The sequence below is a fragment of the Pontibacter burrus genome (assembly GCF_010686685.1).
Lineage (GTDB): Bacteria > Bacteroidota > Bacteroidia > Cytophagales > Hymenobacteraceae > Pontibacter > Pontibacter burrus.
Genome location: NZ_JAAGWD010000012.1, coordinates 1 through 48,488, shown reverse-complemented (window position 1 = coordinate 48,488; position 48,488 = coordinate 1). Strand labels below are relative to the sequence as shown.

Here is a 48,488-nt window from a genome sequence, read left to right as displayed (position 1 = left end):
CATTTATGCCTTTGGCTCTTTTACAGGTACTTTCCTTTTCATGAGCCTGTGATCCCTTCCTGCCAGTAAAGCCTGAAAGCTTCGCCATTTTTAAATTTGAAAATAATCCCTATGACGGATTAACTATAGTATAAACCACAACATACGCTTATCTGCACTATGAACGTAGTTGTGATCTTCACCTTTCCTGAGGCCAATAACCATATAAAGCCATGAGCTGCAGGTTGTATATTATTTATACAATATATTAGGTTCGTGTGAATTTGGCAAGCTAAACTATAGCTTGTTCTGTTTGGGCTTGTGAGGGCCGCAGGTAGTATATTAGTAATGGTCTTGAAGGCAAAAATCCACAAAAATGGCTATAGTTTATCAGAAGGCTACAACCGTGTTTTAACGCGAATATGCACGTTTAAAAGCAAAAGCTCCTGCCACTGAATGTTTTGTGGTTACTCTACTTTTAAAACTTTAACAGGTTCAATTTGCGCTGCCCGAATGGTTTGCGATAGGACAGTTAGTAGCCCAACTATGGCAACCAGACCAAAGCCTATGCTTACATTTTTAAAACTTAAATCAACAATACTGCTGCCTAAATCCTGTCTAATTAAATCACCGCCAAACAAGCCGGCCGGAACACCAATAAATCCGGCAATCAGGATAAGCATGCAAAAATCCCGGGTAACATTCCACACCAATTCCTTGTTGCTTGCCCCCAATACTTTTCTCATACCCAGTTCTTTAACGCGTGTTTCTACGGAGTAACTTGCTATGCCTAAAATGCCCAAACCAGCGATGATCATAACTATAAGGGCAAAGAATCCAAAAAAACCTAATCTCTCTCCGCTGCTTGCATAACCATCTTTTAAATTCTGAAGATTTGCTGTTTTTTCAGGAAAATGGTTTTTCCATAAAGTTTGAATGGCTTTGGTTGCTTCCGATTCTGTATTAGGATTTATTTTTATGGTTAGGGTGGCTATTTCATCTGGTAAATACCGATATAGTAAAGGAGTTGTTTCGCCAATAATTTCATTGGGCATGATACCAATGACCTGCACATAAGCAGAATCCAGCAATAGCGTTTGCCCCACTATACGCTCCGATCCAGTCTCCATCAGTTTTGCGGCAGCTTCATTTACCAACACATATTGCTCCCTGTTCCGGGGCATATTTTCAGGGAAGTTTTGCCCGGATTTTAAGCTGATACCTTCTGTTTTAATTATTCTGGGGTCGATGCTCACGTGTTTTATTTCCAGCGCTTTACCGTTTAATGTTACAGTAGATTTGCCCGCTTTCATTGGTTTGTGATACCAGTTCGTCGCCAAAGTCGTTTCTACCTGGCTTAACTGGCTTATCTCGTTTTGCAGGTTCTCATATTTCTCTCCTTTTAAATCAAGTGTCAGCACATTAGGCGATATGGTTGAGTTAATGATTGCATGGTTTTTAATTTCATAATCAGCTAATATAACAACCAATATCATCAGCATAATGGTTACTGAAAACTGGAAGACGATCAAAGCTTTGTAAATAGCAATACTCCTAAACAGCTTAACATTCTTCATCTTACGCAAAACCTGTATGGGCTTAAACGCTGACAACAGCCACGATGGAAGCGCCCCAGCGACTAAGCCCGTGATAACTGCGTAGGTCAACAAGCCTAATAGTAAGGTGGTATCATAAGAGAACTCCACATCCATTTCGGGTACACTGTGCGTTAAAATCTCAACGCATGGCATTGTAAACAACAAGGCAAAAAGGGCAACAAGGGTCGATTCCATTAAAAACTGACCAATAATTTGCCTTCTGGTTGCGCCTAATGTTTTGCGAATACCTACTTCCCGCGCTCGGGATAAGGCACGCGCCAATGTTAAACTGATATAGTTGAAAGCAGATAAAAGGGTTAAAGCCAGAATCAACAATAGCTGTGTTTTTATACCTGCCCAATCGGTGCCCGCATTGTAGTCGTTTAGGATGTCTTTGTTTCGGGGGGTAATAGCCTCTATGGGTTGTGCCAAAAATTGAAGACTGCTCTTATCCAATCTCCGGTTATAGTTCTGGAGCGTTGTAAGGAGCTGCTTTAAATCACCTTCTGATTTTAAACGGGCATAAATTGCTGAACTCTTAAACTCTCCCCAATTCTGTGAAGCAGGGGGGATTGCTTCTTTTTTTTCGAGCAATTCAGCAGCATTAATAGGAAGCATTGCCTCAATGGGCAGGTGTGTTTCTAAAGGCGGGTCCTGAATAATTCCCCCAACGGTATAAGAACCTAATTTTTCAAATTGAACCGTTTGCCCTATGGCATTCCTGTCTCCGAATATTTTTTTTGCTGTTTTTTCGGTTAAAAAAAGGGTGGTGGTGTTATAGGTAAGGCTTTGTGCGCTGCCAGACAATAGTTTAAAGCCAAAAACATCAAAAAAAGAGGGCTCTGAGAATTTTATGTTAACAGGTATATCACCTCCATCGGTTTGCAGATTGTGCTTTCCCGCCAGGCGTACCTTTACCGTTTTTTCGACAAAGGAGACACTTTCTAGCTGCGTAGCCAATGGCAAGGGAGCTGTTGCCCATTTGGTTTGTTCCACCTCATTTGTTTCCTGCGTCAGTATCCGTACTATTTGATCTAATTTTGGATGGAAGTGGTCTGTGTCGTGATTGGCTTTTATGTATGTAAAGAGAATAACTCCAACTGCCATACTCAATGACAAGCTCAGGATATTGACCAATGAAAAGAGTTTGTTTTTCCAGAGTATCCTTAAAGCGATTTTCAGGTTGTTCTTTAGCACGACTTGAAGTGTTAATTTTTAATGGATAAGAGACCAAATATTGAGGGGATCCTGCTCAATCGCATTGGCAAAGCTGGTGCCAAAATACAACTAATTAGTTATTAGTGATTTATGGGGTTGGTTGTCAATGCTGTAGGTAACTGTTTCTTAAAGTCTGTTCGATTTCGTACACTTAACTGTACGATTTGATACAGTCTGCTATAAGGGATCTAACACCGCAATGAGACTACGACATTTAGTTTTATCTTAATGAGTGTTCGCTGTGGAGATGCTTATTAGTAGGGTTGTAAGATGCTTCTTTATTGTCTGGGAACATTGTGGGGCTACTTGGAAGGGTGTTACGGCTAGGCTAAACGACGGTCTTGAACGTAAGTCCAAGGCTGAAATATAGATCTTGTTAGGGTGGTTGTTCTTTTTATTGTCAAGGTGAGTGTAGCTGATATGCTAAAAGCAGTAACCAATAGAAGCCCATACCTGCATATCTGGGTATCCACCTGAATAAGTATTAGGGTCTGACCAATCAAGATTTAAATATCTGCCATAACCTAAGCTAGTTTGTACATCAACATTTATTCGGCTCGTAGTGAAATAAGAAAGTCCAAATGAACCACCTCCTCGGATAGAATGCCCAGCAAATTGTCTGGAAGGATAACCAAAGAACCCTACACGATCCAAGGATTCCCCGCTAGTCTGGATGGATCGGTGTAAATTCCCAACGTAAATTCCTGCGTAAGGTATTATAATTTCATGATCAAGGTTAGCAAAATACTTTTTTCCTCTTAATAAAAATCCATTGTATTCATACTGGTCAGTAAATAGTATATTCTTAAATTTCCCTTGGGTATAGGAGGCTTCGAGGCTAAAAGAATTATCAAATGTTCTTTCAAGGGAAATTGTTGGTTTCTTTGCAATTAAACTTAAAGCATTCGTTTTAACAATCCATCTATTCCCTAACGGTTTTAATGGTTCCTGCCCATACAAAAGCAGTGGTAAAAGGCAGAAAAATGTAATCACCATTTTTTTCATAAAGCTTTTTTGCTTTTAAAATTAACCCTAACGGTTATGCTAAACGACGGGCGAGGCCGTCGGCCGGAGGCTGGCGTTGAGGTGTGGTTACCCGTTATAATTTTTTATTTACCATTTAGGGTCCAACAAATGTTCAAGTTCTGAAGGTGTATCTATAAGATGAGTTGAATCATCAAGATTGAGAATAAAATCTTCAGCCCATTTCAGTTGAATTTTATGAGTTTGTTCACCATTAAATATATATAAGCCTTCTTCAATCGGTCCTTCATTTTCTAAGCAGATTGCTTTTGTTGACTCACCATTAACTTTAAGTGTCCCAATCCTGTCAAATCCTTTTGCTTCAGTATATTGAAAAAGAGTTAGTATTTGGTCACTACTGTTATTGTTTTCAAACTTTAAATCAACAGGAGATGAAGCACCGAAACAGTAAAATGGAGATTCCACACCATTACAGTTTAGGAAAAGTGTCGCAAACAGAATCCATACTATTTTTTGGAGGGGCTTCATTATTTAATTTTCAATATTACTGGTAACGGTACTCGTACATGAGGTGAGCGAGGCGTAGCTGAAGCTTTACTCATGTGCTTGGTTAGGCATAGTATTATTTATTATTGGCTTAAAGATTCCGTAGTCTGTGAATTCGCTTAAGTAAATGGTTTTTAGTGGCTTGAAATAATAGATTCTTAAACAAACTACTGGACTGCTCTCTTTTCTCTCAATGACTTCTGCCGTGCCTTTTTTATATTTATGCTTATTGGCTTTTCCCTTAAATAGCTCTTTTATTTCCAAACGCATAAGTTTGCCATTTGAGTCAGTAATTAGCTTTATGTTGCCTTTTTGAAAACCAACATTCTCTTTTCCCTCCAGATTTACCCCAAAGATTTTTTGAAGGCCAAAAAGATACAGACTATCTTTTGTTTCTTTAAAAGTTTGAAATTGGTATTCATTTAGGCCACAGCCTGCATCCGAGTACCCACTATACTGTTTATAGTTATCAATCTCTAAATGAATGTCAGAAATACGTACTTCATGTTTCTCTATAGGATTCAAAGAAGTACTGTCATCATCAGCTTTTTGTAGGCTTATTGCATGGATTCGGCTACTGTTAGGAACTTCCGTGAAGTATGAAATCGGTAGATTCCGAACCTTGTTTACTTCAAAATCTTCTGTCGAGTCCATTATCACAATTCCAAACTGATGTGAGTCTCGACCACCCCATGCATCATATTCATAGATAACTTTGTTGCTACTCGGAATTCGTTGAACATACAAAGACGTATCCCATTCGCCACCATCACAGGAAGACAGAAACAATGCAACTATACAAATGCTCTTTTTATGTTTCTTCATATTGGGCCTAACTACTGTATATACCACAACATACGCTTATCTGCACTATGAACGTAGTTGTTCGTTTGGTTTTCCTGCCGCTGAAATCCTTGAGTAAACTACCTGCTGCAGAGCATATCTTGTTCATACAATATATTGGATTTGTGTGAATCCGACAAATTAAACTATAGATTGTTCAGTTTAGGATCGGTGATGAGGCGGGCATTATGCTGCGAATACTTTTGTAGGCAGGGAACCAGAGAAAACGGGCGTACCTGTCAGAAGCGAACCGCTGCCCGTAGCCGAGTTACAACGCGGATATACACGCTTATACACGGCTAAAAACAAAAGCACCTGCCAACCGAATGACAGGTGCTTTATAATTTATGCTATAGTTTGCGGCTTATGCTTCGCGCCACTTAATGGTGCAACCGATGGCTTTGGTGTTAGGCTGGCTCACGGCTTTGTTGGCTACCAGTTCATCCAGAGCGGCTTCGGCATATTTCTTTTCCACTTTAGAAGCATCGCGGCTGTTGTCGTCTATAGTGCCAATGTAAGCTACTTTGTAAGTGTTGTCTTTCTGCTTCTGCACAATGTACAGGTGTGGCGTACGGGTAGCACCGTAGGCTCTGGTAATTTCCTGGGTTTCGTCGTACAGGTAAGCAAACGGGAACTTCTTGTCTTTTGCGCGCTGCTGCATATCGGCATAAGAGTCTTTTGGCGATGCAGTTACATCGTTGGGGTTAATAGCGATAACCGGGTAGCCTTTAGGCGCATATTTGTTATGCAGGGCAATAATGCGGTCCTCGTAAGCTACAGAGTATGGGCAGGTGTTGCAGGTAAACGTAACGATAAAGCCTTTGGCATCTTTGTAGTCGGCCATCGATAGCATTTTGCCGTCAACGTTCTTCAGTTTAAAGTCGCGGGCTTTGTCGCCAACCTGGTAGCCGGTGTTATTGGCAGGTGTAGCGGCAAGCAACATACCCACAACCAGCAGGCAGAAGGTGTACATGAGTGGTAAGATCGGTTTTTTCATAGATCTATAGTTTATGGTTTGAATTGCTTTACCAGGGCTTGCAGCTCGTCTTCTTTCAGTTCTTTTTCTACAAAGTTGTACTGCTTGCGCTTGTTGTTAAACAACATAGTAGCCGGTATGGCGCCACTCCACTTTGGCTCCAGTTTATCTATCCAGGCATTGGCATCGGTCTCATCCAGCAGCCAGACATCCGACGCAATTTTACGGCGCTGCATAAATGTTTTCACCTTTTGCAGGTCCTCGGCGGCATCCATGCTTACTAAAATAACTCGCACAGGCTGGCCTTTGTACTGTTGGTTTATAGCTTCGAAGTAAGGCATTTCTTTGATGCAGGGGCCGCACCAGGTCGCCCAGAAATTTACCACATACAAGGTATCGGTGGGGGAGTTGCGAAGCTTCTGCAGCTCATCGAATTTAATCACGTTTACGCTCTGCGCCTGCGCGGTAAAGCCGGCTAAACTGAGTACTGCCACTATAAATGCGATCCGGAAAGGCTGGTATAGTTTCATAGGTATACAACGTGTTGCTGCTATACTGTATTATAGGTATAAAGTTAAACGGAGCGCCTTAAAATCAGAAGTTTAATGGTAGGTTTTAGACGAACAGATGATGAGGGAGTATGAACCTGCTCTTTAACTGGATGTAAAGGATTTGCAAGTGCCAGCACTATAGATGGGTATAAAAAACAAAAGGCTCCTCTTAACAAGGAGCCTTCGTTTATGAATAAGTTTATTTAAAAACTTTTCAACTTTTAGCCATCCCTTTTTACGGGAGTGTTCTGGCGATGGTTACGTTATTATAAAAAAAAGTGAAAATATTTTTTAGCAGGGCCTAGGCAGCAGCTATAGTTCTTGGTTTCAGCTTCTTCTTCGATTTCTTTTTAAGCTTGTTGATCCAGATCAGGGTGCCGGTAACCGGTAAGCTGGTTGCCACCAGACAGGCCAGGAAGTACAGGATTTTTGAGAACGAGCCATACACATCGCCCAGGTGCAGCGGCTTTATCAGCGAAACAATCTGTTCGTTTAGCGGCTTCTCTGCAAAGATCTCCACTTTTAGGGGCTGCCCGTTATGCTGGTCCAGCTGCACCTTGTCCGACGCGTTCAGCGCCATAAAGCCAGCCTGGCTCTTGGTTACAACTATAGCCGTGCTGTCGTTATCGGGTAATGAAATGCGCATGTTGCCTTCGTTTGGCAGCAGTTTGTTAGCGCGGGCTATAAAATCTTCGGTAGTCAGGGCGGCGGCATCGGCACCAGCAAAAGTAAACATCGGCTTTTCTTTACGGCCTTTAAATACCTCGGCGCCCATTACCTTGCCCAGTGCATCGCGGTACCACTCAAACGACCAGCAAAGGCCCGTCAGCGCCATGATCAGGAGCAGAATAAAACTATAGAAACCAAAGGTGTTGTGCAGGTCGTGGTTGATGCGTTTCCAGTTGCCGCTGGTTTTTACTTTTAAGCCCTGTTTCCAGTTCTTCAGTTTTTTAGGCCACCACAGCACTATACCGGTTAAGCAAAGTACCGCGAATATGATAGTAGAAATACCAACTATAACACGGCCTACGCTATCGCCCATCAGCAGCCAGCGGTGCATCTTCATTACGGTTCCGAAGAATTCTGTTGCCGGACCTTCGGTGGTACCCAGCACTGCGCCGGTATAAGGGTTAACAAAGTACGATGTTGGTTTTGGGCCATCTCCACTACGGCCTTCGCCTTTTCCTTTGCCTTCCGGCTTTTCAGTAGCAGGCGGGGCGATGCTCACTTTATAGCTTTCTGCTTTATCGGCAGGCATTTCCAGGCTCAGTACTTTACCGTTATGCTCCTGCTCCAGTTTCGCGATCAGCTCATTAGCCGGCAACGGTGTTGCGATAGCTGGCACAGCCACTGTATACTTATCAGGCTCGAGCATCTGCTCAATATCTGTGCGGAAAGTATAGATGGTGCCGGTAAGGCAAACGATGAAAAGAACCAGTCCGCTGGCAATGCCCAGCCATAAGTGCACATCGTTAAAAAGTTTACGCCAGCTAAAGCTCTTCTTCATGGAGGTGGTTTTGGGTTGTCAAAAAAAGCTGACGGTAAATATCGCCAGCTTTTTTGTTATTTGGAATAAATCTAATTTAAAATTTATAGGTAACTATACCAGAAACATTTCTTGGCTGAATTCTGTCGATAAAGCTGGTGCGGTAAGCATCGTAACCTACTGTGTCGAACACGTTGTTGAACAGCGCTCGCACGCCCCAGTGCTTTTTAAAGTCGTAGCCAAGTTGTGCATTAACTATAGTATAGGCTTTGTTGTACCACGGGGCTGTGTTCGGATCGATGTTATGGTACTGCACGCCAGCCTGTGTCCAGTCGTTGTAAGGGCGCTCGCCTAGGTAGTAGGCACCGGCACCAATGTTAAGGCCCTGCAGCAAACCGTTTCTTACCGTATAGTTGGCATAAGCGTTAAAGGTGTGCTTTGGCGTGTTGTTCGGAGCCGAGCCCGGTACAAATGTGGTGTGGTCTTTAAACTGCGCATCGATGTAAGAATATCCGGTTACAATCTCCAGGTTCTCCAGCACGCGGCCCGTAAGCTCTACTTCCATTCCCTTGCGCTCGTCGTTACCGCCTTTTATATAGTAGTCCTCTGCCTGCACTACACCGTTTTCATCCACGGTAAAGGCTTGCAGGTTCATGTCTTTGTTGTTGATCTTGAAGAAGGTCAGGTTAAAGCGAAGGCGGTCGTTAAGCCACTCAGATTTGATACCGGCCTCTATCTGGTCGATGCGCTCGGCACCCAGTGGGTTGCCATTTACATCTACCACAGAGGCAGAGCGTGGGTTGGTGCTGTTGGTGTAAGAACCAAAGATATTCAGACCATCTTTAATGGTAAACATAAGGCCGGCCAGTGGGTTCCAGAACTCAGTGGTAGCGCTTGTTTCGCCGTTGTCTCTGGTTTTGTTTGTGCTGTAGCGAACGCCACCATAAACTCTGGCCCAGTCAGTCAGTTGAATCACATCCTGTAAAGTAACCCCGAAGCGGTAGTCGTAGGCCTGGGTGCCGCCGGTGCGCTCAAAAGGTGCTACGTTCTCAGGCAGTGTGTGGCTTATAGTTGCCGGGTCAAAAACGTTTATATCGTCTATAGCTATAGAGTTGAAAGTAGGCTGGAACAGGTCGATGTAACGGTAATCAACACCTACCTGGAAGGTGTGGTTGATCTTGCCGGTCTGTACTTTGCGGCCTACCAGATCCAGTTGCAGCACGGTGCTATTGTCTTCGCGTGTAGAGTTATGGGCAATAGAGCGGCGGTACCAGTTTACTTCATTCACGTTTACGCCTGTATTAGGATTGGCTTTCAGCGCCGCCAGGTTAGACTTAACGGCATCGTAGTTATAGTTGGAGTTGAAGAACGCGGCACGCAGGTACAGGTTGTTGGTCAGGTTATAGTTGTAGCGGGCGGTGTAGGTAGTGTGCTTCAGGTCCGTTTTATCAGACTCAAAACCCAGGAAGCGGCTGGATGGCAGGTCGTAGATCTTGTTCTCTTTGTTACCTACCGACAGGTTTACGGTACCCACGTCAATGCCCTGCGCTTCTTTAAAGTAATCCATCTCCAGGGTTAACGTGCTCTTAGCATTCGGGCGCCATTCCAACGATGGGTTAATGTAGAAGGATTCGTTATCCATATGGTCGCGGAACTTGCCACCATTTTCGTAAGCTCCGTTCAGGCGGATGGCTACTTTGTTGTCTTTATCCAGCACGCGCTGCACATCAAATGTCGGTCTTATTAAACCCCAGCTGCCTACGCGCATCGACACAGCACCGGCATTCTCGAACTTAGGTGTTTTGGTTACGATATTTACAATACCGCCCGGACCACCCAGGTCGGTAGAGGCACCCATGGTAATAGAACTGGCACCTTTCAGTACCTGCACGCTTTCCACACCCTGCATATCCGTAGAGAAGCCTTGGCCACGGAAATCGGTCATAACACGCACGCCGTTTTTAAGCGTTGGAATACCACGGAAACCGCGTGATGAGATACTTTCTCTTACACCGCCATAAGTGGCATATGTATAAACACCCGGCACGTTGCGCACACCTTCAATTACAGTAAGGGCACCCTGCTGCTCAATCAGTTTCTCAGAGATAACCGAAATGCTCTGAATCTGCTCGCTTGGCTTAAGCGGCAGACGGGTAATGGCATCCAGTTTTTCAGGCTGCTTATCTCTTATACCGAATACCTCTACCTGGTTAATCAGGCTGGCTTTTGTAGTTAGTTTAAGGGCAATGTTTGCTTTGCTGCCGGTAGTGAGGTGTATTTCCTGCGGCTTGCATTCGAAACCAAGCAGCAGCGCACGCACCTGGTAAGTACCTTCCGGAAGATTATTGATTACGAAGGCACCGTTGCTGCCAGTTACGGCACCAAAACGTGTACCCTCCAACACGATGCTGGCAAACTCCATTGGCTTCCCGTTTTCGTCTGTTACTATACCTTGTATAGAGGCAGCATTTTGTGCTAGCAATATGCCCGGCATCATTATGAAGAGGCATATCAGTGTAAATCTGTAAAGCATGTAGCAGTGTATATATGAGTGAGTGTGGTTTGTTGTTTTTATTTAGATTAATTCTAAACAGTGCAAACTTAAGAAACGAATTGCTACAAGTCCAAACAAAATTTCACTTTTTGAAAATTAACCCGTGAATCCAGCATAGGCAGTTATAAAGCAGGTTGAAATGATAGCTGGCAACTGGTGCAGGCACACAGGCTGGCTTTAACCTATCAGGCTATAGTTCGTTAAGTAGGGATGATAAAAACCAAAAACAGAAAGAACTATGGCAAACAAACTTGAAGGAAAAAAGATAGCAGTACTGGTTGAAGAAGGATTTGAGCAGGTAGAATTAACTGAACCAATGAAGGCGCTGAAAGATGCCGGCGCTGAAGCCCATATCATATCGCCGAACAAAAACAGCGAGCTAAAAGCCTGGAACCACACCGACTGGGGCGATAAATTTAAGGTAGATAAGAAGCTGAGCGAAGTAAACGCAGAGGAGTATGATGGCCTGCTGTTGCCTGGCGGCGTCATGAATCCCGATACCCTGCGTGCCAACAAAGAGGCGGTAAGCTTTGTGAATAAATTTATGGAGAGCAGCAAGCCGGTTGCCGCCATCTGCCACGGCCCCTGGACACTAATTGAGACCGGCAAAATAAAAGGCCGCAAAATGACCAGCTACCACACGCTGCAAACCGACCTAAAAAATGCCGGAGCCGAGTGGGTAGACCAGGAAGTGGTAGTTGATAATGGCATGGTAACAAGCCGCAACCCCGACGATATTCCTGCCTTTAACCTGAAGATGGTAGAAGAATTTGCCGAAGGCCGACACGATTAACAAACTATAGCTTACAACTATAGTTCGGCATCGAGCCAGTTAAAAGGTATCACAACTATAAACTATAAAAGCCGCGGCGCTAAACTGCCGCGGCTTTATAGTTTTGAATAATTCCAGCTATGGAATCAGGCTATGCAGTGTGGGAGCCTTATCTTCCAGCATGGCTGTGAGCACCACATCCAGCACCAGCAGGAAAAGGCCTTGCAATACAATGGCTTGGCCCCAGCCTTTCAGCTGTTCTGTTTTTGGCGAAAAGCGGGAACGCTCCTGTAGCCATATGCCCATCATCAGGTAAGCTATATCCAGGCCAATGTTCAGGTAGAGCACCTTCTTAAACCAGTGGTGTTGGGTCAGGCTTTGGGCAAGTGTGTAGTTAGCAATATCGGTGGTCAGCAGAGAGTATAGAGCCGCCGAGGCAATAACCAGGTTTACAATGTTCCAGTAAATGTTCATCTGAAAAAAGAAACGCTTGTTGCGCGTCGCTTTCATCAGCCTGAAACTCCCGATCAGAATATTCAGCAGCGCCCATCCACCCAGCACAAACATGCCTATCCTTAATATTCCGGACTGCTGCAGGTTAAATGTTGCCAGCGCGTCGGGTTGGGCACTTGCACCGGTGGCAAGCAGCAAACACAACAGCAGGCAAAAGTACTTTTTCATACTCAAAAAGGTTGGTTGTTGTAGTTACAAACGTCTGCAATTGTATTTTAGCGTGTAGTGGGTACGCCAATACAGGAGCTTTACCTGTGCTTTTGTATGGCTACAAGGTTTATATCTATGTTCACATCCGGGTGAATGGTCTGGTTTCCCAGTGATTTGTCGGAGCGGTATATTAGGTCCCAGTCGGTGCGGTCTATGTTAAAGTTGGCGCGGGCTTTCAGCAGGCTGTCCTGCAGGGTGATTCTGGCCGGGAACCGTATGCTTTTAGTTTTATCCTTTATAGTTAAGTTGCCTGTAAGGTAGTGGGTGGCACCTTTTACGCGTAGGTCGTTATCAGGGGCGTGGATTGGTGGTTTAGCTTCGCGGGTGCTGTCGTAAGGAGCTATGCTGGTAAGTACGAAGCGGGCTCTGGGAAAGCGTTCTACATCAAAAAAATCGGCAGATCGCAGGTGTGTGGTAAGTTTCTCGTTTCCGGCCTCATCTAAATGTTTGTCGTCAGACCGGGTGGCAAGCATGTTAAACTCAATTTTACCACCGGTCAGCAACTTGTTGTGCATCGTCAGCTGGCCGTTATCAATTTTAAAGATGCCGTTGTGCCTGCCGGTAAGTTTTGCGCCTATCCAGGTTACCGTGCTTTTGGCGGTATCTATAGTATATACTTCCGTTGTAGCAACTATAGCCTGCGCTTTTACAGGTGCCCCAACTTCGGCTTTGTCGGCGTTCACGGTGGTGTCGCAGGCGGCAAGTACAAGTCCTGTAACTATAAGTGCTATATTATGACCGTACCTGCCTGACATAGTTTGATAATTTTTAAAAGCCTAAGCCAATGTATAGTTGTAGTACGTTGTTCTTCAATCCTCTGCCTATCGTTAATCCGTTATCGCCCTCGTCCAGCAGGTCGGTGAAGCCTCTGTTGTAGCGGGCACCTACTCTTATAAAACTGAACCGGGCTTCGGCACCGCCGGCCAACCCATAGTCAAAGGTATTCAGGTCGTCCAGGTTCAGCTCACGGCCATCCTGTTTGGCAGCCATCATAATGCTGATCTGCGGACCCAGGTGCAGGCTAAACCTGTCTGATATATTATATACGGCCAGCAGCGGCACTTCCAGGTAATCAAAGTGGTGTTCTACAGCCTCCATTTCAAAGCCCTTGCGCGAATAAAGGCTTTCCACCTGCAGCGAGAACGACCGGCTTAAGGCAAACTGCGCATAGACTCCTGCATGAAAATCGGTAAGTGGATCTGTATTTACGAGGTTTTTATGACCATATACGTCGGCAAAGTTAACGCCGCCTTTAATGCCAAAGCCGGAGTTTATAGCATCGGCACCGCTAAGCTCGTTGTGGTTACGCTGTATTTTTCTGGGGCCAAGCGCATCTTCCACTTCCTGTTCCTGGGCGTAACAGGTTGCCAGCGTTAAGAGCATAAAGAGTGCCGATAGTAGGTGTTTTTTCATGGTGCTGTATGGGTTAGTAGCCGGGTGAAAGCATTAAAGAATATCTCTATAAGTAGTATACTATAAACCCTATGTATAAAGTTGCAGAGGGTGCAGGTTGCCGCCCTGAACAAGACCGGTTTAGCTATGAATAGAGGGTGGGTGGCCTGATGCGGGTAAAAACTATAGTTATAAACACCATGATAAAATATTTAGTAGTTTTTATACTATAAGGTTTTGATATAGGATTTTATAATACTTTTTGAGGGGATTCCACAGCGAATGCACAAGTGTTAGTGGATAACTTTGTTGATTCAACATAGTTATCCACATTTGTGAACATCTGTAAAGGTTGATTTCAGAGGCTTTTGGCGCGCTTTGTAAAACTTATGCACCGTTACTTTATGGGCTGCTAAAAGTGTTAGTTTTTGTACTTAAAAGATGCCCTTTAAGAGCTATTATAAACCTGTGGATTAGTAATGTTGTTACCTTTGTATGATGCTTAAAATTGCCTGGTCCCGAATGTATGCGCACGCGTTGCCTGAAGGCCATCGTTTCCCGATGGCGAAGTACGACCTGCTTCCCGAGCAACTGCTGTATGAAGGCACCATAACCGACGCCAACCTTTTTGCACCAGGTCCGCTGCCTGAAAAGTTTATAGTTGATACCCACGACCCGGTGTACTGGCAACGCCTCAGGCAACTGGAGTTAACGTCTTCCGAAATCAGAAAAACGGGTTTCCCGCTATCAGAAGAACTGGTGAACCGCGAAATCGTTATTATGAACGGTACGGTGCAGGCTGCCTTGTTTGCACTGGAGTACGGCATAGGCATGAATATAGCCGGCGGTACACACCACGCCTTTACCGACCGGGGCGAAGGTTTCTGCCTGCTAAACGACATTGCCATTGCAGCCAATTACCTGCTCAACTATAAGGGTATTCACAAAGTATTAGTTGTAGACCTGGATGTGCACCAGGGTAACGGAACTGCCCAAATCTTCCGGAACGAGCCACGGGTGTTTACCTTTAGCATGCACTGCGGCCATAACTATCCGTTCCACAAGGAACATTCAGATTTAGATATACCTTTAGCGGAAGGCACCGACGACAAGGCTTACCTGACCTTACTTAACAACACCCTGCCACGCCTGCTGGATGAAGTAGAGCCGGAGTTTGTCTTTTTTCAGTCGGGAGTTGATGTGCTGGCAACAGATAAACTGGGTAAACTGGGCATGACAATAGCCGGCTGCAAAGAGCGCGACCGCCTGGTGCTGGAACTATGCAAGCGCCATAATCTGCCGGTTGCTGTAAGTATGGGTGGGGGATACTCCAAACAAATAGCGCATATTGTGGAGGCTCACGCCAATACTTTCAGACTGGCTCAGCAGATCTGGTTTTAGAACTACAGGATAATTGAAGTTTTTCTTTTGTCATGTCGAGCGTTAGGCGAGACATTTTATGCGTCTTCTACTCTATTGTCATTTCGACCATCGGAAGAAATCTATTACTAACTATAGTTATTTCTTTGTCATGTAGAGCGCAGTCGAGGCATCTTATGTTCTATAGCTAACTATAGTTGCTACTTGCCACAAGCAGTTCGTGCTATAGTTACTTTTTATCCTGGGAGCTCTACTTACCTATCGTTTTATAGTTGCTTTGGTGCGCTCACGGCCGCGGGGCCCCGTCTTCGGGCATCGCGCTGCTGCCTTCTTGCTACCCTTGCTGCGCTCGGGTTGGCTACGCCACCGCAACAAGTCAAAGGCGCTCAACCCGAAGACTGAGATCGCTCGATAGCTAATGTTCTTATAGTTTTGATAAGCTGTAGTTCTTGGCCTTTCTCGTGGTTGTAGTTTCTCGCGCCAGGCTGCGCCTGCCTGTTCGTGGTCTGAAACTATAGGATGATCTGAAACTATAGCAGTCGCAGAAATAGTCCCCTTGAGGGGACTATAGGGGTGTAAACCAGCAACTATAAAACTAAAACCCAAACTATAGCAGAAGCAGAAAATTCCCCACCTTAGACAAGGAGGGGTTAGGGGTGGTTGGACAATTTTTATTATAGAACTATAGCCTCAACTATAGAGAGAGCAGAAATTCCCCTCTTGGGAGGGGTAGGGGTGGGTTCAAAATGCTGATACATCGTCTACCTTAATACTAACCCTTAACCTTTAATGGCGTTTGCCGAGTTTGTCGTCTTCGTCAACGGTTTTCTGGCCGGGGATGATCAGGCGAAGGACCAGGTACACAATAGGGGCAAGGGCTAAAATCAGGAGTACCATCAGAATCACTTTCAGTGCCTTCACGAAAACGGAGATAAGAATGGCAGAGATAATGATGGAGATAATAAACAGGACCCAGAAGTTTATAGTTTGGCGACTCATGTGTTAGTTTGTGTTGTTTGGTCAGTTATACTCTGTTCAGCTGTTTTAAGATGTATGCAGCACCAACTGCCACCTGAATGCCCACATCCAGCGCAAACTATAGTTGGTAATTGCTGACTGGGCCAGCAGTTCCTCTAACTCTGGTCTTTTGAAAGCGCGCCATACCGATAGAGGCGCATCATGTTGCACCAGCCGGGAGCCGGAGAACAGCCTCGTAATGTACTTGATGGAATAATAAGCGAACCAGTGCCGGTGCAGGTCGTTGATAATGACAGCCAAGCGTGCCTGCCGGTATAGTTGCCGGAAAAGCTGCACCAGCTGGGCATCGGTAAAATGATGACAGAACAGGCTGCAAACTATAAGGTCGTACTGCTGGCTGGCAAATGTGCCGGAGAAAACATCGTGCTGTGCTATAGTTATGTTGCTATAGTTGCTGCAGTGGTGGCGGGCGTAGTTTACCATAAAATCATTGGCATCAATCCCGGTTAGCTGCACATTTATCCTTTTGCGCTGTGTCCAGTTGGCTATAGTCTTTAAAGTATCGCCGCCGCCGCAGCCAATATCGGCTATAGTTATAGTTTGGCCTTTATAGTTGGTAGTTAGCTTATCGAGTGCATCCAACACTACTTTATGTCCGCCCAGCCAGTTATTGATCACTTCCAGCTCCCGCAGATTCTTTCGTAATTCGTCCCCAGACAAACTCAGGTCGTCCATTAACTCGGGTTGGTTACTCCGCAGCGCCAGCATAGTGTACTTTTAACAGCATCGATTCCAGCGTAAGGCCCGGGCCAAAAGCAAAACTCAGCACTGGCTCATCTTTATCGGTGGTGGTCAGGTTATCCATCAGCGCCTTTAATACAAACAGCACCGTTGCCGACGACATGTTGCCAAACTCGCGGAGCACCTGGTAAGCATAGCGGTTGTCGTTGCGGGTCATGCCCAGTTCCTGCTCTATTACCTCCAAAATGCGCCGCCCTCCAGGGTGAATCGCGTATAATTTTATCTCGGATAAAGTAGTTTTCAGGCCTTGCAGCAGGCGTTCGGTCAGTTGTTTTATGCCGGATTTTATAAGGTCGGGCACGTACGAGGAAAGCGTCATTTCGAATCCAGTATCGCCGATGTGCCAGGCCATGTCGCGCTTGCCGGCAGGAGCCAGATCACAGTGGAAAGATTGCAGCTCCAGGCTCATTTCGCTGCACGGGCGGCCCTGCATCAGTACGGCAGCTGCGCCATCACCAAACAAAGCATTCGATACCAGGTGGTCTTCTTTCGGGTTATTCTGGAAATGGATGGTGCAGATCTCAGTACAAACCAGCAACACATTAGCCGCAGCATCGGCTTTACAAATCGCATCGGCCAGTTTAATGGCATTAAAAGCAGCATAGCAACCCATAAAATTTACGGCAGTGCGCTGCACGGTTGGTGCCAGTTGCAGTCGCTCTACCAGCTCAATGTCCAGCCCCGGAGCATACATGCCGGTACAGCTCACAGTTATCAGGTGCGAAATATCAGTAAGTTTTATAGCTGGCGTCTGGGTCAGGCAATTAAGTGCCGCCTGCTCTGACAGGTCTACTGCATGCTGTTTGTACACATCCATGCGCTGCTGCACCGTCGGGAAGGGCTCGAGACCGGGCGTGTTCGGGTAAAAAGTAAACTCTCCGTTCCGGCGGGTATAATCCTGCAGCACACTATAGCGCTGCCCAATGCCCGATACACGGTAAAGTGCTTTTAGCTTTCGGGAGTCCTGCTCATCAAACTGCAGAGCGCTGGCCATGAACTCTGCCACTTCCATCTGCGGTATTTTGTGCGGTGGATTGGCCGTGCCTATCGAGCAGATGTAGCTTTTCATATGTTGTGTGGAGTTTGATGCCTGGCGACCTGTATATGCTGATCGCTAATCTAATAGAACGAAGTACGTCTCTGCTTACGCAGCCGGGTACGGATTAGATTTACTTTGCGTACTGAGTGAAAATCTTTGTGTGTCTCGCATTTCAGAAAATACAAGGACCTGCAGGAGAGGCGTAAAGCAACTATAGTTTAAAAGGGCTGGCCGTGGGTTTGGCGCATCAGCATTTGCACCAGAGCGGGCAAGTGTTTCAGTGTCTTAACGGTAACTTCGGAGAGCAGCGGGTGCCCGAATAAATGTTGTACTGTACGACCCAGTTGCAGGCGGCTGGCAAACTGCTTTTTCCAGGTCCGGCTATAGTTTGCCTCGAGTTGCTGCCTGCTATAGTTGTTCCGGAAATATAGTGTAGTATGGGTTGCAGCCAGCTTTCCGGCGTGTATGGCCATGGCCATGCCATTCCCACACAAAGGGGCTATCATGCCGGCTGCATCGCCACACATCAACATATGGTTCTCAATACAGGTTTTAGTAGCAAAAGATATTTCATTGATCACTTCCGGCTGGGCATACAAAAACTCCGCTTCATTAAATATCCGGCGCAGGTGCGGGTTCTGGTGTAGTACAGCCTGCTCCATAGCAGGTATGGTACCGTGTTGTTTCAGGTTTTGGCGGGTAGTGAGGTAGCAGAAACAATACGTATCGCCTTCCACTGCCGAAATACCGGCATAGCCATCTTTAAAATTATGGAGTGCAATCAGGTCTTTCGGCTGGTTATAGTTCAGATGGTATTTTACCCCGATATAAGGCGAGCGCTTTGCAAAAAAAATACGGTTAAGCTGCCGGTCCAGGTTGGTACGTTTACCATATGCTCCCAGTACAATTTCAGCGTATAATTGCTCGCCGTTATTTAGCTGAAGCATAAACTGTTCCTGCTCAAATGTAACGTATTGCACAGTAGTGCCTTCCTTAAACTCTACGCCCTTTGCTTTTGCCAGTTGGTACAGGTAATGGTCCAGGGAAAACCTGCTGATACCGAATCCGCCCAGGTCTAGTTTTGTCTCTAAAAAATTGCCCAATGGGGACGAAAGCATAAAACGGTTGATGCGCGCCGGTTTCAGCTGCTCTAAGTCTACACCCAACTGCTGCAGGTAGGGCAGAACCTCATTCGAAACGTACTCGCCACACACCCTGTGGAAGGGGTAAGTTTTCTTTTCGATAACGAGCGCTTGTATGCCCTGATCAGCCAAAGATAAGGCAGCGGTAAGGCCCGCCAGCCCGCCACCAACTATAATTACCGGCCAAGTGCTATTATTCGATTTATGCAAATTGTTAGTAGCTAAAATTTGGTGAACGCCCTCATTTTAAAGGGTATAATGCAATAACTATTTAAAAGCTTGCTCGTTTTAATAAATGGAACGACTTTTGTAATTCCAATAGATAAAAGGATCTGATTAACTGATTTATATGAAGCAATTTATACTTACGATTTTACTTTCACTTTCGATGCTGGCATTGCAGGCGCAGGAACAGAAGCCAGGACAGCAAGCGGAGAAAGCGAAACCACTTACTGTAAATCAAGACGAAAAGGATTTCACTATATACCCGAACCCAAGTAACGGTGTTTTTACAGTTTCGCTGGCTAATACCGATGCCAAGCGTGCTGAACTGCGCATTATGAACGTGATCGGAAACGAGATTTACCGCGAAGTACTTACCCGTGACAGTGCACAGCTTTCAGCAACTATAGACCTGAGCCGCTACTCCAAAGCAAAAGGCTTGTACTATGTAAAACTGGAAACAGATAATTTTAGTGTGGTGCGGCGTATCATTGTTCGGTAGAGACATATCAGGATAACGCATAAAGCGGCAGTTCTTTTAAGAGCTGCCGCTTTTTTTATGTTCTCTTAACATGTAAAGTATCTTGTTTCTGTATTTTTACGCTGTAACCAACTATTTATCTTCTCATGCTTACTTCTGCAAATTTGCTGCTGCGCGTATTACCGCTGCTTTTTATAGTTGCCGCCTGCCAGCAACCTGCTACCAAAACAGTCCAGGAACCTGTTGATACAATTGCGTTTGGCTCGTGCAACCGCCAGGATCTGCCACAGGTTATATGGCCGGCTATTAACCAGAACAACCCCGATGTGTGGGTGTGGCTGGGCGATAATATGTATGGCGACTCAGACGATATGGCTGTACTGAAGCAGAAATACGATATAGTGCTGCAGGAACCTGGCTACCAGCAACTGATGGCAAAAGCAAAAATTACCGGCACCTGGGACGACCACGACTATGGCCTGAACGATGGCGGTAAAGAGTTTGCAATGCGCGAGCAGAGCCAGCAACTTTTCTGGGATTTTATAGGCGAGCCTGCTGACAGCCCGCGCCGTAAGCAACAGGGTGTTTATAGTTCGCACACGTATGGTCCGGAAGGCAAGCAGGTAAAGCTGATCCTTTTAGACAGTCGTTATAATCGCGATTCGTTGCTGCGGATAAACCGGGTGTACCAGATAAACCAGACCGGCGACGTGCTGGGCGAAGAACAATGGAAATGGCTGGAAAATGAGCTGCGTAACAGCAAAGCCCAGGTTCACATTATAGGCAATGGCATACAAGTGCTGCCCGAAGATCATGCTTTTGAGAAGTGGGCGAATTTTCCGGCCTCCCGCAAGCGGTTTTTAGATCTGGTTGCAGCTACCCAGGCCCCAGGCGTTATACTGCTTACCGGCGACCGACACATTGCTGAAATCTCTAAAATGGAGCTGCCTGGCCTGAACTACCCGCTTTACGAGGTTACCAGCAGTGGCATGACCCATGTATACAGCGGCGCCAACTCAGAGCCTAACCGGCACCGCGTTGGCGACCTTGTAAACAAACTGAACTTTGGTGTACTGCAGTTTAACTGGGGTGAGCAGGTGCGTGTAGAGATGCAGATAAAAGGCGTGGACAACGAAATCTATTTGTCGGAGAGTGTTGTGTACTAGTGTTTTATAGTTCTATAGTTGGCATGTGCTCAGTTAGCTGAAAAGTTTGGCCGCTTTTTTGTAATAGGTTGGTCAGCGGGTTAAACCATTGTGGTAACGCCCAGTCAAATAATCAACTATAAAACAGAAATACCATGAAGACTAACCTCCTTAAAAAAGCTTTTGTATTAGGTTTAGGTTTGTTCCTGAGCGTAGGCGCTATGGCACAACAAGGCCAGCACGATAAAGCCCGCAAGCAACTGACGCCAGCAGAGCGCCAGGAGAAAATGCTGGAGAACTATAAGAAGAACCTGGACCTGAGCGATGCCCAGACACAGAAACTGAAGGCCATTAACCAGAAACACGTACAGGAAATGCAGGCTTTGCGTAATGACCAGAACCTGACCCGCGATGCAAAGAAAGAAAAGATGAAAGCCCTGCAAGCCAGCCGCGAAGCCGAAGTTACCGCTATCCTGAACGCTGACCAGAAGCAAAAGTATGCTACCTGGAAAGCTGAGAAAGCAGAGCGCAAGCAAAAGATGCGTATGAAGCATGAAGGCAAGCGCGGGCAGCGTCCACTGAAGCAAGGCAAATAAGCCGCTTTAGCTGAGCAGTAGCTTATAAGATTAGTTTGTAAAAAAAGCCTTTCCGGATGCACCGGAAAGGCTTTTGTATTTATAGTTGCTCTGGTATAATAGCCTTGGAAATATAGCCGGTATAGTTCTCTTTGTTACGGTAAATGCGCGCCTTAAAGAACATCACATTGCTGGTGTCAAGCAGTTGTATGAGCTGGGCCGTGTCAAAATGCATCAGCGATACACTTTCAAAATCAGGCTCACTGTACAGGCTTCCACCGATCAGAGGTTTTGCCGTTGCCAGCACATCTGCAGGCAGGGCATAGGTACCGCCTTCATGCGCAGCTATAGTTTCAGGTTCGGGTTTGCTGTTGTCGGAGCTGCAGGCAATGCAGGCTATAGTTGCCATAATGCCTAGCAGGTAGATCAGTTTCTGCATCTCAGGGCTTATTAAAAAGTATGTCGCCTTCTGAGGTGGTACGCTATAGTCCTGTTTCGGGTTAATTTACGCCAGGTTCCCTTTTTTCAGTTCAGCCAGTATCTCATAAGAGCGTAGTCTCGCAGCGTGGTCGTAAATGTTTGATGTTACCATAATCTCATCTACCTGCGTGCTGTCCAGGAACTGCTGCAACTCTGATTTTATAGTTGCCGGGCTGCCAATAAAACTATAGAGCAACATTTGCTGCACCGCATACATCTCCGACATATCCCACTTGTCATCCATACTATCTACAGGCGGTTTCATTTTGTTAGCCGTGCCCCGTATCACATTCAGGAAAGACATGTACAGGGAAGTGGCCAGATGACGGGCCTCCTCATCGGTGTCGGCGGCAATTACGTTTATGCCGGCCATGGCATAAGGCTTTTTCAGTGTTTCGGATGGCTGGAAACTATCGCGGTATACTTTTAAGGCCGTGTGCAGCAGCGTAGGGGCAAAATGACTGGCAAAGGAAAATGGTAAGCCCAGCAGGCCAGCCAGTTGTGCACTGAAAGTGCTGGAGCCAAGCAGCCAGATAGGTATGTTCAAGCCTTCGCCGGGTACAGCTCTTACGCGCTGACCGGGTGTGGCGGGTGCCAGGTAGCTGCGCAGTTCTTCTACGTTGGCCGGGAAATCTTCGCCGGCGCTGTGCAGGTCGCGGCGCAGGGCCATGGCTGTTACCTGGTCTGTGCCTGGTGCGCGGCCGAGGCCCAGGTCAATACGGCCGGGGTAAAGTGTTTCCAGGGTGCCAAATTGCTCGGCCACTACCAGCGGTGCATGGTTAGGCAGCATAATGCCGCCGGAGCCTACACGTATCGTTTTGGTGCCGCCAGCAATGTGCCCGATAAGGATAGAGGTAGCCGAACTGGCAATGCCCGCCATGTTGTGGTGTTCTGCCAGCCAGTACCGGGTGAAGCCCCATTTTTCTGCATGCTGTGCCAGGTCTGTGCTGTTCTTAAACGAGTCGGCAGCTGTTTTGCCCTCCAGAATGGGCACCAGGTCCAGTATCGAAATTGCTGTATCGGAGAGTTGTTTTTTATCGCTCATCTTTAAAATAACTATAGCTAGTGTAATGTATACTTGCTGTATGAACTATAGATACAAGTGCAAGTAGTTATTAACAGAAGAGCATACAGATGGTTTACAGAAACCCAAAATCACGTTGCTGTAACTATAAACTATAGCATTAAACCGAAAGGGAGATCAGAATTAGCAACTCCGAAAAATATAAGTGATGTTATGCTACAAGGTGAGCCAAGCCATGGCCTTGTCTTTATCTGAAAAGATTTTGAGCTCATAGGTAAGTTTCAGAGATTTCTTGATCAGATGAAAGTTTTCTTCTGCTCGGCCTTCCACTTCTGTATCTGCAGATTGTAGCCTGGCTAATTTCTGCAGCCTTGTATTTGCTAAGCCTGAGGCCATATAAACCGAAACATCAGTGCTTTCTTCTGGCTTTATAGATACTATAGTTTCTCTCGAGTCCAGCAACACTTTTTTTACATCGTAGCTGATAACTGTTTCTAGCAGTGTGTCGATGCTATGTCTGATCTCCGGAAGCAGATAACCAAAGAGGTCTGGATATTTTACATCTAGGATATCTGTAGCCGGATTATATTCCAGCTTCATAATGCTGTTCTCTAATAGGATCATAGGCAATGTTATGTATCTACAGGTTGCAGCCTTACCTCAAAAGATACAGCAAGGGGTTTGGTGACTTAATTGCAATCTAATATAAGAAAAAACTAATTGCTGTACATGTTATAGTTCCATTTTTTCGTGAGCCCAATAGAATCCGGTCAGTTGCCCATCCTGTGGGTTAAAGCAGGCAGGTAGATGTAAAGCAAACTATAGGTATCGGGAGGATTCTGCTATTAATTAGTCTTTTGATGGAGCTGCATTTTGTTCCTTCTCCCGGAACTCCCTAACGTAATTGGATTCAATATGAACGCCCTTCTTCTTTTTAGGATAAAAGGTCATGAATAGTGCAAGACCAGTCCATCCCCATAAAAACATCGCAAATGATGCCATAGGGTTGCTTCCTCCATAGGTCTCAAAAAACGTGAAAAAACACGCTAAGGCCCCAATAACCAGTGAACTGGCAAGTCCCAGTATCTGAGTCAGGATATTTCTCTCTTTCCAGGCCAGAATGGGGAAAAATACACCTGCCAGAAGCGAGCACCCCAAAATATAAAAGAGAGAATCCAGGCCTTTTAATGCTCCATCCAGCAGAATAAGGGTGTTCACCATAGGTTGATTAGTGAAGGTTAGCTAAGGTATTAGCGCGAGAAGTTAAAAACATAATTACATAATCAGCCACTCATGCAGGCCATCCCGGTCGGTAAAATGACCGAAAAGTTAGTGCTCAATTAACTATAGTTCGAAAGACGAGGACATCTCACGAAAAGCAGGAAAAGGCTTAATGTAAATAGATGAAAACTATGCCGCAATAGATTGAAGCTGGGTATCTGGCTCTAATGCAACAGTAACAGGGACATGCTGTGCTGCTCTGCGGGCTCTTCTTCGGCGGTACTGATTTTTGAGGCGTTTGTACTTGATGTCCCAGCGTTCAGGGTAAGTAAACGATAGCTCAACAACTACTTCAAGGATGAATAAAAGGTAATGCATGGTAAGTTTATTCTCAGGTAAAGTGCGGCGGTGTTAATGTATTATGCTGCAATTTATATATTTATCTTTAAATATTAAAAGAATAGAGGCCAGATTGGTATCTAATTTATATCTAATAAAACAAAAAGCCGCTATACATCACGTATAGCGGCTTTTTTGTGGCCCCGACAGGAATCGAACCTGTATCAAAAGTTTAGGAAACTTCTATTCTATCCATTGAACTACGAGGCCTGTAGTTGTAGTTCTCCGGCAAATTTAAGTATTTAAACCTACAAACCAATCTGCGCCGTTGCAGTCGGTGTGTCAGAAAAATAAGCTACAGATATACCAAAAGCGATTACCGTTAATACCAGCCCTAACATGAAAATGGTATAAGAAATGCGTAGGATCTTGTACTTGCGTTTCAGCACTTCGCCCAGGTAATAAATATCAGTTATCATGTTGTTGTACAGCGATTTCTTGTCGCGCATAATGTTATGCATCCCATGCTGAAAATCTTCTAAAGGAATGTTGGTGAAGTTTCCGAAGAAGAGCAGGTTTACTTTGCGGGAGTTGATCTTATTCTTCTTAAAAGAAAAGCTCGTGACCTCCGGCTGTGCTGATATAATGGCAAAAATAACAGAACCAAGCGCAGTAAGCAGCAGCGTGCCAACAGGTATAAGCAGGGCGCGGTGCTGGGCAAACTCAGTTCCGGTAGTAGAGGTTTTGGCACTCAGGTAGGTAATCACAACCGACAGGATAATGGCATTCAGGCTGATCATCATGTTGGCCTTGTTATCTGCAATGGCGCTCAGGTTAAGGTGCGTGCGGTACGTGTTCCGGAACATAGTTTCAATGCCCCGTTTGGGTTGCGCCAGCGTCTCGTGGTGGTGCTTATCCTGCTTTTTCTTTTTCTTGATCTCCTTATGCAGGCGGTTGCGTTGCTCTTGTATGTTCAGGCCTAGTTGCCCGGCATATTTGCGCTGCGCCTGGTATGTATAAAAGGTGGTTGACAGCAGAAAGTCCATCTGGAACTGCGCCCATTCCCTGTCTGAAAAGGACTTATCCTTATAGATCTCCCATTCTACGCGCAGCAGCTCAGCCGTGCTGAAAAAAGATTCCTTCCCGATATTCGACATGTCCGCATCTACAAGCAACTCCTGCAGCATAGTAGTAGGCTCTACAGTATGGCGGGTAGCATGTATGCACTCGGCTATGCGCTCTATACGATCCTGGGGGTGGTTGTGCTGCTCCAGCCATTCGCGGGCAAAGTGTATACTTTCGTCTTCGTGGCCATCGTAGGTATTTACATAGCCGGTATCATGAAACCAGGCAGCCAGCAAAAGGTCTTCCAACTCGTCGGAGGGTAATTGCTGCATTTCGCCCAGTTCGCGGGCTTCGTTTACTGTTTCAATGGTATGGCGGTAGTTATGGTATACAAGCTTTCTGGAGAGCTGACTCTTGAAAAGCTTAAAAACATACTCACCAGCTTGTTTTACGAGTGTATTGTGTTCCATCTTCTTGTATCTGTGCGGCAGCCTGTCGTAAGTGGCGGGTAGTACTCTTTATATAAGGGTAATGGCGCCTGCACTCTGCGTTACGCGATTAGGCTGTTTTGGTTAAGTGCAATCGGGCTATAATTGTACTATATACCTATAACTAAATAAACTGGATACACGTTAATTCAGGTCAGCCTGGTAACAGGTTGGCACACCACTGCCTGCCACCAGCCTGTATGCTGAACCTGCCATACAGTTTTTCTTACCAAACTATGAGAAAGAACTACATTCCACGGCGCTTTACCACCCTCGGGGCTGGCATAGTGCTGTTTATAGTTACACTTACATCCTGTGCCCTTCCCCATGTATACTATGGTCCGCAGGCCGCTAACTGGCAACAGGCCAAACCCTCGCCCGGTAAACTGCAGTACACCGTTTTCCTGATTGGTGATGTGGGTGCACCGGACCTTGTAAACGGTGAGCCATCGTTAAAGCTGATGCGCCAGCAGATGATGGAAGCCGGTATAAACAGCACCACTATTTTTCTGGGAGATAACGTGTACCATAACGGCTTGCCTGAACCGGGAGCCTACGACCGCGAAGTTTCTGAAAAGCGCCTGAATGCCCAGTTAGACATTCTGAAAGGCTACCCCGGCGAAAAGTACATGATACCTGGTAACCACGACTGGAACCATAGTGGCCGCGGTGGACTGGAAGCTGTTATGCGGGAGCAGCGCCACGTAAACGCCTACCTGACCGAAGAAAACATTGTAACCGGCGGGGATTTTTATGTACCCGGCGACGGTTGCCCCGGTCCTTACGAGGTTAAGATATTCGACGACATCGTACTGATCGCGCTGGACACGGAGTGGTGGCTGCATCCATTCGACAGGCCGTATGGCGACAACAGTAACTGCGGCGCTGCTACCGAAGAAGAACTGCTTATTCAGCTGGAAGATATAATTGAGAAGAACAGCGGCAACAACATAGTTATAGTTGGGCACCATCCGCTCAAGAGTCGGGGGGTGCATGGCGGCTTTTTCACCTTAAGAGATCACATCTTCCCATTTACCCTGCTCCGCGACTGGCTGTATATTCCGCTGCCGGTTATTGGCTCTATTTACCCCTTTGCGCGCAAGTATGGGGGTATTCTGCAGGATATTCCGCACCCGCGTTACCAGGCGCTTATAGAAGGCCTCTACAACATCTTTGATAAGTACGACAACATTATTTATGCTGCCGGCCACGAGCATGCCTTAGAGTATTTTAAGCACAACAATGCCGGGCTTATAGTTAGCGGTTCCGGTTGCAAAATACAGGACATAAAAGGTGGTGGCGATGCACACTATGCCCATAAGATTAAAGGTTTTGCCAAAGTCTTGTACTATGATAACGGGGAAGTATGGACGGAGTTCTGGGCACCTGAAGGAGATGGTTCTACAGGCAAAATCACTTTCCGGACGCCGGTTTATTCCAAAGAACCGCGCAAAGAGCTTCCGCCGGTGCAGGACGATACCAACTATGCCGACAGCACACTAACTATAGCAGCCAACCCCAACTATGGCGCAGGCAAACTTAAGCGCTTCCTGCTCGGCGACCATTACCGCCAGGAGTGGGCCACGCCGGTTACAGTGCCGTTACTGGACCTGAAGAACGAACTAGGTGGGCTGCGGCCTTACCAGAAAGGCGGCGGCAGGCAAACCACCTCGCTCAAAGTGCGCAATCCAGATGCCCGTGAATATACGCTACGCAGCGTAAACAAAGACCCAACCATGGTGCTGCCTGCTTACCTGCGGGAAACCGTTGCCCGCGATCTGCTGCAGGATCAGATATCAGCGCAGCACCCGTATGGCGCACTTGTGGTACCTAAACTGGCCGACGCTGCCGGGGTGTTACATACCAACCCTAAGCTGGTATATATTCCACAAACGCCCTACCTGCGGCAGTACATGGATGAGTACAGCAACATGCTCGCCATTTTGGAGGAAGATGCTGACGAGAACCACGAAGATGTGGCTAGCCTGGGCAATGCCGAGAACCTGGTGGGCACCGATAAGCTGCTGGGAGAATTGGAAGAAGACAATGATAATGAGGTTGACCAGCAGGCTTTTGCACGTGCACGCTTACTGGATATGCTCATAGGTGACTGGGACCGCCACGAAGGACAATGGCGCTGGGCCGAAAAGAAAAAAGACCCGAAACCCGGCGACCTGTACATACCGGTACCCGAAGACCGCGACCAGGCCTTTTTTAAAGCAGATGGCGTATTGCCGTGGCTGGCTACCCGCAAATGGGGCATCCGGAATATCCAGAACTTCGGGTATGACTATGGCGATATCATTGGCCTGAACCTGAGCGCACAATCCGTAGACAGGCGTTTCCTGACCAGTGTATCGCGGCAGGACTGGCTTCGAATTGCCGACGACATTAAAAATAACCTAACCGATGCTGCTATTGAAGAAGCTGTTCGGGATCTGCCGGAAAGCATTTACCCGATTTCCGGGGAAGAGATTATTGCCAAATTAAAAGCCCGCCGCAATAAACTGCCGCAGGTAGCTGAGCAATACTATGAGCACCTGGCCAAATTTGTGGATGTAGTAGGCTCCGATAAGCACGAGCGGTTTATAGTTAACCGTAAGTCAGATAACGAAACCGATGTTACCGTTTATAAAATAACGAGAGAAGGCGAGCTGCGCGATACACTTTACAAGCGCACGTTCTATACATCCGAAACAAAAGAGATACGCTTGTTTGGGTTGGCTGGCCAAGATGAGTTTATCGTGAACGGCGATGTTGGCAAAGGCATACTGGTGCGCATTATTGGCGGCGACGAGCGAGACAGCATTGCTGATAACTCACGTGTGAGCGGGCTTAAGCGCTATACTATAGTTTATGACGAGACAGAAGGAAATGCTTTTGCCTTTGGCCCGGAAACGAAGGATAAAACAGCACCTTATGCTGATGTGAACATGTTTGACCGCAACACCTACCAGTTGCCTTATATTGGTCCGCGGTTTTCGTTTGAGTATAACGTAGACGATGGCTTGTTTGTAGGCGCAGGCTTGTTAGCCCGTACCCATAAGTTCAGGAAAAGCCCTTATGCTACAGAACAGTTGCTGGAAGCCAATTATGCCTTTTTAACAAAATCATATAACATCCATTATGCCGGTGATTTTAGGCAGGTAATGGGAAGCTGGCATTTATTGCTGGACGGAAAAGTAGAAGGACCGCAATACCAGCGTAATTACTATGGCTTGGGCAACTATACTGAAAAGGCACCCGAAAAGGATGAGGCATACTATAGGGTGCGGTATGAGCGGCAGCGGGCAAGTGCCATGCTGTATAAAGATGCAACATCCTTTTTCAGAATCGGGGTTGGGCCTACATACGATCGCTTTAAAATAACCCAGCCAAAACGCGAAAGCTTTATAGTTGACCAGGCGCTTGCAGGCAACCTGGAGCCCGGTACTTTTGACCCGGAAGAGGGAAGGTTTAAGGCGCAGCATTATATAGGTGTAGAGGCATTTGCCAATATGGATGTGCTGGGTGGCGGAACAAGTGCTAACCCAAGAATAGGTCTGCGCTGGTACAACAACATCAGCTACAATTACCAGTTAGGCGAAGAGAATCTGAAGTATACTCGCCTTAGCTCCGAGTTTACATTTTACATAACGCCGCATTTCCCGTTTCAGCTTACCTGGGCCGGGCGTGTGGGGGCGGCACATAATATAGGCGATTACGGGTTTTACCAGGCCAATACACTGGGTGGCACCGACAACCTGCGTGGCTACCGGCGTACCCGTTATTCGGGGCGTACTGCGCTTTATGGTAATGCCGAGGCGCGTATCCATATTTCGGAATTTAACCTGTACCTGGCCCCTGGCAGGTTTGGTGTGCTGGGGCATTACGACGCCGGCCGTGTGTACGGCAACGATAACCGCTCCGAGAACTTCTTCAGGAGCCTGCACAGCGGTTATGGAGCCGGTATTTGGGTCGATTTTCTGAACCGCTCGGTGTTTACGCTGACGCATTCGTTCAGTAAGGAAGACAAGCTATGGATGCTCAACTTCGGACACCACTTCTAATTATTACACCTAAACCATCAACTGCCGTATGATGAACATGCAGTAGTTGATGTGCTGTATGCCAACTTATACTACTAAACTATGAAATTTAAAAAGCTACTATTTATAGGGGCTGTAACTATACTTTGCACACCTTTTGCACAGGCTCAGCACCCCGAAACAGAAACTGTAGAAGAATTTGCCAGCCCCTCGGTTCGCAACACAGGTAAAAGCCGGGGAATTGTATTAAGCTACGAGCGTCTTCCGCAGTTTAATATAGATTCAAAATCCAGAGACCCACGGATTGATAGTGGCAGCGGCCGCGTGAAGCGCAACAACAAGTTTGATGCAAGGGTATATGCCCCACTAGTCAACAAACCACAAACCAAGGTTATTTTTGGGCTGGAGTACGGCCTGGAAGAGTTTAACTTCGGTGAGGTAACGCCTTCTGACTACGCCCTGTACCGCTACCTGGAAGATAAGAACCTGCACAGCCTGGGTGCCCAGCTCGCCTACCTTCGTTCTATAGACAATCGCCGTTTTTACTTGTTGCGCATAAAAGGCGACCTGAATGGCGACTGGGAGAAAGACGGTGCCAGCAATAACCTGATTGACTACCTGAAATCTACTTTTGAGGCAGGGTATGGCTGGAAGAAATCGCCGGACTATGTGATCGGGGTTGGTTTCCAGATCGGTTATACGTTCGGACGCCGTAGCATTTATCCTGCCATTATCTACAACCGCACCTTCAACGACAACTGGGGTGTGGAATCGATCTTTCCGGCCAATGCACGCCTGCGCTATAACGTGAACGAAAAAACGCTGCTCTACACAGGATATAAAATTGATGGAGCAAGCTACAACCTTTTTGTAGATGAAGGTCCGCTTTCTAAGTTCAAAGAGATAGAGCTTCGCCGTACCGATTTCAAAGGTTTTCTGCGGCTGGAACGTGAGATCTATGATTTTCTGTGGTTCTCGCTGGAGGGTGGATTCAGACAATACTATCGCAACCGTGTTTTCGATGAAATTGGCTCTCGCGACGAAATTCTGCGAAATGACCTGGCTGGTGCCGGCTACGTCCGCTTCGAACTATATGCCGTCCCTCCCAGAAAGTTTATGGAAAAACAGAAACGCGGAGGCTGATCTGAATGGGAGAACTAGCTAAGAAACTATAGAACTATAACTTCAACTATAGCAAAGGCAGAAAAGTCCCCCTTTGAAGGGGGTGGGGGATGACCTGCGGTAACTATTGAACAATAATCGAAGCTATAGCAGTAATAGAAAATTTCCCGCCTTAGACAAGGAGGGACTAGGGGTGGTTGGACAACCGCAGCTATAGAACTATAGCCAGCACTGTTACAATTGCCTGTCCCTTTCAGGCCAGTTGAGTTACAAAATCAACCCTATAGTTCAATACGGTTTACAAGCCCGCGCCAGCAATTTTGCAGCAACTATAAACTATAGCTACTCTGGCTTCTGACGTTTATCCGTGAAAGGCTGGTTATGTGTGGTAAGTTGTACCGGCTCGCCGCGGAAACCGCTGTTCTCGTTATGGTTATCGTAAGGTACTTTAATGCCGTGGTAATAATCCTGTAGCTGATAATCCTTGCGGAGCGGATGGCCTTCCCAGTCGGCAGCGCACAGAATACGGCGCATATCCGGGTGGTTGGTAAAGTAAATGCCCAGCAGATCAAATACCTCGCGTTCTTGCCAGTCAGCGGTGAGCCAGATGTGGCTTACAGTTGGGACAGATGGAATTGACTCGCCTTCAATATTGCGTGGCACCTGCACTTTCAGCATCAGATGGTGGTCGTAAGGAATAGAGTAAAGATGGTAAACAACTTCCATAGTGCCGCTTGCGGAGCCATTATCAATTCCGGTAAGGCAGGACAGGAAATCGAAATAGGTTTGCGGGTTGTCGTGCAGCTCCAGGCACACGTCGGGCAGGCGTTCGGTTTGCAGCACCAGGTAAGGTTGCAGGTTATCCGCCTTTTCGGAAACTATAATATCAGCCCCAAACCTGGCAACTATAAAATCCCTTAATTCCGCAAACGTCATTTTTAATTATGAATTAGAAATTATGAATTATGAATGGGAAGCAGGCTCTTCTATAGCTTTATCAGCATCGGCTACTGGCTGATTTAATTGCTGCGCACGACTTGCCATTATTTGTTGCACCGCACGGGGCTCCCGTATTGTCTCTTTCCTGATGATCTCCTGTAGCTTCAGGAAACCGCCGATCAGGGCCTCCGGGCGTGGCGGGCAACCAGGCACATACACATCCACTGGTATAATTCTGTCCACTCCTTTTACCACATGGTAACCATGCTCCCAGTAAGGGCCACCACAATTAGAGCAACTCCCCATCGATATAACATAACGCGGCTCGGGCATTTGCTCGTAAAGGCGGCGCACGCGGTCGGCCATTTTAAAGGTAACCGTACCGGCAACAATCATTACATCAGACTGCCTCGGCGATGCACGCGGAATAATACCAAAGCGGTCCAGGTCGTAGCCTGAAGCATAAGCACCCATCATTTCGATGGCGCAGCAAGCCAGGCCAAACCCCATTGGGAACAGCGATGTAAGCCGCGCCCAGTTCAGGAGATCGTCCAGTTTGGTGATTACAATGCCGCCTTCTCCGGTTTTATCCACTTGCTAATTATAAATTATGAATGACTCCAGGAAACTATAGTTCGCTTGCCTGTTGTCCTTCGTTGTACGTTTTAATTTTATACTTCCGCTCATTTACCTGCTGGTATAGTTCTGCTGGTATTTTAGAACGGCTCTTAGGGATAATGGGTGCAGGTTTGATCCAATCTAAGTGACCTTTGGCCCAGGCATAAGCCAGCCCCAGCACCAGTACGCCTATAAAGATGAACATCTCGATCAGTGAGAACCAGCCCCAGACACCATCAGTAGCTTCAATCAGGTCTTTGCGGCCAAACACCGTAGCCCACGGGAATAGAAAAGCCAGCTCTACATCAAAAATGATGAAGATGAGTGCTACTACATAAAACCGCGGATTAAACTGTACCCAAGAGTTTCCGATCGGTTCTTCACCAGACTCATAAGTAGTCAACTTCTCCGCGTTTGGTCGGTTAGGCCGGATTAGTTTGGCTGCAAATAAACCTATTACCACAAAAATAGCTCCTCCTACCAGAAAAAGTAGGATTGTTCCGAAGTCTGAAGTATAGGTTTCTGCCATAGTTAGCTGCTGTTCAGGCAAATTTACAACAAAAATGTGGGAATGTGTGCCTGTGCTTAACAAGGCCTGTAATGCTCCGAAGTGCCAGTGCCTTTAATTATGTCTAAGAAGAAAAATTGCACCAGATTTTGAAGTTGCACTCAGGCAGGATATAGTAGCTTGTTAAATATGGTATGTTTGTAATATTTTTTTTGACACAAGTGCATGATGTGTTATATAAAGAAATGTATATATAAATTGCCTTAAAATGGTAATAAATACATATATAATAAATGTATTATATATGTACGTATGATTTTTCTAATTTATCACAACATAATAGAAGATTTTAAGTAAACGAAATTGTTCAATATGTATAGTTGCATCTATATATATTCTACTCTTGAAATATCTTACTTCAGAATCTTAATATGAATAGATTTCTACTGCTTATTTGTTGCATTTGGTTTGTCGGCATTACCCTTAGCCACGGACAAACTGCAGATGTACTGGGAAGCGCAGGTAGTTATGCAGTGCTTGCCACCACCCAGATAAATAATAACGGAGCCTCCGGCATTACAGGAAATGTGGGTGTTAGCCCCGGCGGACTTATATACGGAGAGTCGTGGTTGGTTGTAAAAAACGGCAAGATCGAGAAGAATACATCGTCGTCGGCAGCTGCTCGCGAAGATGCGCTTGCTGCTTTTAATACGCTAGGTGCGCGTACACCCACAAAACCACTCAACGGCGACCTGGGTAGCACCATTCTTCCGCTTAGCCCGGGCACTTACAAAATAGATGGCGATGCCAGTTTTAAAGGCGTACTTACCCTGACCGGTAACGCCGATGTTAACTCCGTTTTCGTGTTTATAGTTGAAGGCGACCTGCTGACCGATGCTCCGGCGGCGGGTGTTCTGGCAATGAACGGTGCGCAGCCACGCAACATTTACTGGGTTGTAAAAGGCAAAGTAGTGCTGGGTGGTTCAACCGGTTTCCAGGGAACAATACTGGCGCAGGGCGATATTACGCTGGGCCCAGGTGTGGTTGTGATCGGGCGTGTGCAGTCGGTAGGTGGTGAGGTAAACCTGAACTATAACAACATCTTTCTGCCAAACGTGGTGGTTACCGACCTGAAAGTAACCAAAAAAGCAGGCGAAGGCACCTATACACTTGGCTCGGAAGTAACCTATACTATTACGGCAACCAACAACGGACCTGGTACGGCAACCGACGTAATTGTACGGGAAAATGTGCCGGCCGGATTGGAGTTTGTGCGTGTAGAGAGTCGCTCTAAAGGCACTTATGACTCAGACACACATACCTGGGACGTAGGTACCCTGGAAAATGGCCAGACGGCTACCCTTACACTGGTATTTAAAGTTACAGCCACCGGCGAACTCCGCAACAATGTTACGATAATTGGCCGCGACCCGGACCCGAACCCGGGCGACAATACCGGCGAAGACCCGATAGATGTGCCGGAGCCATCTGCTGACCTTAGCGTAAGCAAAACAGCAAGCCCGGGACCGCACAAAATAGGCGACATCATTACCTATGCGATAGTTGCTACCAACAAAGGCCCTTATGCAGCTACCAATGTAGAGGTTACAGAGCAACTGCCAGCCGGCCTGGAATACAAAGGCCACACTATAACCAAAGGCACATTCGACCCTGCAACAGGCAAATATAAAGTAGGTGACCTGGCAAACGGCGAGACCGCCACCCTGGTAGTAGAGGCCCGCATTGTATCTGCAGGCCCTATCAAAAACATAGCGGTTATTACCAGCCCGGATCTGCCAGACCCTGAGCCCGGCGATAACGATGATGAAGAACCGATTGATGTGGTTTGCGATGATCCGAAACTGGCTTTTGGTGGAAACACGCCGGTTTGCGCTAACCAGGAACTAACCTTGACTATAACTGAAGTAATAGGTGGCACTTATGCCTATACACTGCCGGCAGGCTTTACGGAAGTAGCGCGCACAGCCACTACTATAACCCTGAGAGCAGGCAATGCAAGTGGTGAGATCACTGTAAAAGTGGTAGACCAGTGCGGTGAAGAATACACAACTTCTGCAACTATAATCGTAACGCCTGCGCTAGCTAAACCAACTATAGCCGGGACAACTACAGCCTGCGCAAATGCAAAAGGCCTGACCTATAATATAGCTAATGTGGCAGAGGGCGCGACCTATGAGTGGATCGTGACCGGAGATGTAATTATAGTTTCAACTACGGCAACTACGGCAACTATAAATGCAGGTGCCAACGGCGGAACGATTGCTGTAAAAGCCAGCAACGGCTGCTTCGATAGCACTTCTGATCCCGTAACTATAGCCATCACCAAGGCGCCAGCTCAGCCGACGTTTATAACATCAGCATCAGAAGTTTGCGCCGGCAGTTCCACCACGTTTGAAGTTGCTGAAGTAACAGGCGCAACAGGCTACACCTGGACGCTGCCACAAGGCTGGACGATTACGGCAGGTGAAGGCTCGCGTAAGGTAACTATAAAAGCAGGCACAACTGCAGGTAACATATCAGTAACTGCTGATAACGGTTGTGGTAACAGCGCAGCAGCAACTATAGCAGTTTCGGTAAATGCAGTACCTGCACTGCCAACTATAGCAGGCACTATCACAGGCTGCATTGGCTCAACTATAACCTATAGTATAGCTGAAGTTGCAGGCGCTACCAACTATAACTGGACAGTTCCGCAAGGCTGGAGAATTGTTTCTGGTGAGAACACACATACTATAGAAGTAGAGGTAGGCGAGAAGGCAGGTAACGTAACTGTAAGCGTAACCAACGGTTGCGGCGATAGTGAAGCAGCAACTATAGCGGTAGCACCAGTTGTGCTGCCAGTTAACCTGACCATTACAGGCCCTGCCACAACTTGTGCCGGAAGCTTCGATAATGTGTACACTGTAACAGCCGTGGAGAATGCTACTTACACCTGGACATTACCACAAGACTGGACAATTGTGAGCGGCGAAGGTACCAACAGCATAACGGTAACAGCTGGCACTGCCGGCGGCCAGGTGAGCGTAACGGTAACTACGCCTTGCCACGAAACCAGAACGGTAGCTTATAACACCACGATTACTACACCACCAGCATCGGCAGGTATAATTTCAGATAACAGTACACACTGCGATGGACTTGCCTTTAGCATTGCAGAAGTGCCGGGCGCAACAGGCTATAACTGGGTGGTACCTGCGGGTTGCACTATCATCTCTGGTCAGGGCACTACAAGCATCAAAGTAAGGGCAGATAATCCGAGCGTGAAAGGGGACATTAAAGTGGTAGCCATTACAGGAGGCTGCGCTAGTCCGGAGTCGGTGCTGGCCCTGGATATGAGCAAGGTAAGCGGCAACCTGAACTTCCCGAAAGCATTCAGCCCGAACGGGGACGGCAAAAACGACACCTGGCACATCGGGCAGCTGGAGCAGTATACCAGCAACGAAGTAACCATCTTCAACCGCTGGGGCACCGAAGTTTACAGGAAGAAAAACTACCAGAACGACTGGACCGGAAATGGTCTGGAACAGGGTACTTACTTCTATAAAGCGCAAGTAAAACTGTGCGACGGCAGAGAGCAGGTGTTTACAGGCTATGTAACCATCTTCCGCTAAGCACCAGGCCAAACAAAAGGACAAAAACATTTAATACAATGAGAATAGTTTACACCCTGCTGGCCCTGCTTATAGCCGTTGCGGCAAGCGCCCAGCAAAACCCACAGTATTCGCAGTACATCTTCAACAGTATGGGCATAAATCCTGCCTATACCGGCAGCAAGAATGTGCTTAACGTAAATGCCTTCCACCGCGCGCAGTGGACGGGCATTGACGGAGCTCCTACCACACAAGCCCTCAGCGTGGATGGCATATCGGCCAACAACACGCTGGGCCTGGGCCTGGCCCTTACCCGCGACCAGATCGGGGCACAGTCTACCATCTCGGCGTATGCTAACCTGGCGGTTAAACTGCCGGTAAGTGCCAATGGCGTACTGAGCTTTGGAATTGCGCCGGGGCTGGTGCAAACCAGAATAGATGGCAACGAACTTGGTATTGAAGACGATCCCGCCATTCCTGCAGAGCCGATGAACAATATTAAGCCGGACGTAAAGATCGGGGCATACTTTCATACACAACGCTTTTATGCCGGTATCTCTGTCTCAGATCTGCTGCAGTACAACGACATGGACCAGATAGAACCGGAACGTCATTACTATTTTACAACAGGATATGTAATGGACTTAGGCCCATTTGTGAAGCTGAAGCCAAGCGTACTGTTAAAAGAGGATTTTAACGCTCCTACAGCCATCGATCTGAATGCCTTTGTGCTGCTCGCCGACAGGCTGTGGCTGGGCAGCTCGTACCGCACCAGCATGAACCTGTTCAACAATACGCCTGAGATGGCCGGCATGAGAAAACGTACGGCGGTTGCCTTTATCGGGGAGCTGATGGTGCACAAATCGCTGCGCCTGGGCTACGCTTACGACAAAATGCTGAACGGCCTGGATTCATTTAATACACACGAGATTTCGGTGGGCTACTACTTCTTCAGGAAGAACGACACGAAAATGCTGACACCGCAATACTTTTAACCGCTAGCCAGAAAGGACATGAACTATAGATTTACACCCTTATGCCTTGTTGCGGCTGCTATGCTAAGTTTCGGCACAGTGGCACATGCACAATCTGATCTTAAAAGAGCAAACAAGCTTTTTAACGAGAATGCGTATGCGCTGGCACTGGATCATTATAAAGCTGCTATCGCGAAGCGGGAACCGAATGCTGAAACTACACAACGCATAGCCGATGCATACCGCCTTACCCGCCAAACAGCACATGCCGAAAAATGGTATGCCAAAGCCGTACAGTTGCCGGGCAGCAACCCCATGAACCACTACTTTTATGCTGATGCCCTGCGTAGCAACGGTAAATACCAGGAAGCAAAAGACCAGTATATGAAGTGGGCCGAAGCCATGCCGGAGCACGCCGAGCAAGCGCAGAAGCTGATGGCTGCCACAGATCAGGCACAAAAATGGATGCAGTTGCCAACAGCCGAAGTGCAGAAGCTGACAACTATAAATGCAGCCGGCTTCTCCGATTTCAGTCCGGTACCGTTTGGCAAAGGCATTATCTTTACCTCAGACCGCGGCGTGCCATCTGATAAGAAAATGGATGTGTATGGCTGGACCGGCCGTCCGTACCTGCAACTATTTACTGCCGAACCGGATGGCGATGGTAACTGGGGAGCACCGGTTGCTCTGCAGGATGTACTGCAGTCGGAGTACCACAATGCTACGGCATCGGCAGCTGAGGATGGGCAGCAACTATACTTTACACGCACGCACATGGTGCGCCAGCGCAAAAACGTAAACCCAGATCCTACCAGTTGGGTAAAAGAGCCTGAAAAACCAGAACACATCAACCGCCTCGAGATATTCTCGGCACAGAAAGAAAACGGCACCTGGAGCAACATCCAGCCTTTTTCTTATAATAATGTTACTGAGTATTCAGTAGGTCATCCGGCGCTGTCGGCTGATGGGCAGATCCTCTACTTTGCTTCCGACATGCCTGGCAGCCTGGGTGACACTGATATTTTTTATGCCGTGCGCCAGCCCGATGGGAGCTGGGGCGAACCTGTAAATGCCGGACCAACTATAAATACGCCCGGTCGCGAGAGCTTTCCGTACGTTGATGCAGCCGGTAAACTATACTTTGCATCAGACGGGCATGCAGGTTTAGGTGGCCTTGATATCTTTTCGGCAGAAGGAACACACGGTAACTGGGCTGGCGTGCGTAACCTGGGTTACCCGATCAACTCACCTAAAAACGATTATGGTATTATGTTCACCGAGCCCGGTGAGCGTGGCATGCTGTCATCTAACCGTGATTCTGAAAACGGCACCGACGATATCTATAGTTTTAACGTGGTGCTGAAGCCAGCTGTGCTGGCCATTACTACGCTGGAGCGCAAGCAAAACACCAAAGCAGCAGATACGCCACTGGCACAGGTTAAAATTGCCATCACCCAGGATGCAAACAGCACAACCGAGAACGTGTTCTCAGATGCTAAAGGGCAATATTACCTGGATGCGCTGAAAGGAGTGAACTATACCCTGAATGGCACCAAAGATGGTTACCTGAACCAGAAAGCTGTAGCAGCCATACCAGCCACCGCCTCAGATACGGTACATATTGCTATGCTCTTCGATAAAAATGAAGTGAATAAGGTGATCGTGCTCGAGAACATTTATTACGACCTGGATAAGTGGGACATCCGCCCGGATGCAGCAACTGAGCTGGATAAGCTGGTAACCCTGCTGCAGAGCAACCCTGAACTGAAAATAGAACTGAACTCGCACACCGATAGCCGCGAAAGCGAGAGGTATAACATGGTGTTGTCGGAGCGCAGGGCACAGGCCGCTGTAGATTACCTGGTGTCGAAAGGGGTAGATAAGAGCCGCTTAACAGCAAAAGGCTACGGTAAAACAAGGCTGGTAAACAACTGTACAGATGGCGTGGAATGCCCGGAAGAGCAGCATCAGCAGAACCGCCGTACCGAGTTTAAAATCAGATAAGATAAATCGGCTTAGCCCGATAATAAAGTATTCTCATTAGCTTTCATAGTTTGGAAAGGCTCCGCAGTATCTTCGGAGCTTTTTTGTTTTTATAGCTTTGCATCCGTAACTATAAACATTGTATCCTGTTGCACGTTCAGCAATCAGTTTTAACCCGCAAATGAGAAAAATAGCAGCCTTATACTTTCTGATTTTTTTACTTCCTGCCTTGGCTACAGCGCAAACTATAGTTAGCGGTACCATCACCAACGCACAAACTGCGCAACCTATAGTTGGGGCAACAATAAAAGCCAGTACCGGAGAATCCACCCAAACAAACTATAGCGGTAACTATAGCCTGTCTGTTTCTGCAGACGCTAATTACCTGGTTGTCTCACACATCGGTTTTGTAGCGGATACAATAAGGATAGCGCTTGGGCAACAAGCAAACTATAGTTTACAGCTGCAGCCACGCCAGAATGTACTGTCAGAGGTAAAGGTGCAGGGCTACGAAACTAACCGCCCGCTGCTCGAAACAGCTGCTGCGATAAGTATAGTAAGCAGTGATGTTTTGCAGCAAACAGATGAAAGTTCGTTGGTAAGGGCTGTGAATACGGTACCGGGCGTGAAAATGGATGAACGTGCGCCAGCTAGTTACCGCATCTCGGTAAGGGGAAGCACACTCCGCTCGCCATACGGCATCCGGAACGTGAAACTATACTATAATGGCATACCGCTTACTGAAGCTAATGGCACTACCTCGCTTAACCTGTTGGACGCAGCCAGTATAGGAACTATAGAAATACTGAAAGGGCCAACGGGCAGTATTTACGGAGCAGGTACGGGAGGAACGTTGCTGCTGGAGCCTCGCAGGGCAGGACTGGGGAAGGAAGTTGGCGCAGGGTTAACGGTCGGCTCATTTGGTTACCGCAAATATAATATCAGTGCCGGCGCAGGTTCGGCTAAACATAATGTCCTGGTGCAGTATAACCAGCAGCAATACGATGGCTTTCGGGAGCAATCGGCCGTAGATCGTAAGGTGTTGCTTATCTCACCTGAGTTCTATCTTTCAGACAGGCAAACACTTACTTCGCATGTTATCTATTCTGATCTGTACTATGAGCTTCCGGGCGGGCTGACACTGGAGCAGTACAAGCAGAACCCACGGCAGGCGCGTGGCGGCGAGTTTGGCAGCGTAAAGCAGCAGGCAGCCATGAACCAGGAAACTATAAACATCGGCCTGAAGCACGACTATAGATTCAACGATAACTGGAGCAATTCGACACTGGTTTATACCCTGCAGCGCTTCCGCGATCACCCGTTCAATACCGACTATGAGCGTAATGCAACACAGGAGATTGGCGCCCGCAGCAGCTTTGTATATAATACGACTATTGGCAACGTAGCTACTGCTTTTACTTTTGGCGGGGAGTTTCAGCGTGGCTTTGAAGTGGCCCGCACCTACGATAACAACAGTGGCACAGCCGGCAAACTGCGCACCGACGATGAAGTAACTGCTAAAACCGGTTTTGTTTTCGGCCAGGCCGAGCTGGAACTACCTTCTGATTTTATTCTTACACTTGCCCTTAGCCTGAACGACACCCAATACCGGATCACAAGGCTGGTACAGGTAGCATCGGGCAACTATAACTTTGTAAAAGACTTCGAAGCGGTTTTGTCGCCGAGGGTGGCGCTGCTCAAAAAGCTGTCCGATCGGGTTTCGATACATGGCAGTGTGAGCGCTGGCTTCTCGCCACCGACTGAAGAGGAGATCTTAACATCGGATGGCGTACTGAACCAGGACCTGGAAGCCGAGAAAGGAACAAACTACGAACTGGGCTTACGTGGCTATGCCTTACAGAATAAACTATATGTTGATGTAGTGGGCTATTATTTCCGGCTGAAAGAAACGATCGTAAGCCGACAGGACGCCTCGAGTGTGGCCGTGTTCCGCAATGTTGGGTCTACATCACAGAAAGGCATTGAAGCGGCACTGAAGTATACTATAGTTGATGCGCCCGCTGCCTGGGTAAACTATAGTAATGTGTGGGCCAGCTATACCTACAGCCATTACCGGTTTAAAGAGTATCAGCAAAACGAAGCCAACTATAGCGGAAACCGTTTAACCGGCGTAGCACCACACATGTTGTCGGCTGGGTTTGATGTAACTACACAGTCGGGATTATACCTGAACCTGCTGGCAAACTACTCTGATGAGCTACCACTGAACGATGCGAATACCGTTTATGCAGACAGCTACCTGGTTACAGGAGTAAAACTAGGCATACGACGAACTATAGCCGGAAGCCTTAAGCTTGATGTGTTTGCCGGGGTAGATAACCTGACGGATGAAAACTATAGTTTAGGGAATGATGTGAATGCTTTTGGCGGGAGGTTTTACCAGCCGGCGCCGCCCCGCAACTTTTACTCAGGCCTCAATTTAAAATACGTATTTAATTAAGGTTACTCCGCATTAGCAGGTATCGGAGGGTAATTGGCCATTACATTCGCAATTGCTTTATTTATCTGATGGCCACCTGCTAAAGTAGGATCAATATCTGCTTCGTACCAGCCGCGCCAGATCAGGGTATTATTGTCGGGGTCTATCAGGTCTACAATGATGGTGCCCGGAGGCAGGCTGGCTATACTTTTATAGCCTGGCAGGGCAGTAGTGTTGTATCGGTAGCGGTAACCATACCAGTAACTATAGCCGTAGCCAAAACCGGGTGCATAGGTGGTGTCTGCATCGGGGGTGGTGTTGGCAGGCAGCGCAATGTCATAAGCTATCAGCAGGTCCGGGGTTTCTTCGTTGGGGCTAAGCCCGTCTTTAACCAGCTCGCTTTCTATAGCCTGCTTTATCTGTTGGTCCAGCAAAGTGCTGTAGCCCGCTCCGCTTCCGGATATCGGGCTTGGCAGCTCTGCCTTATACCAGGCATAGGTCTGGTAATTTCTAAAGTTTGTTTCCTGATTGTAGGTGCTGCTGATTGCGGGGCCTGGGGTGCAGGCAGTGTGCAGCATTAAAAGTAGTGTCGCAATTGCCGTCCACAAAACAGCCTTTGTTGGGTTAGTGGTGTAGTGCATGGTGTAGTTTTAGCTGAAGATATCTAACCTATACGCACTACCCGCCGCAATGGCTAAGGCAAAGAGCGGTAGACTCTTACTTCTTTTTACGGAACCAGTTGCGCTGCTTAAGTTCGCGCTCCTGAGTAATGAACATGCTAAGTTCCTGTGCCATGCTTACCTGGCCTTCAACAGCAGGCTCTAGTGAGAAAGCAGGTGCTACTGGAGTTGTTACCTGGTTCTGTGCTGGCTGAATAAAGATTGGCAGAACTGCTACGTGAACTTTGGATGCAGAAGCAGCTACTGTACCACCAGAAGTTAGCATCACGGCGCCAGTTGGAGTTTGCGTAGAACCTTGTGCTAAACGTAAAGCCAGGCTGCTCATTGTCGCTACCTGTGCTGTTGCTGAAGTATAACTAAATACCATTATTGTTAAAATAGCAAGTAGTAATACTGGTTTTTTCATATCTTTTATAGTTATTTGACTAATCTAACGAATTAACGGTTGCAAAGTTATGCATTTTATATATACAATTATATATTTTCTCTAATATTTATTGTAGATTAATATTGGCAAAGTGATAAAAGCGCTTTTAGCAGAAATAGACGCAGATTTTTTGAGGAAAAAAATTTTAAAAAAATTGAAAAAAAAATTAAAAGTCAACTATAGTCGTAAGGATTTTATGGGAATAATACAGTTTTTGCGCGTTTTAGGAGTTTGGTCGATGAATATCAGTGCTTTGTCGATGGTTTAGAGGGGTGGCAAAAACAAAAAAGCCTGACCAAACTGGCCAGGCTTTCTGAAACTATAGGATAATTCGGTTAGCCGATAGCTACCATCTCATTTCCGTCTTCATTATAAGCTTCGATTGGAGCACATGAGCAAACCAGGTTACGGTCGCCATAGGCACTATCAATACGGCTCACAGTTGGCCATACTTTATTGTCGCGCAGGTAAGCCATCGGGAATACCGCTTTCTCGCGAGAGTAAGGTCTTTCCCAGTTCTCTACCATCACTACTTTTAAGGTGTGTGGCGCGTTCTTCAATACGTTGTTTTTCTGGTCCGCTTTGCCGGCTTCAATCTCACGAATCTCTTCACGGATCGAGATCATCACATCGCAGAATCTGTCCAGTTCTTCCTGTGCTTCAGATTCAGTTGGCTCTACCATTAAGGTGCCCGCTACCGGGAACGATACGGTTGGCGCATGGAAACCATAGTCCATCAAACGCTTCGCAATGTCTTCTACCTCTACACCGAACTTCTTGAACTCACGGCAATCCAGGATCATCTCGTGCGCGCAACGGCCTTTAGAACCAACGTACAGTACCGGGTAGTGCTTCTCTAAACGTGCCTTCATATAGTTGGCATTCAGGATAGCGAACTTCGTAGCCTCTGTCAGACCATCAGGTCCCATCATGGCAATGTAAGCATAAGAAATAGGCAGGATAGACGCAGAACCCCAAGGCGCAGCAGAAACCGCATGAATCGCATCTTTACGACCTAAGTCAACTACAGCGTGGCCCGGCAGGAACGGAGCCAGGTCTTTAACCACACCAATCGGGCCCATGCCAGGACCACCACCACCGTGCGGGATACAGAACGTTTTGTGCAGGTTCAGGTGGCAAACGTCGGCACCAATGTGAGCCGGCGAAGTTAAGCCTACCTGAGCATTCATGTTGGCACCATCCATGTAAACACGGCCACCATTGTCATGTATGATCTGGCAAATCTCAACGATTGACTCCTCATATACACCGTGTGTAGACGGATAAGTCACCATTAAGCAAGACAGTTCATTCTTATACTGTTCAGCCTTAGCGCGCAGGTCAGCTACATCAATGTTACCTTTCTCATCGCACTTAACTATAACTACCTTCATGCCGGCCATTACTGCAGAAGCAGGGTTTGTACCGTGTGCTGAAGAAGGAATAAGCGCTACCGTGCGGTGATGATCGCCACGTGACTCATGATAAGCACGGATCACCATCAAACCAGCATATTCGCCTTGTGCACCTGAGTTTGGCTGCAATGATACCGCATCGAAACGGGTGATCTCGCAAAGCCATGCTTCCAGGTCTTTAAATATCTGCTGGTAGCCTTTTGTCTGATCAGCAGGAGCAAACGGGTGCAACTGACCGATTTCAGGCCATGTAACCGGGATCATCTCGGCAGTAGCGTTCAGCTTCATAGTACAAGAACCCAAAGAGATCATCGAGTGAACTAAAGAGATATCTTTGTTCTCCAGGTGCTTCATGTAGCGTAGGATCTCGTGCTCAGAGTGGTGCTTGTTAAATACTTCGTGTGTTAGGTACTCGCTGGTACGGATCAGGCTGTCAGCCCATGTTATTTCTGTTTCCTCTGGTAGCGCATCTATAGTTAGCACGTCCGCAGACTTACCAGCCACTTTTGCAAACACAGCAACTATAGCTTTCACATCGGCCAAGTTTGTGTTCTGGTGTAATGAGATACCGATGTTGTTCTCTCCGAAGTAACGGAAGTTAATACCTGCAGCCTCAGCCTCAGTACGGATGGCATCTCTCAGTTCAGCACTTTCAACAGCAATTTTCAGTGTGTCGAAGTACTGCTCGTTCTGCTGCTCAAAACCTAAGGCTTTCAGACCTTTCTCTAACTGCTGTGCCAGTGAGTGTGTATTCAAACCAATATACTTCAGGCGACGTGGGCCATGATAAACGGCATACATGCCAGCAATAACAGCCAACAGTACCTGTGCAGTACAAATATTGGAAGTAGCTTTCTCGCGACGGATATGCTGCTCACGTGTCTGCAGGGCCATGCGGTATGCTCTGTTACCTTCCGCATCTACCGAAATACCGATGATACGGCCTGGAATAACGCGTTTAAAGGCATCTTTTGTAGCAAAGTAACCTGCGTGAGGACCACCAAAGCCCATTGGCACACCAAAACGCTGGGTAGTACCCACTACAGCATCAGCGCCCATCTCGCCCGGAGATGTTAACAATGTAAGCGAAAGGATATCAGCAGCAACAGCTACATAAGCCTCATTCTCGTGCGCTTTCGCAATAAAGTCTGTGTAGTCGAAAATGGCACCATCGGCAGCAGGATACTGTACCAGGGCACCAAATAAGTTTTCATCTGTGAAGTCAACCTCGCGGTGATCGCCGATAACCAGCTCAATGCCGATTGGTGTAGCACGCGAAGTCAGTACATCTATAGTTTGTGGAAGTACCAGGTCAGATACGAAGAAGCGGTTCGCGTTTTTGCGCGCGCCTTTACGCTGTGCATAGAACATTCCCATAGCCTCGGCAGCAGCTGTACCTTCGTCCAGCAACGATGCGTTGGCAATCTCCATACCGGTCAGGTCCATTACCATCGTCTGGTAATTGATTAAAGCCTCAAGGCGGCCCTGCGCAATCTCTGCCTGGTAAGGAGTGTAGGCGGTATACCAACCCGGATTCTCCATAATATTACGGAGTATAACCGGAGGCATAATCGTATCATTATATCCCAAGCCAATGTATGACTTGAAAATCTTGTTCTGCTTTGCGATCTGAGAGAACTGGTTCAGGAACTCTGTCTCTGTCAGGGCTGCTGGCAGGTTTAAAGGTCTTTTTAGACGGATGGCGGCCGGTACGGTCTCCTCAATCAGCTGGTCCAGCGAGTCTACCCCGATGGTTTTCAGCATGTCCTGCATCTGCTCTTTGTCAGGGCCATTGTGGCGCTCCTTAAACACGTCTGCAGGTTTGGTTTTAAATATCATAACGATGAAATATTGATTGGGAAATTTGGGTTAATTAATTTCTTAGAAAGTTAAGGATTTCAGGCCTTCTGTGATTTTCTACAAAAGTAACAGTATTTGTTTTTATATTGAACCATGAAAGGGAAATACTTAATTCCTCTGCCAGGCGCTGTTTATACTTATATTATATAACAGATATAGCCTTTAATTTCAGTCATATAAAGTGTCCGGGTTTATACTTGTAACCGGCACAGCCGACTATAGTTTCAAACATCAGAATTCAAAGAACAATTCAAGAATCTACAGATGAGCAAAGTAAAAGTAGGTATAATAAGAGAAGGGAAAGTGCCTGTAGACAAACGGGTGCCGCTTACACCAAAAAAATGCGAGGAGGCCTTACACGAGTTTCCGGAACTGGAAGTGGTGGTGCAACCAAGCGAGGTTAGATGTTTTTCGGATGAAGAGTACACAGAACTAGGAATAGAGCTTCAGCAGGACCTGAGCGGTTGCGATGTGCTGATGGGCGTAAAGGAGGTACCCGTGGACCAGTTGATCCCGAACAAGACCTACTTTTTCTTTTCGCATACTATAAAGAAGCAGCCGCACAATGCAAAACTGCTTAAAACGATACTTGAGAAGAAGATCACACTGATAGACTATGAACTGCTTACTGATAAGGATGGGCACCGTGTGGTTGCCTTTGGTCGGTATGCTGGTATCGTTGGTGCTTATAATGGTATTCTTACTTATGGCAAAAAGCACAAGCTGTTCGACCTGAGACCAGCCTATCTGTGCCACGACATGGATGATATGCGGGAGGAGTTCTTTAAAGTAAAGCTGCCGCCTATAAAGATTGCAGTAACCGGTGGCGGTAGGGTAGCAGGCGGTGCCATGGAAGTGCTGGATGAAATGGGAATCCGGAAGGTCAGCGTGTTCGACTATTTATATAAACAGTTTACAGAACCTGTATATGCCCAGCTACACTCCGGCGACTATAACATGCGTCCGGATGTAGAAGTATGGGACTCGCCGGACTTTTATGCAAATCCACACTTATATAAGAGTACTTTCCGGAAATTTACAAGAGTAACTGATCTTCTTATGGCCTGCGCCTACTGGAATCCGCAAGCGCCAAAGCTATTCACAGAAGAGGAAACCCGACAACCAGACTTTAAGATTAATACCATATCCGATATCACCTGCGATGTTGACGGATCTATACCTACAACCAAACGTTCTACCACTATTCCGGAGCCAGCTTACGACTATAACCCTGAAACTGGAAAACTGGAACCAGCTTATAGTTCGAATAATAATATAACAGTGATGGCAGTAGATAACCTGCCATGTGAATTACCCCGCAACGCATCCCGTGATTTTGGTCGTAACCTCATAGACTATGTGTTCCCACAATTCTTTAACAACGATGAGGGCGGTATGCTGGCAAGAGCAACTATAGCTAAGGCTGGAGAGCTAACTGAGAAGTATAAATACCTGCAGGAGTATGCTGATAAAGCAGCAGGAACAATGAAGGGGCAAGAGAAACTATAGTTCTAAAGATTTTCAAGAAGACTATAGTTCTGCTATATGTACCTATAGTTGCGCACAAAGCAAGATAATAGACTAAGCTCTTAAAATATCTGCTTCACTGGGAACTATAAGCTTGCCTCAGCCTGTTCTCTCTTCACGTCCGGCCGGCAGGGCCGGGGGAAAAGCAGCAAAAACACTCCCCATGATGGCGCCCACAGGGCACGGGTTTGACAAGACGGCTAGTTCCAGAAAATAATCCATCAGGTTTTCAGCCACTTAGCTGGTATAGGCAAAAATCTTTTCCCGGGTTGCTTGCAAGGCGGGAAAAACTCCCTACTTTTGCATCCCCGTTCAGCAGGAAGGGTTGGAAAGAAAGGAAGAAGAGGCGAGGGC

39 protein-coding genes and 1 tRNA gene are annotated in these 48,488 nt (G+C 46.9%); 12 read left to right on the top strand and 28 right to left on the bottom strand.

Annotation, left to right across the window (positions count from 1 at the left end):
- Positions 1-446 precede the first annotated feature (446 nt).
- The 8 genes from GXP69_RS18555 to GXP69_RS18520 all read right to left on the bottom strand — a co-directional run bounded on the left by GXP69_RS18555 (position 447) and on the right by GXP69_RS18520 (position 10,714).
- Positions 447-2,774, bottom strand: a complete 2,328-nt coding sequence (locus GXP69_RS18555) for an ABC transporter permease (protein WP_163917064.1) — start codon at positions 2,772-2,774, stop codon at positions 447-449.
- Between the two features lie 444 nt (positions 2,775-3,218).
- Positions 3,219-3,800: a DUF3575 domain-containing protein gene (locus tag GXP69_RS18550; RefSeq protein WP_163917062.1), complete on the bottom strand. Its 582-nt coding sequence runs from the start codon at positions 3,798-3,800 to the stop codon at positions 3,219-3,221.
- A 108-nt stretch (positions 3,801-3,908) separates the two neighbouring features.
- The gene (locus GXP69_RS18545) at positions 3,909-4,244 is read right to left on the bottom strand and encodes a hypothetical protein (protein WP_163917061.1); all 336 of its coding nucleotides are present in this window, start codon (positions 4,242-4,244) and stop codon (positions 3,909-3,911) included.
- A 129-nt stretch (positions 4,245-4,373) separates the two neighbouring features.
- Positions 4,374-5,150, bottom strand: a complete 777-nt coding sequence (locus GXP69_RS18540; RefSeq protein ID WP_163917059.1) for a hypothetical protein — start codon at positions 5,148-5,150, stop codon at positions 4,374-4,376.
- Positions 5,151-5,532: 382 nt separating this feature from the next.
- The gene (locus GXP69_RS18535; protein ID WP_163917057.1) at positions 5,533-6,165 is read right to left on the bottom strand and encodes a thioredoxin family protein; all 633 of its coding nucleotides are present in this window, start codon (positions 6,163-6,165) and stop codon (positions 5,533-5,535) included.
- Positions 6,166-6,176: 11 nt separating this feature from the next.
- The gene (locus GXP69_RS18530) at positions 6,177-6,674 is read right to left on the bottom strand and encodes a TlpA family protein disulfide reductase (RefSeq protein WP_163917055.1); all 498 of its coding nucleotides are present in this window, start codon (positions 6,672-6,674) and stop codon (positions 6,177-6,179) included.
- A gap of 322 nt (positions 6,675-6,996) precedes the next feature.
- On the bottom strand, positions 6,997-8,202 hold the full coding sequence (locus GXP69_RS18525) for a PepSY-associated TM helix domain-containing protein (protein ID WP_163917054.1): 1,206 nt from the start codon (positions 8,200-8,202) through the stop codon (positions 6,997-6,999).
- A gap of 76 nt (positions 8,203-8,278) precedes the next feature.
- Positions 8,279-10,714, bottom strand: a complete 2,436-nt coding sequence (locus GXP69_RS18520) for a TonB-dependent receptor (protein WP_163917052.1) — start codon at positions 10,712-10,714, stop codon at positions 8,279-8,281.
- A gap of 259 nt (positions 10,715-10,973) precedes the next feature.
- Between GXP69_RS18520 and GXP69_RS18515 the strand changes: the two genes are divergently transcribed.
- Complete coding sequence (locus GXP69_RS18515; protein WP_163917050.1) at positions 10,974-11,528, top strand: type 1 glutamine amidotransferase domain-containing protein; 555 nt, start codon at positions 10,974-10,976, stop codon at positions 11,526-11,528.
- A 117-nt stretch (positions 11,529-11,645) separates the two neighbouring features.
- Here GXP69_RS18515 and GXP69_RS18510 read toward each other — a convergent pair whose 3' ends face one another.
- The 3 genes from GXP69_RS18510 to GXP69_RS18500 all read right to left on the bottom strand — a co-directional run bounded on the left by GXP69_RS18510 (position 11,646) and on the right by GXP69_RS18500 (position 13,643).
- Complete coding sequence (locus GXP69_RS18510; RefSeq protein ID WP_235925831.1) at positions 11,646-12,188, bottom strand: DUF6992 family protein; 543 nt, start codon at positions 12,186-12,188, stop codon at positions 11,646-11,648.
- Between the two features lie 80 nt (positions 12,189-12,268).
- Positions 12,269-12,985 (bottom strand): YceI family protein, encoded by a 717-nt coding sequence (locus tag GXP69_RS18505; RefSeq protein ID WP_163917048.1) that lies wholly within the window; start codon positions 12,983-12,985, stop codon positions 12,269-12,271.
- A 13-nt stretch (positions 12,986-12,998) separates the two neighbouring features.
- Positions 12,999-13,643 (bottom strand): porin family protein, encoded by a 645-nt coding sequence (locus tag GXP69_RS18500; protein WP_163917046.1) that lies wholly within the window; start codon positions 13,641-13,643, stop codon positions 12,999-13,001.
- Between the two features lie 477 nt (positions 13,644-14,120).
- Here GXP69_RS18500 and GXP69_RS18495 point away from each other — a divergent pair, with 477 nt between their 5' ends.
- The gene (locus GXP69_RS18495; RefSeq protein WP_163917070.1) at positions 14,121-15,023 is read left to right on the top strand and encodes a histone deacetylase family protein; all 903 of its coding nucleotides are present in this window, start codon (positions 14,121-14,123) and stop codon (positions 15,021-15,023) included.
- A gap of 765 nt (positions 15,024-15,788) precedes the next feature.
- Here GXP69_RS18495 and GXP69_RS18490 read toward each other — a convergent pair.
- From GXP69_RS18490 to GXP69_RS18475, 4 genes are all read right to left on the bottom strand, one after another.
- Positions 15,789-16,001 carry a hypothetical protein gene (locus tag GXP69_RS18490; RefSeq protein ID WP_163917044.1) on the bottom strand — a complete coding sequence of 71 codons (213 nt, stop codon included), beginning with the start codon at positions 15,999-16,001 and terminating at the stop codon, positions 15,789-15,791.
- Between the two features lie 45 nt (positions 16,002-16,046).
- Positions 16,047-16,748, bottom strand: a complete 702-nt coding sequence (locus tag GXP69_RS18485) for a methyltransferase domain-containing protein (protein WP_235925829.1) — start codon at positions 16,746-16,748, stop codon at positions 16,047-16,049.
- The gene (locus tag GXP69_RS18480; RefSeq protein WP_163917043.1) at positions 16,729-17,850 is read right to left on the bottom strand and encodes a type III polyketide synthase; all 1,122 of its coding nucleotides are present in this window, start codon (positions 17,848-17,850) and stop codon (positions 16,729-16,731) included. The genes GXP69_RS18485 and GXP69_RS18480 overlap by 20 nt, the downstream gene beginning before the upstream one ends.
- A gap of 188 nt (positions 17,851-18,038) precedes the next feature.
- Positions 18,039-19,172, bottom strand: a complete 1,134-nt coding sequence (locus tag GXP69_RS18475; RefSeq protein ID WP_163917041.1) for an NAD(P)/FAD-dependent oxidoreductase — start codon at positions 19,170-19,172, stop codon at positions 18,039-18,041.
- A gap of 139 nt (positions 19,173-19,311) precedes the next feature.
- Between GXP69_RS18475 and GXP69_RS18470 the strand changes: the two genes are divergently transcribed.
- The 3 genes from GXP69_RS18470 (at position 19,312) to GXP69_RS18460 (ending at position 21,406) form a co-directional block, all read left to right on the top strand.
- On the top strand, positions 19,312-19,686 hold the full coding sequence (locus tag GXP69_RS18470) for a T9SS type A sorting domain-containing protein (protein WP_163917039.1): 375 nt from the start codon (positions 19,312-19,314) through the stop codon (positions 19,684-19,686).
- A 125-nt stretch (positions 19,687-19,811) separates the two neighbouring features.
- Entirely contained in the window at positions 19,812-20,831 is a 1,020-nt protein-coding gene (locus GXP69_RS18465; protein WP_163917038.1) for an alkaline phosphatase D family protein, read from the top strand.
- A gap of 134 nt (positions 20,832-20,965) precedes the next feature.
- The gene (locus GXP69_RS18460; protein ID WP_163917036.1) at positions 20,966-21,406 is read left to right on the top strand and encodes a hypothetical protein; all 441 of its coding nucleotides are present in this window, start codon (positions 20,966-20,968) and stop codon (positions 21,404-21,406) included.
- A gap of 79 nt (positions 21,407-21,485) precedes the next feature.
- On the opposite strand, the gene GXP69_RS18455 is transcribed toward GXP69_RS18460, so the two are convergent.
- The 7 genes from GXP69_RS18455 to GXP69_RS18425 all read right to left on the bottom strand — a co-directional run bounded on the left by GXP69_RS18455 (position 21,486) and on the right by GXP69_RS18425 (position 25,984).
- On the bottom strand, positions 21,486-21,824 hold the full coding sequence (locus GXP69_RS18455) for a hypothetical protein (RefSeq protein WP_235925827.1): 339 nt from the start codon (positions 21,822-21,824) through the stop codon (positions 21,486-21,488).
- Positions 21,825-21,890: 66 nt separating this feature from the next.
- Positions 21,891-22,910 (bottom strand): LLM class flavin-dependent oxidoreductase, encoded by a 1,020-nt coding sequence (locus GXP69_RS18450; protein WP_163917034.1) that lies wholly within the window; start codon positions 22,908-22,910, stop codon positions 21,891-21,893.
- Positions 22,911-23,105: 195 nt separating this feature from the next.
- Entirely contained in the window at positions 23,106-23,513 is a 408-nt protein-coding gene (locus GXP69_RS18445; protein WP_163917032.1) for a hypothetical protein, read from the bottom strand.
- Between the two features lie 225 nt (positions 23,514-23,738).
- Positions 23,739-24,110, bottom strand: coding sequence for a hypothetical protein (locus tag GXP69_RS18440; protein ID WP_163917031.1), 372 nt, complete (start codon positions 24,108-24,110; stop codon positions 23,739-23,741).
- A gap of 189 nt (positions 24,111-24,299) precedes the next feature.
- Positions 24,300-24,488, bottom strand: a complete 189-nt coding sequence (locus tag GXP69_RS18435) for a hypothetical protein (RefSeq protein WP_163917029.1) — start codon at positions 24,486-24,488, stop codon at positions 24,300-24,302.
- A 159-nt stretch (positions 24,489-24,647) separates the two neighbouring features.
- Positions 24,648-24,719 (bottom strand) — tRNA-Arg (locus GXP69_RS18430).
- 38 nt (positions 24,720-24,757) lie between these two features.
- Positions 24,758-25,984: a Pycsar system effector family protein gene (locus GXP69_RS18425; protein WP_163917027.1), complete on the bottom strand. Its 1,227-nt coding sequence runs from the start codon at positions 25,982-25,984 to the stop codon at positions 24,758-24,760.
- A 254-nt stretch (positions 25,985-26,238) separates the two neighbouring features.
- Here GXP69_RS18425 and GXP69_RS18420 point away from each other — a divergent pair, with 254 nt between their 5' ends.
- Both GXP69_RS18420 and GXP69_RS18415 read left to right on the top strand, forming a co-directional pair.
- Entirely contained in the window at positions 26,239-30,051 is a 3,813-nt protein-coding gene (locus GXP69_RS18420; RefSeq protein WP_163917025.1) for a BamA/TamA family outer membrane protein, read from the top strand.
- A gap of 81 nt (positions 30,052-30,132) precedes the next feature.
- Positions 30,133-31,173 carry a DUF6268 family outer membrane beta-barrel protein gene (locus tag GXP69_RS18415; RefSeq protein ID WP_163917023.1) on the top strand — a complete coding sequence of 347 codons (1,041 nt, stop codon included), beginning with the start codon at positions 30,133-30,135 and terminating at the stop codon, positions 31,171-31,173.
- Between the two features lie 321 nt (positions 31,174-31,494).
- Here GXP69_RS18415 and GXP69_RS18410 read toward each other — a convergent pair whose 3' ends face one another.
- Genes GXP69_RS18410 through GXP69_RS18400 form a run of 3 tightly spaced genes read right to left on the bottom strand, consistent with a single transcriptional unit; the run spans position 31,495 to position 33,238 of the window.
- Positions 31,495-32,088, bottom strand: coding sequence for an NADH-quinone oxidoreductase subunit C (locus GXP69_RS18410; protein WP_163917021.1), 594 nt, complete (start codon positions 32,086-32,088; stop codon positions 31,495-31,497).
- 27 nt (positions 32,089-32,115) lie between these two features.
- On the bottom strand, positions 32,116-32,685 hold the full coding sequence (gene nuoB, locus GXP69_RS18405; protein WP_163917020.1) for an NADH-quinone oxidoreductase subunit NuoB: 570 nt from the start codon (positions 32,683-32,685) through the stop codon (positions 32,116-32,118).
- Between the two features lie 34 nt (positions 32,686-32,719).
- A complete protein-coding gene (locus tag GXP69_RS18400; protein ID WP_163917018.1) occupies positions 32,720-33,238 on the bottom strand; it encodes an NADH-quinone oxidoreductase subunit A in 519 nt (172 codons plus the stop codon).
- Between the two features lie 410 nt (positions 33,239-33,648).
- Here GXP69_RS18400 and GXP69_RS18395 point away from each other — a divergent pair, with 410 nt between their 5' ends.
- The 4 genes from GXP69_RS18395 (at position 33,649) to GXP69_RS18380 (ending at position 42,246) form a co-directional block, all read left to right on the top strand.
- Positions 33,649-36,849 (top strand): ice-binding family protein, encoded by a 3,201-nt coding sequence (locus GXP69_RS18395; protein ID WP_163917016.1) that lies wholly within the window; start codon positions 33,649-33,651, stop codon positions 36,847-36,849.
- A gap of 38 nt (positions 36,850-36,887) precedes the next feature.
- Entirely contained in the window at positions 36,888-37,823 is a 936-nt protein-coding gene (locus GXP69_RS18390; RefSeq protein ID WP_163917014.1) for a PorP/SprF family type IX secretion system membrane protein, read from the top strand.
- A gap of 60 nt (positions 37,824-37,883) precedes the next feature.
- Positions 37,884-39,806 carry an OmpA family protein gene (locus tag GXP69_RS18385; protein ID WP_163917012.1) on the top strand — a complete coding sequence of 641 codons (1,923 nt, stop codon included), beginning with the start codon at positions 37,884-37,886 and terminating at the stop codon, positions 39,804-39,806.
- Positions 39,807-39,966: 160 nt separating this feature from the next.
- Positions 39,967-42,246: a TonB-dependent receptor domain-containing protein gene (locus GXP69_RS18380; RefSeq protein ID WP_163917010.1), complete on the top strand. Its 2,280-nt coding sequence runs from the start codon at positions 39,967-39,969 to the stop codon at positions 42,244-42,246.
- Positions 42,247-42,248: 2 nt separating this feature from the next.
- On the opposite strand, the gene GXP69_RS18375 is transcribed toward GXP69_RS18380, so the two are convergent.
- The 3 genes from GXP69_RS18375 to gcvP form a co-directional block, all read right to left on the bottom strand.
- Positions 42,249-42,866, bottom strand: a complete 618-nt coding sequence (locus GXP69_RS18375; RefSeq protein ID WP_163917008.1) for a DUF4136 domain-containing protein — start codon at positions 42,864-42,866, stop codon at positions 42,249-42,251.
- Between the two features lie 76 nt (positions 42,867-42,942).
- Positions 42,943-43,311 carry a hypothetical protein gene (locus GXP69_RS18370; RefSeq protein ID WP_163917007.1) on the bottom strand — a complete coding sequence of 123 codons (369 nt, stop codon included), beginning with the start codon at positions 43,309-43,311 and terminating at the stop codon, positions 42,943-42,945.
- 356 nt (positions 43,312-43,667) lie between these two features.
- Positions 43,668-46,586: an aminomethyl-transferring glycine dehydrogenase gene (gene gcvP, locus GXP69_RS18365; RefSeq protein ID WP_163917005.1), complete on the bottom strand. Its 2,919-nt coding sequence runs from the start codon at positions 46,584-46,586 to the stop codon at positions 43,668-43,670.
- 285 nt (positions 46,587-46,871) lie between these two features.
- Here gcvP and GXP69_RS18360 point away from each other — a divergent pair, with 285 nt between their 5' ends.
- Positions 46,872-48,116, top strand: coding sequence for an NAD(P)-dependent oxidoreductase (locus GXP69_RS18360; protein ID WP_163917003.1), 1,245 nt, complete (start codon positions 46,872-46,874; stop codon positions 48,114-48,116).
- The last annotated feature ends 372 nt before the right edge of the window (positions 48,117-48,488 follow it).

Coding starts and splice junctions, on each gene's coding strand:
- GXP69_RS18550 (WP_163917062.1), bottom strand. CDS start 3,800: ATGAAAAAAATGGTGATTACATTTTTCTGCCTTTTACCACTGCTTTTG.
- GXP69_RS18540 (WP_163917059.1), bottom strand. CDS start 5,150: ATGAAGAAACATAAAAAGAGCATTTGTATAGTTGCATTGTTTCTGTCT.
- GXP69_RS18535 (WP_163917057.1), bottom strand. CDS start 6,165: ATGAAAAAACCGATCTTACCACTCATGTACACCTTCTGCCTGCTGGTT.
- GXP69_RS18530 (WP_163917055.1), bottom strand. CDS start 6,674: ATGAAACTATACCAGCCTTTCCGGATCGCATTTATAGTGGCAGTACTC.
- GXP69_RS18525 (WP_163917054.1), bottom strand. CDS start 8,202: ATGAAGAAGAGCTTTAGCTGGCGTAAACTTTTTAACGATGTGCACTTA.
- GXP69_RS18520 (WP_163917052.1), bottom strand. CDS start 10,714: ATGCTTTACAGATTTACACTGATATGCCTCTTCATAATGATGCCGGGC.
- GXP69_RS18515 (WP_163917050.1), top strand. CDS start 10,974: ATGGCAAACAAACTTGAAGGAAAAAAGATAGCAGTACTGGTTGAAGAA.
- GXP69_RS18510 (WP_235925831.1), bottom strand. CDS start 12,188: ATGAAAAAGTACTTTTGCCTGCTGTTGTGTTTGCTGCTTGCCACCGGT.
- GXP69_RS18505 (WP_163917048.1), bottom strand. CDS start 12,985: ATGTCAGGCAGGTACGGTCATAATATAGCACTTATAGTTACAGGACTT.
- GXP69_RS18500 (WP_163917046.1), bottom strand. CDS start 13,643: ATGAAAAAACACCTACTATCGGCACTCTTTATGCTCTTAACGCTGGCA.
- GXP69_RS18495 (WP_163917070.1), top strand. CDS start 14,121: ATGCTTAAAATTGCCTGGTCCCGAATGTATGCGCACGCGTTGCCTGAA.
- GXP69_RS18490 (WP_163917044.1), bottom strand. CDS start 16,001: ATGAGTCGCCAAACTATAAACTTCTGGGTCCTGTTTATTATCTCCATC.
- GXP69_RS18485 (WP_235925829.1), bottom strand. CDS start 16,748: ATGCTGGCGCTGCGGAGTAACCAACCCGAGTTAATGGACGACCTGAGT.
- GXP69_RS18480 (WP_163917043.1), bottom strand. CDS start 17,850: ATGAAAAGCTACATCTGCTCGATAGGCACGGCCAATCCACCGCACAAA.
- GXP69_RS18470 (WP_163917039.1), top strand. CDS start 19,312: ATGAAGCAATTTATACTTACGATTTTACTTTCACTTTCGATGCTGGCA.
- GXP69_RS18465 (WP_163917038.1), top strand. CDS start 19,812: ATGCTTACTTCTGCAAATTTGCTGCTGCGCGTATTACCGCTGCTTTTT.
- GXP69_RS18460 (WP_163917036.1), top strand. CDS start 20,966: ATGAAGACTAACCTCCTTAAAAAAGCTTTTGTATTAGGTTTAGGTTTG.
- GXP69_RS18455 (WP_235925827.1), bottom strand. CDS start 21,824: ATGCAGAAACTGATCTACCTGCTAGGCATTATGGCAACTATAGCCTGC.
- GXP69_RS18450 (WP_163917034.1), bottom strand. CDS start 22,910: ATGAGCGATAAAAAACAACTCTCCGATACAGCAATTTCGATACTGGAC.
- GXP69_RS18445 (WP_163917032.1), bottom strand. CDS start 23,513: ATGATCCTATTAGAGAACAGCATTATGAAGCTGGAATATAATCCGGCT.
- GXP69_RS18440 (WP_163917031.1), bottom strand. CDS start 24,110: ATGGTGAACACCCTTATTCTGCTGGATGGAGCATTAAAAGGCCTGGAT.
- GXP69_RS18435 (WP_163917029.1), bottom strand. CDS start 24,488: ATGCATTACCTTTTATTCATCCTTGAAGTAGTTGTTGAGCTATCGTTT.
- GXP69_RS18425 (WP_163917027.1), bottom strand. CDS start 25,984: ATGGAACACAATACACTCGTAAAACAAGCTGGTGAGTATGTTTTTAAG.
- GXP69_RS18420 (WP_163917025.1), top strand. CDS start 26,239: ATGAGAAAGAACTACATTCCACGGCGCTTTACCACCCTCGGGGCTGGC.
- GXP69_RS18415 (WP_163917023.1), top strand. CDS start 30,133: ATGAAATTTAAAAAGCTACTATTTATAGGGGCTGTAACTATACTTTGC.
- GXP69_RS18410 (WP_163917021.1), bottom strand. CDS start 32,088: ATGACGTTTGCGGAATTAAGGGATTTTATAGTTGCCAGGTTTGGGGCT.
- GXP69_RS18400 (WP_163917018.1), bottom strand. CDS start 33,238: ATGGCAGAAACCTATACTTCAGACTTCGGAACAATCCTACTTTTTCTG.
- GXP69_RS18395 (WP_163917016.1), top strand. CDS start 33,649: ATGAATAGATTTCTACTGCTTATTTGTTGCATTTGGTTTGTCGGCATT.
- GXP69_RS18390 (WP_163917014.1), top strand. CDS start 36,888: ATGAGAATAGTTTACACCCTGCTGGCCCTGCTTATAGCCGTTGCGGCA.
- GXP69_RS18385 (WP_163917012.1), top strand. CDS start 37,884: ATGCTAAGTTTCGGCACAGTGGCACATGCACAATCTGATCTTAAAAGA.
- GXP69_RS18380 (WP_163917010.1), top strand. CDS start 39,967: ATGAGAAAAATAGCAGCCTTATACTTTCTGATTTTTTTACTTCCTGCC.
- GXP69_RS18375 (WP_163917008.1), bottom strand. CDS start 42,866: ATGCACTACACCACTAACCCAACAAAGGCTGTTTTGTGGACGGCAATT.
- GXP69_RS18370 (WP_163917007.1), bottom strand. CDS start 43,311: ATGAAAAAACCAGTATTACTACTTGCTATTTTAACAATAATGGTATTT.
- gcvP (WP_163917005.1), bottom strand. CDS start 46,586: ATGATATTTAAAACCAAACCTGCAGACGTGTTTAAGGAGCGCCACAAT.
- GXP69_RS18360 (WP_163917003.1), top strand. CDS start 46,872: ATGAGCAAAGTAAAAGTAGGTATAATAAGAGAAGGGAAAGTGCCTGTA.